Origin of the sequence: Myxococcus sp. RHSTA-1-4 (genome assembly GCF_020037125.1) — a bacterium.
Taxonomy (GTDB): domain Bacteria; phylum Myxococcota; class Myxococcia; order Myxococcales; family Myxococcaceae; genus Myxococcus.
Genome location: NZ_JAIQDG010000025.1, coordinates 115,344 through 173,014 on the forward strand (window position 1 = coordinate 115,344; position 57,671 = coordinate 173,014).

The 57,671-nt window shown below is 71.2% G+C and carries 36 protein-coding genes (2 of these 36 cut by a window edge); 24 read left to right on the forward strand and 12 right to left on the reverse strand.

Features of this window, described 5'->3' with window-relative positions; genetic code table 11:
- Positions 1 to 1,168, reverse strand: partial view of a L,D-transpeptidase gene (locus K8638_RS29765; protein ID WP_223758052.1) — the 5' portion only. It extends 80 nt beyond the left edge of the window; the window shows 1,168 of its 1,248 coding nt (coding positions 1-1,168); its start codon is at positions 1,166 to 1,168; its stop codon lies beyond the left edge, outside the window.
- 195 nt (positions 1,169 to 1,363) lie between these two features.
- Positions 1,364 to 3,667, reverse strand: coding sequence for an ATP-binding protein (locus K8638_RS29770; protein WP_223758053.1), 2,304 nt, complete (start codon positions 3,665 to 3,667; stop codon positions 1,364 to 1,366).
- 281 nt (positions 3,668 to 3,948) lie between these two features.
- Between K8638_RS29770 and K8638_RS29775 the strand changes: the two genes are divergently transcribed.
- The 5 genes from K8638_RS29775 to K8638_RS29795 all read left to right on the forward strand — a co-directional run bounded on the left by K8638_RS29775 (position 3,949) and on the right by K8638_RS29795 (position 10,706).
- The gene (locus K8638_RS29775; RefSeq protein ID WP_223758054.1) at positions 3,949 to 4,689 is read left to right on the forward strand and encodes an ABC transporter ATP-binding protein; all 741 of its coding nucleotides are present in this window, start codon (positions 3,949 to 3,951) and stop codon (positions 4,687 to 4,689) included.
- Positions 4,686 to 7,055 (forward strand): ABC transporter permease, encoded by a 2,370-nt coding sequence (locus K8638_RS29780; RefSeq protein ID WP_223758055.1) that lies wholly within the window; start codon positions 4,686 to 4,688, stop codon positions 7,053 to 7,055. Before K8638_RS29775 ends, K8638_RS29780 begins: the two co-directional genes overlap by 4 nt.
- An 11-nt stretch (positions 7,056 to 7,066) precedes the next feature.
- Positions 7,067 to 8,272, forward strand: coding sequence for an efflux RND transporter periplasmic adaptor subunit (locus tag K8638_RS29785; protein WP_223758056.1), 1,206 nt, complete (start codon positions 7,067 to 7,069; stop codon positions 8,270 to 8,272).
- A gap of 79 nt (positions 8,273 to 8,351) precedes the next feature.
- A complete protein-coding gene (locus K8638_RS29790; protein WP_223758057.1) occupies positions 8,352 to 9,350 on the forward strand; it encodes a MerR family transcriptional regulator in 999 nt (332 codons plus the stop codon).
- A gap of 54 nt (positions 9,351 to 9,404) precedes the next feature.
- Positions 9,405 to 10,706, forward strand: coding sequence for an MFS transporter (locus K8638_RS29795; RefSeq protein ID WP_223758058.1), 1,302 nt, complete (start codon positions 9,405 to 9,407; stop codon positions 10,704 to 10,706).
- Between the two features lie 9 nt (positions 10,707 to 10,715).
- Here the strand turns inward: K8638_RS29795 and K8638_RS29800 are convergent, their stop codons facing one another.
- Positions 10,716 to 11,555 (reverse strand): hypothetical protein, encoded by an 840-nt coding sequence (locus K8638_RS29800; RefSeq protein ID WP_223758059.1) that lies wholly within the window; start codon positions 11,553 to 11,555, stop codon positions 10,716 to 10,718.
- A 358-nt stretch (positions 11,556 to 11,913) separates the two neighbouring features.
- Here K8638_RS29800 and K8638_RS29805 point away from each other — a divergent pair, with 358 nt between their 5' ends.
- Positions 11,914 to 13,545, forward strand: a complete 1,632-nt coding sequence (locus tag K8638_RS29805) for a bifunctional aminoglycoside phosphotransferase/ATP-binding protein (protein ID WP_223758060.1) — start codon at positions 11,914 to 11,916, stop codon at positions 13,543 to 13,545.
- 8 nt (positions 13,546 to 13,553) lie between these two features.
- On the opposite strand, the gene K8638_RS29810 is transcribed toward K8638_RS29805, so the two are convergent.
- Both K8638_RS29810 and K8638_RS29815 read right to left on the reverse strand, forming a co-directional pair.
- Entirely contained in the window at positions 13,554 to 14,924 is a 1,371-nt protein-coding gene (locus tag K8638_RS29810) for a DUF2252 domain-containing protein (protein ID WP_223758061.1), read from the reverse strand.
- Positions 14,925 to 14,986: 62 nt separating this feature from the next.
- Positions 14,987 to 17,953, reverse strand: coding sequence for a serine/threonine-protein kinase (locus tag K8638_RS29815; RefSeq protein ID WP_223758062.1), 2,967 nt, complete (start codon positions 17,951 to 17,953; stop codon positions 14,987 to 14,989).
- Positions 17,954 to 18,174: 221 nt separating this feature from the next.
- Here K8638_RS29815 and K8638_RS29820 point away from each other — a divergent pair, with 221 nt between their 5' ends.
- From K8638_RS29820 to K8638_RS29835, 4 genes are all read left to right on the forward strand, one after another.
- The gene (locus tag K8638_RS29820; RefSeq protein WP_223758063.1) at positions 18,175 to 19,794 is read left to right on the forward strand and encodes a family 16 glycosylhydrolase; all 1,620 of its coding nucleotides are present in this window, start codon (positions 18,175 to 18,177) and stop codon (positions 19,792 to 19,794) included.
- Positions 19,795 to 19,820: 26 nt separating this feature from the next.
- Positions 19,821 to 21,152, forward strand: a complete 1,332-nt coding sequence (locus tag K8638_RS29825) for a sigma 54-interacting transcriptional regulator (RefSeq protein WP_223758064.1) — start codon at positions 19,821 to 19,823, stop codon at positions 21,150 to 21,152.
- 117 nt (positions 21,153 to 21,269) lie between these two features.
- On the forward strand, positions 21,270 to 21,848 hold the full coding sequence (locus tag K8638_RS29830; protein WP_223758065.1) for a DJ-1/PfpI family protein: 579 nt from the start codon (positions 21,270 to 21,272) through the stop codon (positions 21,846 to 21,848).
- A gap of 9 nt (positions 21,849 to 21,857) precedes the next feature.
- Entirely contained in the window at positions 21,858 to 24,761 is a 2,904-nt protein-coding gene (locus tag K8638_RS29835; protein WP_223758066.1) for an FAD-binding and (Fe-S)-binding domain-containing protein, read from the forward strand.
- A gap of 21 nt (positions 24,762 to 24,782) precedes the next feature.
- On the opposite strand, the gene K8638_RS29840 is transcribed toward K8638_RS29835, so the two are convergent.
- Entirely contained in the window at positions 24,783 to 25,337 is a 555-nt protein-coding gene (locus tag K8638_RS29840; protein WP_223758067.1) for an Lrp/AsnC family transcriptional regulator, read from the reverse strand.
- A 70-nt stretch (positions 25,338 to 25,407) separates the two neighbouring features.
- Between K8638_RS29840 and K8638_RS29845 the strand changes: the two genes are divergently transcribed.
- Positions 25,408 to 26,604 (forward strand): PLP-dependent aspartate aminotransferase family protein, encoded by a 1,197-nt coding sequence (locus K8638_RS29845; RefSeq protein ID WP_223758068.1) that lies wholly within the window; start codon positions 25,408 to 25,410, stop codon positions 26,602 to 26,604.
- A gap of 9 nt (positions 26,605 to 26,613) precedes the next feature.
- Here K8638_RS29845 and K8638_RS29850 read toward each other — a convergent pair whose 3' ends face one another.
- Positions 26,614 to 27,606 carry an NAD(P)H-binding protein gene (locus K8638_RS29850; protein WP_223758069.1) on the reverse strand — a complete coding sequence of 331 codons (993 nt, stop codon included), beginning with the start codon at positions 27,604 to 27,606 and terminating at the stop codon, positions 26,614 to 26,616.
- Positions 27,607 to 27,758: 152 nt separating this feature from the next.
- On the opposite strand from K8638_RS29850, the gene K8638_RS29855 reads away from it, so the two are divergent.
- Together K8638_RS29855 and K8638_RS29860 are read left to right on the forward strand one after the other, a co-directional pair.
- Complete coding sequence (locus K8638_RS29855) at positions 27,759 to 28,190, forward strand: tenascin-X (protein ID WP_223758070.1); 432 nt, start codon at positions 27,759 to 27,761, stop codon at positions 28,188 to 28,190.
- Between the two features lie 117 nt (positions 28,191 to 28,307).
- Positions 28,308 to 28,805 (forward strand): VOC family protein, encoded by a 498-nt coding sequence (locus K8638_RS29860; RefSeq protein ID WP_223758071.1) that lies wholly within the window; start codon positions 28,308 to 28,310, stop codon positions 28,803 to 28,805.
- 1,257 nt (positions 28,806 to 30,062) lie between these two features.
- Here K8638_RS29860 and K8638_RS29865 read toward each other — a convergent pair.
- The gene (locus K8638_RS29865; RefSeq protein WP_225937694.1) at positions 30,063 to 30,983 is read right to left on the reverse strand and encodes a peptidoglycan DD-metalloendopeptidase family protein; all 921 of its coding nucleotides are present in this window, start codon (positions 30,981 to 30,983) and stop codon (positions 30,063 to 30,065) included.
- A 117-nt stretch (positions 30,984 to 31,100) separates the two neighbouring features.
- On the reverse strand, positions 31,101 to 32,897 hold the full coding sequence (locus K8638_RS29870; protein WP_223758072.1) for a CotH kinase family protein: 1,797 nt from the start codon (positions 32,895 to 32,897) through the stop codon (positions 31,101 to 31,103).
- A gap of 259 nt (positions 32,898 to 33,156) precedes the next feature.
- On the opposite strand from K8638_RS29870, the gene K8638_RS29875 reads away from it, so the two are divergent.
- Positions 33,157 to 35,709 carry a metallophosphoesterase family protein gene (locus K8638_RS29875; protein ID WP_223758073.1) on the forward strand — a complete coding sequence of 851 codons (2,553 nt, stop codon included), beginning with the start codon at positions 33,157 to 33,159 and terminating at the stop codon, positions 35,707 to 35,709.
- A gap of 101 nt (positions 35,710 to 35,810) precedes the next feature.
- On the opposite strand, the gene K8638_RS29880 is transcribed toward K8638_RS29875, so the two are convergent.
- Positions 35,811 to 37,283, reverse strand: coding sequence for a multicopper oxidase family protein (locus tag K8638_RS29880; RefSeq protein WP_223758074.1), 1,473 nt, complete (start codon positions 37,281 to 37,283; stop codon positions 35,811 to 35,813).
- Positions 37,284 to 37,410: 127 nt separating this feature from the next.
- Positions 37,411 to 39,357 carry a peptidoglycan DD-metalloendopeptidase family protein gene (locus K8638_RS29885; protein ID WP_223758075.1) on the reverse strand — a complete coding sequence of 649 codons (1,947 nt, stop codon included), beginning with the start codon at positions 39,355 to 39,357 and terminating at the stop codon, positions 37,411 to 37,413.
- 278 nt (positions 39,358 to 39,635) lie between these two features.
- On the opposite strand from K8638_RS29885, the gene K8638_RS29890 reads away from it, so the two are divergent.
- The 8 genes from K8638_RS29890 to K8638_RS29925 all read left to right on the forward strand — a co-directional run bounded on the left by K8638_RS29890 (position 39,636) and on the right by K8638_RS29925 (position 53,495).
- Positions 39,636 to 44,543 carry an SdrD B-like domain-containing protein gene (locus tag K8638_RS29890; protein WP_223758076.1) on the forward strand — a complete coding sequence of 1,636 codons (4,908 nt, stop codon included), beginning with the start codon at positions 39,636 to 39,638 and terminating at the stop codon, positions 44,541 to 44,543.
- 23 nt (positions 44,544 to 44,566) lie between these two features.
- Positions 44,567 to 45,757 carry a multicopper oxidase domain-containing protein gene (locus K8638_RS29895; RefSeq protein ID WP_223758077.1) on the forward strand — a complete coding sequence of 397 codons (1,191 nt, stop codon included), beginning with the start codon at positions 44,567 to 44,569 and terminating at the stop codon, positions 45,755 to 45,757.
- Between the two features lie 24 nt (positions 45,758 to 45,781).
- Positions 45,782 to 47,026 carry a multicopper oxidase domain-containing protein gene (locus tag K8638_RS29900; protein WP_223758078.1) on the forward strand — a complete coding sequence of 415 codons (1,245 nt, stop codon included), beginning with the start codon at positions 45,782 to 45,784 and terminating at the stop codon, positions 47,024 to 47,026.
- A 16-nt stretch (positions 47,027 to 47,042) separates the two neighbouring features.
- Positions 47,043 to 48,056, forward strand: coding sequence for a hypothetical protein (locus K8638_RS29905; RefSeq protein WP_223758079.1), 1,014 nt, complete (start codon positions 47,043 to 47,045; stop codon positions 48,054 to 48,056).
- Complete coding sequence (locus K8638_RS29910; protein WP_223758080.1) at positions 48,053 to 48,520, forward strand: hypothetical protein; 468 nt, start codon at positions 48,053 to 48,055, stop codon at positions 48,518 to 48,520. Before K8638_RS29905 ends, K8638_RS29910 begins: the two co-directional genes overlap by 4 nt.
- Before the next feature lie 78 nt (positions 48,521 to 48,598).
- Positions 48,599 to 50,089 (forward strand): glutamate-cysteine ligase family protein, encoded by a 1,491-nt coding sequence (locus K8638_RS29915; protein WP_223758081.1) that lies wholly within the window; start codon positions 48,599 to 48,601, stop codon positions 50,087 to 50,089.
- Between the two features lie 110 nt (positions 50,090 to 50,199).
- The gene (locus K8638_RS29920; protein ID WP_223758082.1) at positions 50,200 to 52,044 is read left to right on the forward strand and encodes a glycoside hydrolase family 15 protein; all 1,845 of its coding nucleotides are present in this window, start codon (positions 50,200 to 50,202) and stop codon (positions 52,042 to 52,044) included.
- A 173-nt stretch (positions 52,045 to 52,217) separates the two neighbouring features.
- A complete protein-coding gene (locus tag K8638_RS29925) occupies positions 52,218 to 53,495 on the forward strand; it encodes a DUF445 family protein (protein WP_223758083.1) in 1,278 nt (425 codons plus the stop codon).
- A 93-nt stretch (positions 53,496 to 53,588) separates the two neighbouring features.
- Here the strand turns inward: K8638_RS29925 and K8638_RS29930 are convergent, their stop codons facing one another.
- Positions 53,589 to 54,515, reverse strand: coding sequence for a transporter (locus tag K8638_RS29930; protein WP_223758084.1), 927 nt, complete (start codon positions 54,513 to 54,515; stop codon positions 53,589 to 53,591).
- A gap of 345 nt (positions 54,516 to 54,860) precedes the next feature.
- Here K8638_RS29930 and K8638_RS29935 point away from each other — a divergent pair, with 345 nt between their 5' ends.
- Complete coding sequence (locus tag K8638_RS29935; protein ID WP_223758085.1) at positions 54,861 to 56,045, forward strand: MFS transporter; 1,185 nt, start codon at positions 54,861 to 54,863, stop codon at positions 56,043 to 56,045.
- 213 nt (positions 56,046 to 56,258) lie between these two features.
- Positions 56,259 to 57,671 carry the 5' portion of a hypothetical protein gene (locus K8638_RS29940; protein ID WP_223758086.1) on the forward strand. The gene runs 162 nt beyond the window's last position, so 1,413 of the gene's 1,575 nt are visible here — the first part of the coding sequence; its start codon is at positions 56,259 to 56,261; the stop codon falls past the right edge of the window.

Consider the following 57,671-nt stretch of genomic DNA (forward strand, 5'->3'; position numbering starts at 1 on the left):
GCTCCGCCCCGGGGAGCACCCTGAACGAGTGCCACCCGGAAGGCAGTGCCGGCGGCGCCCAGTTGAAGAGCCAGCGCGCATCCGCCAGCGAGAGGTTGACGCAGCCATGCGTCACCGGGAAGCCGAAGCGGTCATGCCAGAAGGCCCCGTGCAGCGCCTCGCTGCCATGGAAGTACTGCGTGTAGGGCACCTCCTCCACGAAGTACTGGCCTTCCCGCGCCATCAGCTCGTGAAGCGTCTTGCTCCACACGCGGAAGTGCCCCCGGTGCGTCGTCGTGTCCTCGGAGTCCGCCCTGCCGGTGGAGACGAGCGTCGCATACACCCAGGTGTCTCCCTCGTACGCGGTGAGCACCTGCTCGGAGAGCTCCACGTGGACCCACTTCGCCCCGGATGGGATGGAGGGAGGACGCGGCCGGTGGAAGGCCAGCCGCACCGCGGCGCGTGGCAGCGTCCCTCCCGGCACCCGCACGGTGCGCGCCTCCAGGGCCAGCAGGGGGACGCGGGAGAACCGGGGAAGCGGCTCGGCCGCGGGGACGCCTCCGGCGGTGAGTGGCGCGTCCTTCACCAGGAACGCCATGGGAGCCGAGGGATTCGGCTCGCCCTGGAAGGCCGAGGGGTTGTCCAGCCGGACCTGCTGCGTGCTCACGAAGCCACCGCCCGGGCGCGCCAGCCAACCGCGCGCGAGCAGGGCCTCGTCCCGGACGAACGCCAGCACCTCGCCCGCGCCCTCGCGGCGCACCCTGCGCGCACGCTCCTCCGGCTCCGCGCGCACATCCGCGCCCGGCTTGAGCACCTTCCCGTAGAGGAACTCGGGCAATTCCTCCAGGGGGCGTGCCTCGGGAGGGGCCTGCTCCACCAGCGCCAGCCGCAAGGCCCCGTCCGTGCCGAGCAGCGCCCACGCCCCGGGCGCGTCACACGAGGGAGCACATCCCGTCACCCGGAAGCGGCTTCCCCGCCGGAGCAGGCCGTTGATGGGGGACCGGGCATCCGGACGCTGTCGCACGTTGGCGGCATCCACCTTGAGGACGGCATCGAAAGGAAGGGTCCACGGCGAGGCCGGCGCGGGCTCGTCGGGCGCGGCGAAACAGGGGCCCGGCGCGGCGCCCAGCACGAGCGCACCGAGGAGTCCCGGGAGCGTTGCCCTCCCGCGCGAAGAAGACGGAGACATCGACATTCCTTCATGTGCCGGAAGGCCTGCACCTGCCCCCGGGTCCGGCGAGCGGTGCCGCTCTCGTGCAAGCGGCATGCATGGGGCGTCCCACTCCCGGCACGTCGGTCCGGTCCGCAAAACCCGCGCCCCGGATGAGCCCGGCGCGGATTCTACGCGGGCGAGCCGCTCTCCGGGAAACGCATGCCCTTGGTGTCAGGCGGTGATACCCGGCGTCTGGTGGGCCGCCGCCGCGCCCCCCACCCGCGGCAGGGTGAAGCAGAAGGTGCTGCCCCGCCCCGGCGTGCTCCGGGCCCAGATGCGGCCGCCGTGGGCCTCGACGAGACGCTTGACGATGGACAGTCCCAGCCCGGCCCCGCGCCGCTCCTCGGGGCGGGCCTGCCAGTAACGCTCGAAGAGCCGCGGGAGCTGCTCCTCCGGAATGCCCGGCCCGGTGTCCTCCACCCAGAAGAGGACCACCTCCTCGCGGGGTGCCACCCCCAGGGTGATGCCGCCGCCAGCCGGGGTGAACTTGATGGCGTTTCCCACCAGGTTGCCAAACACCTGGAGCATGCGGTCCGGGTCCGCCCGCACCAGCCCCGGCTCTCCCTCCATCCGGATGTCCAGCCTGAGCCGGGCATCACCGGCGAGCGCGCGGACGGCGTCCGCCGCGTCCTGCACGAGCCGTGCGGCGGAGCACGGAGAGGTGCTGACGCCGAGCGTGCCCGCCTCCATGCGCACCACGTCCAGCAGGTCCTGGATGAGGCGGTCCATGCGCCGGGCACTGTCCAGCACGGCCTCCACTCCCCGCAGTGTGTCGGAGCCCGCCTGCGCCCGGCCAAGTTGACGTTGCAGGAGCCTCGCCGTGAGCACCACGGTGTTGAGCGGGTTGCGCAGGTCGTGTGCCACCACGCCCAGCACCTCGTCGCGCGTACGGGTCGCCTGCTGGGCCTCGGCATAGAGGCGAGCATTGTCGATGGCGAGCGCTGAGCGGCGCGCCAGTTCCTCCGCGAGCGCGAGCTCGGACGGACCGTACACGCGGTGGCTGGAGCGCACCATCATCGCGAGCGCTCCGATGCTCCTGCCGCGCGCGCGCAAGGGCACGGCGAGCGCCGAGCAGCAGCCCACCTGCGAGAGCATGGCGTAGCTGGAATCCGCCTGGGAGAGAGCGCGCACGCGCTCCTCCGATACCGCCTCGAGCAACTCCGGCTGCCCGCTGCGGATGACGTGCGCGATACCCGAGGGCGAGTCCAGCGGCACCGGCGAGCGCTCCGCGGCGGCCAGCAGCGCCTCGCGCCTCGCGGGGTCGACGTCCGAGAGCGCCACCAGCCGGGCGTGCCCCTCCTGGACCAGGTAGAGCGCGCAGCCATCCGCGAACTCGGGGACGCAGAGCCGGACCAACCGCTCCGTCGTCACCCGCGAGTCCAGCGACTCGGCCAGCGTGGCGCTCGCCTGGGAGAGGAAGCGCTGCTCGCGCTGCCGGCGCTCGCGCTCGGACACGTCGCGCAGCACCACCGTCATCAACGCGTGGCCCTGGACCTCCAGCCGGGAGATGGCGGCCTCGGCCGGGAACTCCTCTCCATCCTTCCGGCGGCCGAACACCGCCCGGCGCTCGCCCATGTGCCGCGCGACATCCGGCCCCTGGGAAAAACCCCACACCTGAGCCTCGTGCGGGGCGCGGAAGCGCTCCGGGAGCAGGAGCGAGAGCGGCTGTCCCAGCGCCTCCTCCGCGCGGTAACCGAAGATGGCCTCCGCCCCGCGATTGAAGATGGAGATGCGCTGGCCGGCATCCAGGACGATGATGGCGTCGGCGGCGATGGAGATGATGCCCGAGAGCTTCGTCTCCGAGAGCGCGGCCTCCTCGTGCCGCCGCCGGCGCTCGCGCAGCGTGCGCACCAGCAGCGCCGCGAGCACCACCAGCGCGCCAAGGCCGAGCGAAAGGCTCAGCAGGAAGCGTTGCAGCGTCCTGGAGAAGAGCCGCTCCGCATGCTCGATGTCTCGCGCCAGCCGGGCCGAGGTGGCCTGCTCGAGCGCGGCGACGGCCCGGTCCAACTCCTCGTGGGTGGGCACCAACTCCCCCGCGAAGCGTTCCTCCAACAGGCGGACTTCGGTACCCGCCCGCCGTTCCGCCAGCAGGGCATCTCCAATCCGCCGCGTCTGGTCTCTCAACGCGGCCACCCGGGCGAGCAGCGGCTCCTGGTCCGGCCCCCCATGGCGTTCGCCCAGTTTCTGGAAGTGGGTATCGAACTCCTTCCGGGCGAGCGTGAGTTCCTCCAACCGGGAGGAGTCGGGAGAGAGGAGGTTGCTGCGCATGAAGCGCGCGGCCCGCTCGCTCGCGGCCACGAGGCGTTCGGCGGTGAGGGCCTCTTCGAACGACCGGGCATACAGCCGCACGATGCGCGCGCGGTCCTCCTGCACCGCGGAAGCCGTCCAGACGCCCACGCTGCCCACCGTGAGCACCAGGCACACGATGGCGGGAAAGAGCAGGTGCTCGCTCAGGTGGCGTGAGGGCCGGTGCACCACTTCCTCCTCCTGAACGCTCCGCACAGCGGCCTCCCCCCGCAATCCACCGGTCCAGGGCGCTCCTGTGCAAGAAACCAGTGCTCGCGTGCGTTTCCGGACGGGGGAGGAAGCCGGGCCCCGAGCCGCCGGACGCCATCGTGAGGACGCTCTCCTCCGGAATGCAGAAGTTGCGCACCCATGAGAAGGCCGGGACTTCCCCGCAGGGTTTGCGGCGGCCACCCCCTCCCCGGCCAGGCATTGCTCATGCAACGCTGGGTGGACGACAGGAGGAATCACGGATGGACGTCGTCGCCACGCCGATGCCCGGGAATGCTCCCCGCCCCGTGCTGGCGACGGAGGGGCTCACCAAGGTGTACCGGATGGGCGAGGTGGACGTGCACGCGCTGCGGGGCGTGGACTTCCAGCTCGCCGAGGGGGAGTTCGTCGTCCTGCTCGGCGCCTCGGGGAGCGGTAAGTCCACGCTGCTCAACATCCTGGGCGGACTGGACGTGCCGACCTCGGGCCGCGTCTTCTACCGGGAGCAGGAGCTGACGCATGCGGACGAGCGGGCACTCACCCGCTACCGCCGCGAGCACGTGGGCTTCGTCTTCCAGTTCTACAACCTCATCCCCAGCCTCACCGCGCGCGAGAACGTGGCGCTGGTGACGGACATCTCCCCGAATCCCCTCGCCCCCGAGGAGGCCCTTTCCCTGGTGGGACTGGGCACGCGGCTGGACCACTTCCCCTCGCAGCTCTCCGGCGGCGAGCAGCAGCGCGTGGCCCTGGCCCGCGCCATCGCCCGGCGGCCCGACATCCTCCTGTGCGACGAGCCCACCGGCGCGCTGGACGCGAAGACGGGCACCGCGGTGCTGGAGGTCATCGCGCGCATCAACCGCGAGCTGGGCACCACCACCGCGGTCATCACCCACAACGCGCCCATCGCCCAGATGGCGGACCGGGTGGTGACGCTGGCGGACGGCCGCATCGCGGGCGAGCACCGCAACACGGAGAAGAAGGCTCCGGGGGAGCTCAGCTGGTGAGAGCCCTGGAGCGAAAGCTGCTGCGCGACCTGTCGCGGCTGAAGGGCCAGGGCTTCACCATCGCCCTGGTGGTGGCGGCGGGCATCGCCGCGTACGTGTCCACCCTCAGCGTGTACCGCTCGCTGTCCGAGTCGCAGCGCGCCTACTACGAGCGCTCGCGCTTCGCGGACGTCTTCGTCCGGCTGGAGCGCGCGCCGGACGCGTTGCTGGAGCGGCTGGAGGTGCTGCCGGGCGTGGCGGAGGTGGAGGCCCGCCAGGTGGAGGACGTGACGCTGGACATGCCGGGCCTCCCCGAGCCCGTGGTGGGCCGCATCCTCTCCGTGCCGGGCAGCGGGGCGCCGCCACGCCTCAACCAGCTCCACCTGCGCCGGGGACGGTGGGTGGAGCCGGGCCGCGCCAACGAGGTGCTGGTGAACGAGGGCTTCGCCAAGGCCCACCGCCTGGAGCCGGGTGACACGGTGATGGCGCTCGTCAACGGCCGGCGCGTGGCGCTGCGCGTGGTGGGCGTGGTGCTGTCCCCCGAGTACATCTTCGCGCTGGCACCGGGCTCGCTCTTCGACGACGACCGGCGCTTCGGCATCTTCTGGATGGACCGTGACACGCTGGCCTCCGCGTTCCGGATGGAGGGCGCCTTCAACGACCTGGTGGTACGGCTCGCCCCGGGAGCACGGGCCGAGGACGTGGTGGCCGCGCTGGACCGGGAGCTGGTGCCCTACGGCGGCTTCGGCGCCTACCCGCGCGCCCGGCAGACGTCGGACCGGTTCGTGTCGAACGAAATCGTCCAGCTCCGGGCCAATGCCACCATCGTCCCCCTCATCTTCCTGGGCGTGGCGGCCTTCCTGGTGAACGTGGTGCTGTCCCGCGTGGTGGGCACGCAGCGCGAGCAGATTGCCGCGCTCAAGGCGCTGGGATACTCGAACGGGGCGCTCGCCGCGCACTACCTGGAGCTGGTGGGCGTGGTGGTGGGACTCGGCTCGCTGCTGGGGGTGGCGCTGGGGGCGTGGATGGGGCGGGCGCTGCTGGGTGTGTACATGGACGTGTTCCGCTTCCCGCTGCTGGCGTACCGGCTGGACGCCGGCATGGTGGCGGGGGCGGTGCTGGTCAGCGCCGTGTCCGCGTCGGTGGGAGCGCTCGCGGCGGTGCGGCAGACGGTGCGGCTGCCCCCGGCGGAGGCGATGCGGCCGGCCGCGCCGCCCTCGTACCGTCCCACGCCGCTGGAGCGCGTGGGCTTCCACGCGCTGTTCTCCCAGGGCGGCCGCATGGTGCTGCGGGACCTGGAGCGCCGGCCCTGGAGGCTGCTGCTGACGTCGCTGGGCATCGCCCTGGCGGTGGCCATCCTCATCGTCGGCCGCTTCTCCGGGGACGCGCTGCGCTACCTGATGGACGTGCAGTATGGGCAGGTGCAGCGCGAGGACCTGGCCGTGGCCTTCACGAAGTCCGTGCCGGACCGCGCGCGCCGCGAGCTGGAGATGATTCCCGGCGTGCGGCACACCGAGCCGATGCGCGTGGTACCGGTGCGGCTGGTGGCGGGCCCGCGCCGCTACGAGACGGCCATCCAGGGCCTGCCCCCGGAAGGCGGGCTGCGGCGGGTGATGGACACGGAGGGGCGCCCGGTGCCGCTGCGGGGCGAGGGGCTGCTGCTGGGAACCGAGCTGGCGCGGCGGCTGGGCGTGGGCCTGGGGGACGCGGTGCGGGTGGAGGTGCTGGACGCGGGGCGGACGGTGCGTGACGCGCGGGTGACGGGGCTGGTGGAGGAGTGGCTGGGGACGTCCGCGTACATGGACCTCACCGAGCTGGCGCGGCTGGTGGGGGATGACCGGGTCATCACCGGCGCGACGCTGGTGGTGGACCGGGCGCAACAGGACGGTGTGTACGCGCGGCTCAAGGCGCTGCCGTGGGTGGCCTCGGTGACGCGGGCGGACCTGGCGAAGGAGCTGTTCCGGGAGCAGAGCGAGCGGTTCCTGACGGTCCTCACCTTCATCCTCGGCGCGTTCGCGTCCGCCATCGCCGTGGGCATCGTCTACAACAACGCGCGCGTGGCGCTGGCGGTGCGCTCCCGAGATTTGGCGACGCTGCGGGTGCTCGGCTTCACGCGGCGGGAAATCTCCCTCGTCCTGCTTGGGGAGATGGCGGTGGGGCTGCTGCTGGCGCTCCCGCTGGGCATGGTGCTGGGCAAGCTGTTCGCTGAGTGGGTGGCGCGGGCGGCGGTGGACAGTGAGCTGTACCGGATTCCGGCCATCGTCGCGCCGCCGACGTATGCGACCGCCGTGCTGGTGGTGCTGGTGGCCGGCATCCTGAGCGCGCTGCTGGTGCGGCGGCGCCTGGACCACCTCGACTTGATTGGCGTGTTGAAGACGCGCGAATAGGAGCGTGCCTCGTGAAACGCAAGTGGCTGAAGCGCGCGCTGCTGGCGCTGCTGGGAGTGGGCTTCGTCGCGGCGCTGGTGAATGCGTGGCGGCCCCGTCCGGTGGCGGTGGACGTGGAGGAGGTGACGCGGGAGCCGCTGTCGGTGACGGTGATGGAGCCGGGGAAGACGCGGGTGAGGGACCGCTACGTCATCTCCGCGCCGGTGGGTGGGAGGCTGGAGCGCGTGACGCTGCACCCGGGTGACGCCGTGTCGGCGGGACAGGTGGTGGCGGTGCTGGGCTCGCTGGAGCCGCCGCTGCTGGACACGAGGACCCGCGCGCAGGCGGACGCACAGGTGCGGGCGGCCCAGGCCGGCGTGCAGCAGGCGCGGGCGGCACTGGAGCGGGCGGAGACGGCGCTGGAGCAGACGCGGACGGAAGTTGCCCGGCAGAAGCAGCTCGCGGCGGCGGGGAGCATCAGCACGCAGGCGCTGGAGCGGGCGCTGTTCGAGGAGCGCGGCCGCGCGCAGGAGGTGGTGTCGTCCCGCTCGGCGGTGCGGGTGGCGGAGCAGCAGCTGGAGCTGGCGCGGGCGGCCCGCGGACGGCTGGACCGGCGGCCGGAGGACTCCGAGCGCATCGAGATTCGCGCGCCGGTGAAGGGCTGGGTGCTGAAGGTGATGCAGGAGAGCGAGGCGGCCGTGGCGCCCGGGACGCCGCTGCTGGAGCTGGGCGACCCCGAGGGCCTGGAGGTGGTGGTGGACGTGCTGAGCCAGGACGCGGTGCGCATCCAGCCGGGGGCGCCGGTGCGCATCGAGCACTGGGGTGGGGAGGCCCCCCTGAAGGGACGGGTGCGGCGCGTGGAGCCGTCGGCATTCACCCGCACCTCGGCGCTGGGCGTGGAAGAGCAACGGGTGAACGTGGTCATCGACCTGGAGGACCCGGTGGAGAAACGCGGCACGCTGGGCGACGGCTACCGGGTGGAGGCCCGCATCGCGCTGTGGCACGGGAACGACGTGGTGCAGGTGCCGGAGAGCGCGCTGTTCCGGAGCGCGGAAGGCTGGGCCGTGTTCGTCGCCGGGAGCGATGGGCGGATTCACGAGCGGCTGGTGAAGCCGGGCCAGCGCAACGGGCTGCGCGCGCAGGTGCTGGAGGGCTTGAAGCCCGGGGACCGGGTGGTGGTGCATCCCGGAGACGCGGTGCGCGACGGCGTGGACTACGCCGTGCGGCAGCCGGGGTGAGCGCCCCCGGATTCAGTGCTTGAGTCTGACGTAGCGTCAGGGTTCACACTGTCTCCGGCAGCCACACCGGGAGGGACACGTGCTGCGAATCGGTGAACTCGCCAGACGCGCCGGGCTGACGGTGAGGACGCTCCACCACTACGACGCCATCGGCCTGCTCAGGCCCTCCGCCCGCTCCGGCGGCGGCTACCGCCTCTACGGGCAGGCCGACATCACCCGGCTGCACGCCATCCAGTCGCTGCGCCACCTGGGACTGTCGCTGGAGGACATCGGGCGCCTGCTGGCCCAGGGTGGAGCCACGCTCCCCGCCATCCTGGAGCAGCAGATTCGCGCGCTCGACCGGCAAATCGAGCAGGCCATGCAGCTCCGCACGCGGCTGGGCCTGATTCAGGCCCAGGTGTCCGGCGGCCATGAGCCGGAGCCGGGCGACTGGCTGGCCACGCTCCGGTTGATGACCACGTGTGACAAGTACTTCAGCACCGAAGAGCTGAAGAAGATTCTCGGCAACTGGCGGGTTGCCGCCGCCGACATGGTACCGCTGATGGCGGACGTGCGCCGGGCCATGGAAAGAGGCGTGCCGGCCGACAGCCTGGAAGTGCAGCCGCTCGCCTACCGCTGGATGACGCTGGTGGGTACCTGGATGGAAGGGGACTTCGACCTCATCCGCCGCTGGGGCGACATGTACAGGCGCGAGCACTCGGCCATGAGCAACAAGGGCCCGGACCCGCGCATGGTCGCGTACATCGACCGGGCCATCGAGATTCGCCTGGCCGCGCTCGGCAGACATCTGAGCCTCGACGAGCTCAAGCGCCTGACGCGTATCCCTCGCGAGGAGTGGCAGCGCCTGTCCCAGAAGGCGGGTCAGCTGATGCGGCAGGACGTCCCGCCCCGCGACAAGCGGGCGCGGGCGCTCGCGCGGGAGTGGATGGGACTGATGGACCGCCTGGCGAACCATGAGCCCGAGCTCCGCGACAAGCTGCTGGCGGCCTACCGCGACGACCCGGTGCTGGCCGCCGCGTCGGTGCTCGAGGCACCGGTGCGGCAGTACCTGCAGCGCGCGGCGGAATCCCGCGCTTGACCCTGCCGTAGCGTCAGGGTCCAGGCTGCGTCCATTCCAAGGAGTAGAGGACCCATGCCCCCGAGCCGTACCGGCGCACCACGCGCCAGCTTGTTCCGAGACCGCGCCTTCGCCTGGATGCTGAGCGGTGCCTTCATCTCGATGCTGGGCGACCAGTTCACGTACATCGCCCTGCCCTGGCTGGTCCTCCAGCTGACCGGCGACACGCTGGTGCTGGGACTGGTGCTGGGGGTGATGAGCGTGCCGCGCGCGGTGTTCATGCTGGTGGGCGGCGCGCTGGTGGACCGCCACTCCCCCAAGCGGGTGCTGATGTGGACGAAACACGTGAGCACCGTGCTGCTCGTGGTGCTGGCCGCCCTGGTGTTCACGGGGAACCTCTCGCTGTGGGCGCTCTACCTGCTCGCGTTCAGCCTCGGGCTGGCGATGGCGTTCAGCATTCCGTCGAGCACCTCCCTGCTGCCGCACGTGGTGCCGGCGCAGCACCTCCAGGCCGCCAACAGCGCGCTGCTGGGCCTGCGCCAGCTCTCGCTGTTCGCGGGGCCGCTGCTGGCGGGGGGCCTCATCGTCACCTTCGGTGATGCGCACACCGGCCGGGTATCGGACGCGCGGGGCCTGGGCGCCGCCTTCCTGTTCGACGCCCTGAGCTTCGCCCTCTCGGCGTGGACCCTGTCGAAGGTGACGACCCTCGCTCCGGAGGGCACCGCCGGGGCTCCCGCGGGGCAGGCGGTGTTGCGCTCCGTGGCGCAGGGCCTGCGCTGGTGCTGGGACGACCGGGACCTGCGCACGTGCCTCCTCTACTGGTCCGCGGTCGCGCTGCTCATCACCGGGCCCATCCAGATTGCATTGCCGGTGCTCGCCAGCCAGCAGCCCGGGCTGGGCGCCGCGGCGTTCGGCGTGCTGATGGGCGCGCACGGCGCGGGCACGCTGGCGGGCATGGTGGCCGCCGGCGCCCGGCCGGGCGCGCGGGCGCGGAACCTCGGCACCACGTTGTTGCTGGTGGATGGGGTGATTGGCGCGCTGTTCATCCCCATGGGCCGCATCACCGCGCTGTGGCAGGGCGCCGCGCTGTTGCTGGCCATCGGCCTGCTGGGGGGCTTCATGCAGGTGGCCATCTTCACGTGGATTCAACGCCGCGTGCCACCCGCCATGCTGGGCCGCGCGATGAGCATCTTCATGTTCATCTTCATGGGCCTGGCGCCCATCTCGGCCGCGGTGACCGGCTGGGTGATGCGCGGCATGACGCTGGAGCGGCTCTTCGCGGCCACGGGCGGCTGCCTCGTGGTCTCCGTCGCGGTGGCGCTGGCCACGTCGCGCATCCGCCATATCTCGGATGCGCCCGAGCAGGCCTTCCGGTGAGCGCCGCGCTCAGTCCAGCAACTCCACCGCGTCCGCCCTGACGCCCAGCAGGGCGAAGCCGAAGTTCGCGAAGCTGTAGAGCGGCGGGTCTCCATCCGGGTTGTCCACGCCACCGCCATAGAAGCGCAGGCGCAGGTAGGGGGAGACGGTGGCGTCGTCATCCAGCGGCACGCCCAGGGTGAGCGCCGCGTCATAGAGCGCTCCACCGTCCGGGTCCGTGGGGTTGACGAGCCCGTCCACCTCCAGCGCGGCCCACAGCCACCGCGAGGGCTGCCAGGTCAGCCGCGTCTTCAGTGCGGGCACGGGACCGATGTCCGAATCGCGCGCGTAGAGCGCGCCGTCCTGCGAGCGCAGCTCAACCAGCGCCGAGCGTATCTGCAGGCTGACGCCCACGTCCCACTGGAGACGCTCGCGGTTGATGAGCCGGTACACGTAGCTGGCCCGGTAGCCATCGAAGGTATACGTGTGCTCCACCGGCGTGCCCGTGGGGAAGAGCGTATCGAGGAAGCGGATGTCCTTCGTCAGCGCGGCCCGGGTGGTGAGGGACAGCGGTGCGTAGAGGAGCACCACGCCATGGCGCTCGCCCAGCCGCGCCTCCACGGAAGCCCGCTTCGTGATGAAGAGGGGCTCGTCCTGGCCGATGTCCTCCTCCGAGTAGCGCGTGCCCTCGGCGCCGAAGCCCAGCTCATTGCGGAACACCTTCAGCGGCCCCGCCTCGACCTCGACGAAGAGCGCCTCCAGCGGGCCGTCGCCGGCCCGGGCCGCCAGCGGCGCCAGCAGGCAGCCCAGCAGCAGGACGCGGCGCCACCGGGTGGCGGGCGTATTCGCGGAAGCTTCGGTCAGGCCCATGGCGGAGCTCCTCGCGGCGGATGCCCCGCGAGGGGCCGTGCATGCGGCCTGGAGCGAGGGCTCCGGCCAGTCCGCCACGCACGCCACGCTAACGGCCCGGTGGGCCCGCGCCGGGCGAAAGTGCGGCGCCTTCATGCCGGTGAACACTCCCACCCGCCGGAAAGTCACTTGCCGGAACTTCGAGCCACGGCGGCCACCGGTTGCCCGGCATGACACACATCGGGAGCAGCGGGACAGAAGCCAGCCGCCCGACCCTGGGGAGGGGCAGACGCGCTCCGGCAGGGCCCGCCGGGACTTGTCATTCCCTCCGGGCCGCCCCACCGTGGTGGATACCTGTCCCCGCCAGCGGGAGGACGCAATGCCAGTCCCGGACAGCGAGCACCTCCCGGCGCGGGCCGTCCCCGGCCCGGAGGCTCCCCCCATCAACCGGCTCGTGGCCTCGCTCCGGGAGCCGCGCCGCTACCCACATCCCGCCGACCGCGTGGAGGTGCTCGAAACGCACATCTCCTACGTGCTGCTGGCGGGTGAGTATGCATACAAGCTGAAGAAGCCCCTGGACCTCGGCTTCCTCGACTACAGCTCGCTGGAGAAGCGGCGGGTGGCCTGCGAGGACGAGCTCCGGCTCAACCGCCGCACGACACCGGGGCTCTACCTCGACGTCGTTCCCATCGGCGGGACACCCGAGGAGCCGCGCCTGGGCGAGGCGCCCGCGTTCGAATACGCGGTGAAGATGCGGCGCTTCGAGCAGGACGCACAGCTCGACCGCGTGGTGGCGCGCCGGGCACTGACCGCCGGGCCACTGGAGATGCTGGCGCGCGACCTCGCGGACTTCCATGCGCGGGCCGCCGTCGCCGGGGACGCGCCCCCCCTGGGCCACCCCGAGCAGGTCCTCGCCTCCATGGAGCGGAACTTCTCGCAGCTCGAGGCGCTGGTGGACGCGGCCGAGGAGCGCGCGGCCCTGGAGCGCCTGCGCGAGTGGACCGAGCGGAACTACGCGAGGCTGCATGACACGCTCGCGGCACGGCGCGCGGCCGGGCGCGTGCGCGAGTGTCACGGCGACCTGCATCTGGCCAACCTCGTCCTGAGGGATGGGCGCATCGTCCCCTTCGACTGCATCGAGTTCAGCGCGGACCTGAGGTGGATTGACGTGATGAGCGAAATCGCCTTCCTGGTGATGGACCTCATCGACCATGGCGAGCGCGCGCTCGCGCACCGCTTCCTGGACGCCTACCTGGCGGAGACCGGCGACTACGAGGGACTCGCCGTGCTTCCCTTCCAGCTCGTGTATCGCGCCATGGTGCGGGCCCTGGTGACCTGCATCCGAGCACACCAGCCAGGACTCGACGTTCACGGCCGCACGCGCGCGGACGCGGAGCACCTGGACTACCTGCACCTGGCGGAGCGGCTGAGCACCCCAGGCCACCCCGCGCTCGTGCTGATGCACGGCCTGTCGGCTTCCGGGAAGAGCTGTACGGCGTCGCGGCTCGTCGAGCTCGCCGGGGCGATTCGCGTGCGCTCCGACATCGAGCGCAAGCGGCTTCATGGCCTGGCGTGGAACGCGGCCACCCGCTCCGGACTCGACGCCGGATTGTATGGCCCCGACGAGACCCGGCGGACCTACGCTCGCCTCACCGAGCTCGCGGGCGTGATTCTCGACGCGGGCTACATCGCGGTGCTCGACGCCACGTTCCTGCGCCGGGAGCAGCGCGAGAGCCTCGAGCGGCTCGCCGCCCTCCGGAGGGTGCCGTTCCTGCTCATCTCCTGCACGGCGGATGAGGCGACGCTGCGCCGGAGAATCGAAGCGCGGAGCGCCGCTGGAGCCGACCCCTCCGAGGCCACGCTCGAGGTGCTCGAGCGCCAGATTGCCACCCAGGAGCCTCTCACCGGCGCCGAGCGGCACCAGACCGCCGTCGTCGACACGTCTGTCCCGGGCGAGCAGTTCGAGAAGACCCTTGCGGCCCTGGCGGCGAAGCTCCAGGGCCAGGGCTGAAGGCCGGGTCAGAAGCTCGAGACGAAGCTGGCGTAATCGTACTGGACCTGGGTGGCGTAATCCGTGGCGATGGCACGCACGCGGGCGCGGAAGCCGGAATGGTCGCCGTCGGTGCGGGCGTGGACCTCACTGTCCACCGAGTACGGGAAGACGGTGGAGTCCCAGTCCTTGTCGGCGCGGGCGTGGTGGGTGGCGAGCACCTGGCCCCACTGCTCGGCCAGGTTCGTGAAGCGGGTGAGCGTGTTGAGCTCGGCGGAGGGGAAGGATTCCTTCCAGGGGGACACCTCCCGCACGACGTAGGAGAGCCCATCTGCCAGCGTCATCCAGCCGAGGTGGTCGTCCACGCGGTAGCCGAGCGCCTTGTACGCCTGCGCGGCGCGCACCGCCATGTCGCCGCCACACACGGAGGCCGTCAGGCTCACGGCGGACGAGGAGAGATGGGGCCAGGCGCTCGGGGTGCGCTGGGCCTTCACGTCGAGGATGCGGTCGTCGTCCTGCGAGGTGGTGGCTCCCTCGACGAGCACGTAGTAGCGGGTGGCGCCCAGCGAGCCGATGCCCGCGTGGAGCCGCTGCGCCACCCCCTTCACCGTGAAGTAACTGGAGGGCCACGTGCTCCCTCCGCTGAGCGTGGAGCGGTAGCTGGCCATGCGGGAGCGCAGGTCGCTGTCCACGGCGGAGCTCACCGGAGCGAGGTCCGGCCCGGCCGCGGTGTTGAACCGGCGGACGCCGCTGACCTTCGTCGTCCACTCGTCGAGCAGCTTCACCCGGCTGCCGCTGCTGGCCACCTCGGAGAGGAAGTCGTCGAGCAGGCCGTAGGTGTTGCTGGCGCGGAACTTCTTCGTCGTCTCTCCACTGTTGCCGGCGAAGCCGGCCATGGTGTCGAGGTAGGCCTCGGAGAAGGCGTCCACGATGGCGGCCTGGTCCGAGGCCGTGAACACGCCATTCTCACGGGCCGCGAGCACGAGGCTGATGGCCATGCGCCAGACGTCGAGCTGGTAGTCGCCAATGACGGCCTCGTCGAAGTCATTGAGACCGAAGACGATGTCGCCCTGGTCGTCGTCGAACGAGCCGGTGTTGTTGACGTGCATGTCCCCGCCCAGCCAGGTGCGCGTGTACGTGCCGCCCCCGTAGGTGGAGAGCTGCGAGGAGGTGCCGAGGTCCTTCCAGTACAGGTGGTTGCTGCCACGGAAGAAGGTGAAGGCGGACTCCTTCATCCGCGCGTACTTCTCGGCGCGGCCCTCGGGGGAGAGGCTGGCATTGAATGCGTCGAGCTCGGCCACCACGAAAGAGGTGCGGCTCTGGGCCGCGACCGCGTCGGCGGCGAAGAGCGCGAGCAGCGCGCTCACGAAGGCGGTGCGGAGCGTGTGGAGAGAAACCATGAACGGAGGGTAGCTCCACTCCACGTCTGGAGCGTGACGAATCCGTGACAGCGGCCCCGGGCTCAGGGCACCCGGCCCGCAGCCACCGCGCGGGGCTCGTGCCGGGACAGCCACTGACGCACCTCCCCGAGCGCATGCCGGCCGGACTCCCCCGCGGCCTCGAGCTCCGCGCGGGCCTTTCGAGCCCCGGCGAGCGCCTCCTCGCGCCGCCCCATCACCCACCACGCGCGAGCCAGCGCGAAGCGTGCCTCGGCGAGGTCCTGGGACGGCGCGGGAATCTCCTCCAGCAGCCGCAGGGCCCGCTCGAGGAGCGCCGCCGCCTCGGCGCCCTGCCCTCGCGCCAGATGCACCTCCGCCATCCCACGGAGCGGAGCGCTCGCGCTGGAGACCCGGTCCCTTCCCAGCTCGCGGTAGATGCGCAGGGCGCGCTCATGATGATTCCACGCCTCGTCCAGCCGGCCCTGGGCCCGGAGCACCTCGCCCATCTCCGTGAGGGAGAAGGCCACGTCGTCGTGCCGCTCACCGAAGGTCTTCAGCCGCACCTCCAGCGCGCGCCGGTGCCAGTCCCAGGCCTCCTTCTCCCGCCCCAGCCGGTGGAGCACGATGCCGATGTTGCAGGCGGCGAACGCGACGCTCGGGTGCTCCTTCCCCAGCGCCTTCTCCTTGATGGCCAGCGAGCGCTCGAAGTAGCCGAGCGCCTCCTCGTCCTGATGGAGGAGGAAGGCGAGCACGCCCAGTCCGTTGAGGGTGAGCCCCACCTCCGCGTGCTCCGGCCCCAGCGCCCGCTCGCGGATGGCCAGGGCCCGCAGCAGAAACGGCCGGGACTCCTCCAGGCGTCCCATCTCCGTCAACGCGATGGCCAGGTGGTTGGCGGAGGTGGCCACGTCCGGGTGCTCCGGCCCCAGCACGCGCTCGCGCAGGGCCAGGGAGCGCTCCTGCAGCGAGAGCGCCGTGGGCAGATCATCCATCTCGCGGGCGAGGGTGCCCAGCATGTGCAGCGAGGCGGCCACGTCGGGATGCTCCGGCCCGAGGAGCTTCTCCCGCAGGGCAAGGGACCGCTGGGACACGTCGCGCGCCTCGGCGTAGCGGGCCTGTGAGCGCAGGACGATGGCCATCGTGTGGAGCGTCTGGGCCAGGTCCACGTGCTCGGGGCCGAGCTCCTGCTGCTGCAGGGCCAGCGTGCGCTCCAGGTGCTGGAGCGCCTCCACGGGTTTCCCCGCGCGCCAGAAGAGCTGGCCCACGTACATCGACAGCTCCTGCTCCAGCCGGGCCGGCCTGCCGAGCGAGTCGAGCACCGCCTCGGCGTGGCGGGCGTGGCGCTGCCCCTCCTCGATGCGGCCCTGCTGCACTCCCACCATGTTGACGAGCCAGGTCCACGCCGTGGCCACCAGCTCGCGCTGCCGCGAGCGCTCGGCCGCCAGCACTGCCTCATGGAGGCTCTGCTCGGCGGCTCTCGCGTCGCCCGCGAGCCCCCGCAGCATGCCGAACCACAGCAGGGCCTCGGCCTGGAGCGGCGAGCCCGGCGCGGCCCGCTCGGAGGCTTCACGCGCCAGCTCCGCGCCCTGGGCATACCGCCCCGCGCCGCGCAGCACCCGCGCACGCGCCACCTGGGCGCGCAGGGCCGGGGACTCGGCCTCGGTCTGCCTGCCCGGGCCGGTGAGGGCCGCCGCTTCCGGGCCACACTGCGAAACGGGGACGAGCGACCGCACGGCCTGCACCGCGCTGCGGGCGACCTCCTCGTCCGCGCTCGCGAACAGGTCCCCCAGGGCCAGCAGCTCGTCACGCCGGCGCTCCAGACAGACGCCCCGCTGGCGGTACTGCTCCTCCGGCTGCTCCGCGCGCACGCGCGTGGCCTCGCAGTTGCCGCGCACCTCCGAAGCCCAGGCGCCGGCGTACGCGTCCAGCAGCGGTCCGGCCCGCGTCCAGGCCTCCGCCGCGAAGGGCTTGGAGACAGCGGCGAAGGCCCGGGCCGCCGCGTCCTGGCGGGCCCCGTCCCACAGGCCCTCCAGGCTCGCGGCCTCGGCGCACGCCCGTGCTTCATGGTGCTCGCGTACGTACGGGACGAGTCCCACCCCGGCGAGCACGGCCAGCGCGAGTCCGGCGATGCCGAGCCGGCGCGTGCGCGAGACGCCCACCGCCTGCGCCAGCTCCTGGAGCAGCGCGTCCATGGAGGGATGGCGCTCCCGGGGCTCCAGGGAGAGGCCACGCAGCAGCGCGCGCCGGACCCGCATGGGGACCCGGACGTCTCTCGGCGCCGGAGGCGGCTCGCCGAAGCCCTCGTCGAAGGGGCGGCTCCCGTAGAGGGCCTCGTGCAGCGACACGCAGAAGGCGAACTGGTCGGCGCGCGCATCCGCCAGCCTGCCCGCCAGCACCTCCGGTGCCTGGTAGCCCCGGGTGCCCGCCACCACGCTCCGCCGGGAGCCTGTCTCGTTGGGATTCGCGGTGTCGTCGGGAGGGGCCACCCCCGGGTCCGCCTCCCGCAGGGCGAGCCCGAAGTCCGTCACCCTCACCCGCCCATCCGTGCCGAGCAGGACGTTGTCGGGCTTGAAGTCGCGGTGCACGAGCCCCGCGGCGTGCGCGGCCGCCAGCCCCCGCCCCGCCTGGATGAGGACCTGGAGCGTGTCGCGCCAGGAGCGGGGGGACGCCTTCAGCCAGTCGCGCAGCGTGCCGCCGTCGACGAACTCCATCGCCAGGAACACCTGGTCCAGGTAGCCGCCGGTGTCATGGACGGAGACGACGTGGGGATGGGAGACGCGTGCGAGCGCCTGCGCCTCCTGGAGGAGCCGCTGCTGGAGCGCGGCCCCCGTTCCCTTCCCCTGCGCGTCCGTGCGCACGAGCTTGAGCGCCACCTTGCGGTCGAGCTTCGGGTCATACGCCGCGTACACCACCCCCATCCCGCCAGAGCCCACCGGCTCCAGCACGACGTAGCGCCCCACGCTCGTGCCCCGCATCAGCGCGCGTGGCACCGGCCGGGGCGCCAGGTCCGACGTCTCCGATGCGTCCGCCGCCGTCGAGTTCAGGCCGTCCATGTCTCCTCGTCCGGGCAGAGTCCCACGCTCGAAGGCTGACACGCGTGTGTCATCACGTGTCAGCCGGAGGATGCCACGCGCCACCGTGGCGTCTTCCGCAAACGTGCTGAACTCCTGGCATTCCCCCTCCACGCGCACGGTACGGCGGCTGGCACATCGGTTGCCAATACGGGGACCGACTCACCCTTCCCCCTCACCCAAGTCCACACCTGGGAGGTTGTATGCGCTCTTGGAGACCCCGCCCTGGCGCGGGATTCGCGCTGCTTCTCGCATTCCTGCTTCTCGCCCTGCTTCCGTCGCGGGCCGCCGCGCAGCAGACCACCGTGCTGCAGCTCGGGACGCCGAGCCTGTCCGCCCAGCCCGGCCAGTCCGTCACCCTGGCGATGCGGTTCAACGCCGTGCCCATGGCCGAGGACTACAGCGTCTTCATCCACTTCATCGACGCCAACGGCGTGAATCACGCCCCGTCCGGCACCGACCACCTGCCGCCGACGCCCACGTCCCAGTGGAGCGGCGCCATCACCTACAACCGCACGGTGACCCTGCCCAGTTCCATGCCGAGGGGCACCTATTCCATCCGCGTCGGCCTCTTCCAGAACCACTCGCCGTGGGACCGCGTCCCCCTGGCCATGGGGAGCGGCGTCACCGTCGACAATCAGCTCCGCTACACCGTGGGGACGCTCAACGTGGGCACCCAGTCCTCCACCACCACGGTGCTCCAGCTCTCCAGCCCGAGCCTGTCCGCGCAGCCCGGACAGACGGTGACGCTGGGCATGCGCTTCAACGCCGTGCCCATGGCGCAGGACTACTACGTCTTCGTGCACTTCGTGGACGCCAACGGCGTGCAGCACTCCTCACTCAACGCCGACCACCTGCCGCCGGTGGGTACCTCCGCGTGGAGCGGCTCGGTGGCCTACAACGTCAGCAAGACGCTCCCTTCCACCCTCGCGACGGGCACGTACACCCTCCGCGTGGGGCTCTACTCCATGGCCGACCCGATGAATCGCATTCCACTCATCGCCGGCAGCGGCGTCACCGTGGACGGGGAGACGCGCTACACCGTCGGCACGCTCACCGTGACGGGCGGCACCACCACCTCCGGCGGGCCTCGGGGCCAGGATGCGAACGCCTACGTGCTGACGTTCTCCGACGAGTTCGACAGCGGCTTCAACACCAGCAAGTGGAACGACCACCTCTGGTACGAGTCCTCCAACCCGACCCTCAACTACAAGGTCAGCAACGGCTCGCTGAAAATCTGGCCGCAGCGTGACGCCAGCGGGAACTTCTTCAACCGCACCATCGACACGGACGGGAAGTTCTCCCAGACGTACGGCTACTTCGAGATGGAGGCGAAGCTGCCCATCGGCAAGGGCGTCTGGCCCGCCTTCTGGCTGTATGCGCACCCCGCGGACGCCCGCCCGGAAATCGACATCATGGAAGCCTACCCCGGCGGTGGCCCCGACTCGTGGTGGGGTGACGCCAACCTGCACCCGGTCAACTACGGGCTGACGCTGCACAAGGCCAACGCGGACTACTCGTACCACGAGGTCCCCTATGCGACGAAGCTGCGGGACTTCTCGCCCTACGGCAACGGGGTGGACCTGTCCGCCGCCTTCCACACGTACGGCGTGAAGTGGGAGCCGTCCGGCATCACCTTCTACTTCGACGGCCAGCAGCTCGGGCCGAAGTACCAGGACACCGCCGGCTACTACAACCGGCCCATGTACGTCCTCCTGGACCTCTGGTTCGGCAGCGCGAGCGGCACGCCCGACAACACCACCCCCACGGGCGAGGGCAACTCGTTCGAGGTCCGGTACGTCCGGGTCTGGCGGTTCAAGTAGGCTGTCGCCCGGGAGCAGGCCCCGCCATGGTGGGCGGGGCCACCCGGGACTCGATGCGGACAGGACTCGAAACACAGGAGGACAGCCGCGCGCAGCGGGCCAGGCCGGAGCCCCCACGGCCCGGCCTCGTCTTCATCTTCTCCGGGGGCGCGCCCCTGTTCCGTCCGGTGCCGCTCGAAGGCGGCCGGCTCGCGCTGGGCCGTGAGGACGCGGGCGGCCAGCCGCTGCCGGACGAGCGCCTCTCTCGCCAGCATGCCGAGGTGCGCCGCGAGGACTCCCGCTGGTTCATCGAGGACCTGGGCAGCCGCAACGGCACGTACGTGGACGGGGAGCAGGTGGTGGGCCGCCGCGCCTTCTCCTCCCCCCGCGTGCTGCGGCTGGGCAACACGCTGGCCCTCTTCCACGAGGACGTGCGGCGGCTGGCCGGCGCCGAGGTCGTCGTGGGCCCGGACTCGGTGCGTGGGCCCGGCTTCGGCGCCGTGCTGGAGCAGGTGGCCTCGGCCGCCGCGGCCCGGGAGACGCTGCTCATCACCGGTGAGAGTGGCACCGGCAAGGAGTTGGCCGCGCGGGCCTACCACCAGTCGGGCCCCAACGTGCGGGGACGCTTCGTCGACATCAACTGCGCCGCCGTGCCCGCCAGCGTGGCCGAGCGGCTCCTCTTCGGCTCGCGGCGAGGCGCCTACTCGGGCGCGGAGGCGGACACGGAGGGCTACGTCCAGGCCGCCGACAAGGGTGTCCTCTTCCTCGACGAGGTGGCGGAGCTGTCACCCGAGGTCCAGGCCAAGCTGCTGCGCGTGCTGGAGACACGCGAGGTGCTGGCGCTGGGAGCGTCCCGGGCCCTGCCGGTGGACGTGCGCGTCTGCTCCGCCACACACAAGGACCTGCGCGCCGCGGTGGCCGCCGGCCAGTTCCGCGCGGACCTCTATTACCGGTTGGCCCAGGCCGAGGTGCGGCTGCCTCCGCTGCGCGAGCGGCTGGAGGACGTGCCCTGGCTGCTGGCACATGCGCTGAGAGGTTCACCTTCCGCCCCGGCCCTGCATGCCACCTACGTGGAGGCCTGCCTGTCGCGCCCCTGGCCCGGCAACGTGCGCGAGTTGCTGGGTGAGGCCCGCCGCGCGGCCCGCGATGCCACCGCGTCGGGGAGCCGCTCGCTGCGGGCCGAGCACCTGGATGTGGAGGCGGGCCTGCCCCTGGTGACGCCTCCCCCGTCCACGGCCTCGGCGCCACCGGACCGCGCCACGGTGGAGGCCACGCTGGCCGAGCACGGGGGCAACATCAGCGCCGCGGCACGCGCGCTCGGGATGCACCGCACCCAGCTCTACCGGCTGATGCAGCGCTGGGGAGTGGGAGGCCCGTAACCCGCTCCGGGGGCCACTTCGGGATGGAGGGATGGAGGGAGTAGTATCCCCGCGTGGCGTGGCCGCCCCCCGGCGTCCGCCACACGCAAATCGTGCGCACACGCGCGGGGAGGACACATGGGCAAGAAGATCCTGATGCTGGTCGGTGACTTCGGCGAGGACTACGAAATCATGGTGCCGTTCCAGGCACTTCAGATGGTGGGCCACACGGTCCATGCGGTGTGTCCGGGCAAGAAGGCGGGAGAGAAGATCCGCACCGCCATCCACGACTTCGAGGGAGACCAGACGTACAGCGAGAAGCGCGGGCACGACTTCGCCTTGAACGAGACCTTCGACTCGGTGGATTCGACCGGGTACGACGCGCTGGTCATCTCGGGTGGGCGTGCGCCCGAGTACCTCCGGCTCAATCGGAAGGTCATCGAAATCGTCCGGCAGTTCGCCGAGGCCCGGAAGCCCATCGCGGCGGTGTGCCATGGCGCGCAAATCCTCACCGCGGCGGATGTCATCCGCGGGAAGAAGATCTCCGCCTATCCGGCGGTGGCTCCGGAGGTACGTGCGGCGGGCGGCGAGTACGCCGACATCCCCATCGACGCCGCGGTGGTGGACGGCAACTTCGTCACCTCGCCGGCGTGGCCGGCCCATGTGGACTGGCTCGCGAAGTTCCTGACGGTCCTCGGTACCCGCATCACCCACTGAGGAGACGTCGTGCTCAGCGCCAAGGCCCCCGGACTCGACCTGCCCACGCGAGAGGACCCGGTGCAACCCGTTCCGCCGGCGGAGGGGCTTCCGGACGCCCTCGCGCGGGCGGTGGGCGACTCCGCGCGTGTCCTCACCCGGCCCCTCGACGTGGTGGCCTACGCGAGCGACGCGAGCGTCTACCGGCTCGTCCCGCGAGCCGTGGTCCAGCCCCGGTCCGAGGCCGAGATTCAGGCGCTCTTCGCGCTATCCCACGCACGGAACGTCCCCATGACGTTCCGTGCCGCCGGCACGAGCCTGTCGGGTCAGGCCGTGACGGATGGCATCCTCGTGGATGTCTCGAAGCACTGGTCGCGCATCGAGGTGCTCGACGAAGGGCGCCGGGTGCGCGTGCAGCCGGGCGCCATCGGGGGCCACGTCAACGCGAGGCTCCGCGCCCGGGGCCGCCGCATCGGCCCGGACCCGGCCTCCATCGATAGCTGCATGATGGGAGGCATTCTCGCGAACAACGCGAGCGGCATGTGCTGCGGTGTCCGGGAGAACGCCTACCATACGCTGGACTCCCTCCGCTTCGTCCTCCCGAGCGGACTCGTGGTCGACACGGCCTCCCCGGACGCCGGTGAGCTGCTGCGCCAGCGGGAGCCCGCGCTCTTCCAGGGCCTGCTCTCCCTCGGGCGGCGCATCGAGGGCGACGCGCGGCTCGCCGCGCGGATTCGCGAGAAGTACCGCATCAAGAACACCACGGGTTACGGGCTCAACGCGTTCCTCGACTTCGACCGGCCCGAGCAGTTCCTCGCGCACCTGCTCATCGGCTCGGAGGGGACGCTCGCGTTCATCTCCGAGGCGGTGCTGCACACCCTCCCGGAGTACCGGGTGAAGCGCACCGGGCTCCTCCTGTTCCGCGGCGCCGCGGACGCGTTCGCGGCCGTGGCCCCGCTCGAGCGCTCGGGGGCGCGGGCCATCGAGTTCATGGACGACGCCTGCCTGCGTACGGTGGACGCCCCGCCGGGCCTCGGAGTGGACCTGCGCGCACTCCCGCCCGGCGCCGCCGCGCTGCTCGTGGAGTACCAGTGCGAGACGGAGGAGGAGCTCGCCGTGCTGCGCGAGGCCGAGGCGGAGCTGCTCGCGCGGCTGGAGCTGCTGTCGCCGGCGCGATTCACCGAGGACGCCGGCGAGCGCGCCGCGCTCTGGAAGGTCCGCAAGGGGCTCTTCCCCGCGGTGGGCGCCACCAAGCGCTCGGGGGAGGCCGTCATCATCGAGGACGTCGCCTTCCCGCTCCCACGCCTGACGGCGGCCACGGCGGAGCTCAAGGCGCTCTTCGCCGAACACGGCTACGGCGGCGCCATCCTCTTCGGCCACGCGAAGGACGGGAACTGCCACTTCGTCATCACCCAGTCCTTCAACGACGCACGGGAGACGGCCCGCTACGAGCGCTTCATGGCCGCCGTCGTCGCGCTGGTCGTCCGCCATGACGGCTCGCTCAAGGCCGAGCACGGGACGGGGCGCAACATGGCGCCCTTCGTGGAAGCCGAGTGGGGCCGAGATGCGGTCACCCTCATGCGGGAGCTCAAGGCGCTCGTGGACCCGAGGGGCCTGCTCAACCCCGGAGTCCTCCTCAACGACGACCCACGTGCGCACGTGATGCACCTCAAGAGCCTGCCCACCGTGGAGCAGGAGGTGGACCGCTGCATCGAGTGCGGCTTCTGCGAGCCGGTGTGTCCGAGCCGCAGCCTGACGCTCACCCCGCGGCAGCGCATCGCGGTCCGCCGGGAGATGGCGCGGCTGCGGACGCACGGCGGGGACGACGCGGCGCTGGCCTCGCTGCATGGGGACTTCCAGTACGCGGGGCTCGACACCTGCGCGGCGGACGGGCTCTGCGCCACGGCCTGCCCGGTGAAGATAGACACCGGAGGCCTCGTGAAGCGCCTGCGCGGCGAGCAGCACTCCGCGCGGGCCCGGGCGGTGGCGCGCTGGGTCGCGGGCCGCTTCGGCCTGTTCGAACGGATGGCCCGGTGGGGCGTGCGCACCGGCCATGTCGCGGAGCGGCTGCTCGGAGCCGGGCGCCTCCGCGCCCTGTCGCGCTTCGCGGAGCGGCTCGTCGGAGCGCGCCTGCCCGGATGGAGCGATGCGATTCCTCGCGTGCCGCGCCGGGCCCTGCCATCGGGCGGCCCGCGCGACGCCGAGGCCGTCTACGTGCCCGCGTGCCTGTCCCGCATCATGGGGCAGCCGCGCACCCAGCAGCGCTCCCTCTCCGAGGTGCTGCTGCTGCTCGCCGAGCGCGCGGGCGCGCGTGTGTGGGTGCCGGACGGCTGCCAGGGCCAGTGCTGCGGATTGCCCTTCGGCTCGAAGGGCTTCACCGAGGCGCATGCGCTGATGCTCGAGCGGCTGGTGGAGCGCCTCTGGGCCTGGAGCGACGAGGGACGGCGCCCCATCGTGCTGGATGCCACCTCGTGCCTCCAGTCGATGAAGGCCTCCGCGGGACTGCTCCAGGGAGAGGCGAAGCGCCGCCTGCTCGCGCTGCGGCTGGTGGACGCCATGGAGTTCGTGCGGGACACGCTCCTGCCCCGGCTCCAGGTCCACCGCCTGGAGCGGCGCGTGGTGCTCCACCCCACTTGCGCCGCGCGCAAGCTGGACCTGGTGGACACGATGCGCGGCGTCGCCGAGCGGTGTGCCACGCATGTGGAGGTGCCGCTGAGCCTCGGGTGCTGCGCCATGGCCGGAGACCGGGGCCTCCTCCACCCCGAGCTCACCGGCTCGGCCGTCGCCCCCGAGCGGGCGGAGGTGCTCGCGGGGGCCTTCGAGGGCCACTACTCCAGCAACCTCACATGTGAGGTGGGCATGACGCAGGCCACGGGCGTGGCCTACACCTCGCTGCTCTACCTGGTGGAGGAGGCCACGCGCCCTGGACGGTGAGCATGAGCCGGGCCTTCCGCGTCACCGGGCGGCGGGCCTGGAGCGTCCTCGCGAGCCCCTGGCGGCGGCCCTCCGGGGCTTCTCGGGTTCACCGGGCCGATAGAGCGGCATCCCCGGGCTGCGCACGTACTCGAAGATGAGCGAGGTCTCCAGGTGGGCCACCTCGGGACGGGTGGTGAAGGCGTCCATGCCCAGGTCCCTCAAATGGTCCGCGTCCCGCACCGCCACGTGGATGAGGAAGTCGTTCGCTCCGGCCACGTGGTAGACGGCCAGCACCTCGGGCAGCGAGAGCGTGTGGCGGCGGAACGCCTCCAGCGTCTCCCGCGAGTGCTGCCGCAGCCGCACCGCAATCATCGCCTGGAGGCCGATTCCCACGGCGCGCGGGTCCACCTCGGCATGGAACGACTTGAGCACGCCCGCCTCTCGCAGCCGCCCCACCCGCGCGAGGCAGCTCGACTGCGCGAGCCCCACCTCCGCCGCCAGCTCCTTGTTCGAGAGCCGAGCATTCTTCTGCAATGCCTCCAGGATGGCGAAGTCGATTCGGTCCAGCCCGGCTTCCACCGTGGATTTCCGCACTCTATTCGATGTCCTTCGCATGACCCGAACCGTAATCCTTCCCGTCCCCCGGTCGCAGGAGGAACTTCGGATGAAGCAGCTCGGTTTCGAGACGCGTGCGGTCCACTCAGGCCGTGAGGACCTGACCCAGCTCGGCGTCCATGTGCCACCCATCGACCTCTCCACCACCTATCCCGTGGGCAGCATCGGGAGCATCGGTGAGTGCTTCGACGCCCTCGCCCACGGCGGCCCCCTGCGCGACAACCCCATCTACGCCCGGCTGCACAACCCCACCGTGGTCCGCTTCGAGAAGGCGCTCGCGGCGCTGGAGGGCGCCGAGGAGTCGGTGGCCTTCGGCTCGGGCATGGCCGCGCTGACGGCGGTGCTGCTCGCGGCGCGCCAGGGCGGAACGCACGTGGTCGCCTGCCGTCCCGTCTACGGAGGAACGGACCACCTGCTGGCCAGTGGCCTGCTGGGCATGGAGGTGACGTGGACGCATCCCCACCACGTCGCCAAGGCCATCCGCCCGGACACCGTGCTCGTCATCATCGAGACCCCGGCCAATCCCACGCTGGCGCTCATCGACATCGCCCGCGTGGCGGCCCAGGCCGGCGGCGTTCCGGTGCTGGTGGACTCCACGTTCGCCACGCCCGTGCTCCTGCAGCCGCTCGTCCACGGCGCGGCGCTGGTGCTGCACAGCGCGACCAAGTTCCTCGGCGGACATGGCGACGTCATGGGCGGCGTGGTGGCCACGAACGCGGCCTGGGCGGCGCGGCTGCGCCAGGTGCGCATCGCCACGGGCGGCGTGCTCCACCCCGAGGCGGGCTACATGCTGCACCGGGGCCTTGCGACGCTCCCCATCCGCGTCCGGGAGGCCCAGCGGGGCGCCGCCTTCCTCGCGGAGCGGCTCGCCTCGCACCCCGCCGTGTCCCGCGTCTGGTACCCGGGGCTCGCCGGGGGAGACCCCGAGGGCCTCATCGGCCGGCAGATGAAGGGGCCGGGCAGCCTCCTCTCCTTCGAGCTGGCCGGCGGTGCGCGCGCGGCGGGCCGGGTGATGGAGCGGCTGGAGCTGCTCACACCGGCGGTCAGCCTCGGCTCGGTGGACACGCTCATCCAGCACCCCGCGAGCCTCACGCACCGCGTGGTGGATGCGAAGGACCGCGAGGCCGGCGGCATCTCCGAGGGAATGCTCCGGGTCAGCGTGGGCCTGGAGAACCCGGAGGATTTGTGGGCGGACCTCCAGCGGGCGCTGGACGGGCTGGTGTCACTGGAGCGGCTGGCCGGGTAGGCCGGGCACTCACCGCGTGCCTTCGAGCAGCGGCGGCCCGAGCCGGAGGACGAGCCGCTCCTCGATTCCCGCCAGCGCGCTGCCCCGGGGCCGGCCCGCGGGCTCGGCGGCCAGGGCCGTGCGGGCGGCCGCCTCGAAGCCCAGCCGGGGCGGATGTCCGGTGAGGGCGTAGTAGCGCGCGTCGCGGGGCAGCAGGTCCCCCGTCAGTCCCCGCACCAGCTCGCGGGCCACCGGGAAGTCCGCCCGCGTCACCAGCCGCAGCCAGAGCGAGGACAGCCGCGGGGTGAGGAACGGCACGTCCACCATCACCACCCGCCGGCCGTACAGCCGCGCGGTGCGCTGCAGGATGTCACGCCCGCTGAGGCACTCCGGTCCGGGAATGTCGAACCAGGCGCTCGCCGGGAGCGGGATGTCGAGCGCATCCGTGAGCGCCTGCACGGCGTCCTCCAGGGCGATGGGACAGCTCCGCGTCTTCATCCACGCCGGGAGGACCATGAGCGGCAGCCGCAGCGCGAGGTCGCGGCAGATCTGCCACGAGGTGCTGCCGGGGCCGATGATCATGGACGCGCGCAGCTCCACCACGGGCACCCGGCCGGAGCGCAGGATGTCCCCCACCTCCAGCCGGCTCGCCAGGTGCGGCGAGGGCGTCTCCCGGGGCGCCACACCGCCCAGGTAGACGATGCGCCGCAGCCCGGCCGATTCCGCGGCGCGAACAAAGGCCCTGGCGCTCCGCCGCTCGAGCGCCCGGAAATCCTCATGGGCCGCCCCCATGCTGTGGACCAGGTAGTACGCCGCGTCCATGCCCTCGAGCGCCGGCCCGAGCTGCTCCTCCTGGAGCACGTCGCACCGCACCCAGTGCTCCCTCGGCGAGAAGGGAGCGTCCGTCCGGCGGCGGGAGGCCGCGCGCAGCTCGTGGCCCCGCGCGAGCAGGGCCGGCCGCAGCGCACGCCCCACGAAGCCCGTGGCCCCGGTGACCAACACTCGCTCGAAGCGCTCACCCATCCTGGGAGAAAGCTACGGATGCGGGAACCCTTTACCGCGCTGGCAGGCTCGCGGGCCCTGCCCGGGGCGGTCCCTCATGAGCGGGGGGCTTGTCACCCGCAGTGAAACCCTGCCAGCCTGCGCGCCTCCCTTGCTCGGAGGCGTACAACACGATGAAGCGACTGCTGATGACGCTTGTGGTGGGGCTGGTGATGGGCGCGTGTGGTGGTGTGATGACGGGTGATGAGCCGGCGGCGGAAGGGGCGCCACTGGGGCAGACGGAGCAGGCCTATCGCTGTGGCTTCTGCGGCGACGGCTACTGCTGTCCCGAGATTGAGACGAGCGCCACCTGCCCGAACGACTGCGGGCAGCCCTTCTGCGGCGATGGTGTCTGCAACACCAACGAGTCCAGCGCCACCTGCTCCGCCGACTGCGGCCCCGTGCCCGTCTGCGGCGACGGCGTCTGCAATGGCGGGGAGACCAGCACCACCTGCTCCGCTGACTGCGTGCCCCAGCCCGTCTGCGGCGACGGCGTCTGCGGCACGGGGGAGAGCAACCTGAGCTGCCCCGCCGACTGCCCCTGCAGCCTGGGGAAGTGCTGGTAGACGCGCCCCCCACCGCATGCCTCCTGACATTCCAGTGCCGTCAGGAGGCATGTCGATCTCACGGCCCGTGATTCGTCGTCGGCATGGAGGCGAGATTTCCAACCCCAGGAGGCCACCATGCAAGGCAGGTTCCAGCGAATCACTCCCTTCCTCTGGTTCGACACCCAGGCGGAGGAGGCGGCGCGGTTCTACACGTCCATCTTCAACAATTCCCGCATCACCCGTACCACCCGCTACGACAGTATGAGCGCGAAGGCGGCGGGCCGGCCGGAAGGCCTGGTGATGACCGTCGCCTTCGAGCTCGACGGCCAGCAGTTCACGGCGTTGAACGGCGGTCCGCAGTTCCGCTTCAACGAGGCGCTCTCGCTCGTCGTCAACTGCGAGACACAGGCCGAGGTGGACCACTACTGGAACCGCCTGTCCGAGGGCGGCGACGCGAAGGCGCAGCAATGCGGCTGGCTGAAGGACCGGTTCGGCGTGTCCTGGCAGGTCGTGCCCACGCTGCTGGTCGAGCTGTTGAGCGACCCCGACCCGAACAAGTCCCGCAGGGCCATGGAGGCGATGCTGCCGATGAAGAAAATCGACCTGGAGGCGCTGCGCCGCGCGGTGGCGTGAGCCGCCGCGCACGCCTGTTTGTGTCATGGCGCGGGGACGAGCGGACACAGCCCCGGAGAGAACAGGTCGCGGCATGTCGTGCTCACCGGGCACGGCATGCCATCTCAATCTCACCAGGGCGCCCGGGAATGTAGGTCACGCCACAGTGAGTACCTTCGGGGCAGGGTTGGTGCTGGCAGTTCTCTCCACGGATGCGGGCGCACACCGATATCCCCCGCTCGAAGCGCACACACTCCTGTCCTGGCTCGCAGGCGAGCCCCTCACAGGTCGGAAGACAGGACGCACCCTCGCTACCGTCCGCGCAGAATGAGCCTTCAGGGCACGACCCCAGCGTACCGGCCTGGCAAGAGCGGCCACAGTAGCCGTTGTTGCAAAGGAACCCCTCTCGGCAGACCATCTCGCGCGTGAACGTGAACGAAGGGAAGCAGGGGGCGCCCTCTCCCGCCAGTCCCTGGACGACACAGAGGCGCACCAGCGGTCCTCGGCCTCGGCCCCGCAGCGCCTTGCATGTAAATCCCTCGGCGCACTGAAGATCCGTCTGGCACTCGCTGGCCATGCAAATTGCCTGGCCTCGCGAGAAAGTCAGGCACCCCAGTGGGGGCTCGCAGTCCTCCGCTTCCTGACAGGGACGCTCATGGGTGAGGAGCGCCCGGCGCTCGTCGAGCGTCAGGACGGGACTCACGGCCGTCATGTCCCAGGCCACGCCCCGCTCCTCGGGCCAGACCCGGCCCGCGCCAACAGCGAGCACGAGCGGGAGCGGAAGCAGCAGTCCCGCGAGAGTCGCCAGGAAGGGCTGCCATCTCACCTGCAATCCCAGCCGCATGTCTGCTCGTCCGCGCCTTCGGGCCTCGTGCAAGCCCACTTCCAGGCCTGACCTGGAGGACACTCCTGTTCCTGGGCATCCTTCGTATCCTTCCGTGCGGCGCGGTCCAGGAATCCCTCGCGCATGTGGTCGTGCGGGCAACCTGTTCCGACCGAGAGAAATGCCGCGGACATGACAGCGTGGCGCCAGCGCATGAGTCCCCCCGGGCCGTGGCAGTCACCAGAGTAGCGCCAACCAGGGCTCGCCCACCTACAGGGGCGCCGTGAATGCTCGACACTGAACCCGAGCCCTGTCTCGCGAGCCACTGCACAAGAAGCAACGCGGAGACCTGCGCGGCGGCCGCGCCCGCCGCGTACATCCGCCAGCGCCTCGACCGACCAGTCCCGGGCCCGGGAGAACGCCGCCGCCTTCAACCAGGCCCGGCCTCTCGTGGACTACGGCGTGTAGATTTCCACGCCGACCAGCCGCAGCCCCTTCTCATCGAAGTAGCGCTGGCCGTCATCCGCGAAGTCCGCGAGGTTGTTCGACGCGAACAGGCGGTTGGCCCAGCTCCCACCCCGGGCAATGCCGGCCCAGCACCGGATGCCGAGGGCGTCCTTGTACGTGAGGACGTCCACCAGCCGCAGGCCCCGCTCGTCGAACAACCTCTGCGTCTCCTTGAGGAAGTCGCTCCAGGTGAGGTCGGCGACGAAGCGGTTGGCCCAGTCACCCGAGCGGCAGATGCCCGCCCAGCGCCGCTGGCCATGGTCCAGGTACCTCTTGAGCTGGGTGAGGCGAAGCCCCTGCTCGTCGAACAGCTTCTGCGTCTCGTCGAGGAACGCCTGCCGCGTGAGGCCCTGGAGGTAGCGGTTCGCATACGTGCCCGAGGCCGCGATGCCCACCGCGTGGGGCGTCAGCGCGTCCGTCGCCTGCGACACGGGGGCCCTGCGGTAGGGCCAGATGGCGGCCTGGGTGCCCGGCAGGCCCTGCTTCGACACCTTGACCCATGGGCCGGTGCGGTTCGGCATGCTCACGGCCGTCTGGTCGATGACGTGGATGTCGTGGAACGGAAGCGGACGCGGCGGGCCGCCCCAGGGCTTCGTCGCCTGGAGACAGTGGATGTGCAGGTGCGGGTTCGTGGAGTTGCCCGAGTTGCCCGCCAGTCCCAGGAAGTCGCCCGCCTTCACGGCCGCGCCCACCTGCATCAGCTTCGGGTTGAGCGAGCCGGTCTGGAAGTGTGCGTAGAGCATCAGCTCGTCGCCGTGCTGGATGTAGAAGTGGTTGCCCTCCACCGGGTTGGGCGTGGGGTCCTGCTTCCCCATCTTCGTGTTCTCCGCCATGGTGTTGAGGAAGGCCACCACGGTGCCGTCCGCCATGGCGTAGCATTGGGCGCTGCCATGGATTCCCCCCGGGGAGTGAGTCGTGAGGCCGGCCCGTGAGCCGGCCTCCGCAAAACGGCCCCCGTGGGGAATCTTCCCGCGCCCGCCCGCGCGTCAGCGAACCTCCCACTCCAGCGGGTTCGCCACGCCGCGCCAGTAACGCCGCCCCGGGGGCAGCTTGCCGTAATAGAGCGCGTCGATGACGCCCACCACGCTCTGTCCGTTGAAGAGGCCCACTTCTCCCTCGGGCGCCAGCGGCAGGAGCACCCGCAGCGTCTCGCCCGGGGCGAGGATGTGCGAGGGCAGCACCTGTGCCGGCGCGGCCTGCGTCACCCGCAGCTCGGTCGTGAGCACCAGGCCCAGGGTGTCCACCGGAGCAGAGCCCAGGTTCTTCAGCTCCACCCATCCCTCCCGCGGGTCCACCCCGTTCAGCACCAGCCCCGGCTTCCATTCGCGCCACTTCTTGACTTCAGCGCGCAGGAAGCCGGTGCGGTTGTCCACGAACTGCTTGAGATAGCGCGGCCCGTCATGGAACTGCTCGGCCGAGTCGTACGGCGAGCCCGGCTGGTGCGGCGCCAGCAACTGGTAGGTGGCGTCGATTCGCGCGTGGATGATGCTGGGAGCGAACAGCTCCCGCATCGCCTGCTCGGTGAGGTCGAGGATGCGCGTCCTCAGCTCCGGCCGCAGGACGATGCGAGTGTTGAGATTGGAAAAGATGGGCTTCCACCGCCCCGGCTCATCCTCGGCGCGCTTGCGGTACTCCACCGCCACGTAGCCGTCGAAGAGGCTGTGGTTGAAGAGCGGGTGCTTGAAGTCGGCCTTCGAACTCGCGCCAATGGGATACTTGGCATCCGTGTTGTTGAGGTCCCACGGCACATAGGACCAGCGCCGGGTGACGGCGTCATGGATGACGTAGCTGCGCGAGTCCTCCACCGTGGCATTGGCGATGAGCGCGTCCATCACCAGCGTGCGCAGGTGGTGCTCCAGCTCGAAGCGCTCCCCCAGCTTCCGCGCGAACTCCGGCTCGGGGGTGTAATTGATGAAGCGCATGAAGTCCTCGAGCTCGGGGCTCGGCTTCTGCTCGTTCGTCTGCTTCTCCCAGTCCTCCTGGTAGGAGCCGTCAGCGAAGGTCTTCATCTCGCAGTTCTTCATCCCGCACCGCCAGATGCTCGCGTCGTCATCCGCGAAGCCGTGGTTGCGGAGGAACGACTTGTCCACGCGCTCGAGGTCCAGATAGATGCCCTGGTACTGGCCGTTGAGGGTCAGCCGGATGTACCTGGCGCGAGACGCCGGCACGCCCATGGCCTGGAGCATGTCGTAGCCGAGCTTCTCCAACATCAACGTCTGCTCGCGCCATGAGGAGACGAGGTTGAGCTTGTTGCGGCCATCGAAGCGCACGCCCGCCCCGAACTCCACGCGGTAGCTCTTCTTCGGCCAGCCGCGCGAGCTGTTCCCCCGCAACCGGATGTTCGCCTGGCGCGCCGTGCCGTCGGGACCCGTGAACTCCGCCGGGAAGACCTCGTCCGTCCGGGTCCCCAGCATCTTCGCGAGGGCCTCGGGCGCGACTGTCACCCGGTAGTCCTCCACCCGGGTCTGCAAGGGCGGATACTCGAAGCGCGTGGGCGGCGGCGGGAAGCCCTTGGGCGGTGGAGGCGGAGCCGGCGGCGGCGGCTCAGGCGGCGGCGAGGAAGGAGGCGGCGCCTCCGTGGCGGGCGACTCCCGACTCGTCGGCAGCGTCCCGGCGACAGGGAGCCGCGGCTCCTCCGCGGACGGAGGCCCCTCCTCTTCCGGTGCCCACGCCTCCTCCGGCCGGGCGTCTCCGGTCGCCGCGTCCTCCCCCACGCACCCGCCTCCAAGGCCCACCACCATGAGGCACAGCGCTACCCACCCCACTCCCACCCGCTTCTCCATCTCACGCCCCCGCTTCACCCATTCGTGACGCGAAGACGGCTGAGCAACGAACGTGCCCGCGAAAGGACGCCATTCATTGACAGGCCGGACGGCCCCACAAGTCGCCTCGGCCGTGGACGGGTGCACGCTTCCTCGCCCACTGCCCGGGCCAGCCAGCACGAAGCCCGGGGCCGGAGGAATGGCTCCCGGTGGGTGGCGTTTGCGTTGGGCTTCCAACGAACCCACCATGCACAATCCCCAGAGTACGACTCCAGACAGCTTGCTCTCACGCATGGCCCGGCCGGTGCTCACCCTCGTGGTGCTGCTCCAGGCGGCGGGGCTGGTGCTCTCGGCCGCCCGTGATGGCACCTCGCTCGGCACCTGGCTGTTCGTCGAGCTCGGCTGGAGCGAAGCCCACTCGCTCGCCCTCGAGCGCACCGGCACGTTCATCGCGGTGCTCGGCTGCCTGCTCGCCATGACGTTGCGAAGGCCGCTGCCGCGCCTGGTCGCGGCGGGCGTGGCCTCGGCCTGGTGTCTCGCGCTCGCGCTGGGCGAGTGGAAGGTCGGAGGGGCGCCCTACACCGACGTCGCGCTCCCGGCGCACGCCACGCGCATCGCCGCGCCGCTCCTGCTGGCGCTCTGGGACAGGCGCGCCGCGGCCGTCCAGGTGCTGCGCGTCAGCATCGCGCTCACCTTCGCCATTCACGGGCTGGAGTCGCTCGCGCTCCATCCCCGGTTCATCGACCTTCTCCTCTCCGCGGACCACCGCCTCTTCGGGCTGGGCCTCGATGAGAGGGGAGCTGAAATCCTCCTACGCCTCGTCGGCGTCCACGATGTGTTCCTGGCGGTGCTCGTGCTCATCGGGCGCGACTCCCGCCGGGTGCTCGGGTGGATGGCGCTCTGGGGTGCTGTTACCGCGCTGAGCCGGGTCGTCCAGGGCGGGGGAGGTGCAACGCACCACGCGTTGATTCGCGCGGCCAACGCCGGCTTGCCGTTGGTCCTTCTGTCCCTCTCACCCAGGATGTTCATGAACACCCCCACCCTCCGAATGGGAGGCCGCCTCGCGCGCGCCGCGCTGCCCCTGATGCTGCTGGTGCTGCCCTTCGTCGCGGGCGCGCAGGCGCTCTCGGGCGCCAACCCCGGCCATCTGCGCGTCATCTGGACCGAGGACCCGGCGCACCGCGCCACCATCTCCTGGAGCACCAGCGCCGCTGGGAGCGCGCACGAGGTGTACCTCGATACCACGCCCAGGGCCGGCAACCTCGGCGCCTACGCCCGCAAGGTGGCGGCGAAGAACGGCTCCGCCGGCGGTGCGGCCTTGCACCACGCGGTCGTCACCGACCTGCTGCCGGGCACCACCTACTATTTCGTGGTGGTGAGCGACGGGAAGGCCTCGCCCGAGCGCCACTTCATCACCGCGCCCGACGATGACCGGCCCTTCCGGCTGCTGTCCGGTGGCGACTCGCGCACGGGCCTCGCCGAGCGGAAGAAGATGAACCAGCTGATGGCGACGCTGGTGGAGCAGGACCCCGGCATCATCGCGTTCGTGCACGGCGGTGACTACAACCAGGCGGCGGACGACTGGGCGGAGTGGTCCGGCTGGCTCGCCGACCATGCGCTCACCTTCACGTCCACGGGGCGCGTGCTGCCCATCATCCCGGCGCGCGGCAACCACGAGGGCGACCCCGAGATGTTCAACGCGGTGTTCAACACCCCGGGGCAGGCCGCCGGCAACTACTACACGACGAAGCTCGGCGCGAACGTGGGCCTCATCACCCTGGACACCAACATCTCCATCGGTGGCGAGCAGGCGAAGTGGCTCGAGACGCAGCTCCAGGCGGCCCAGTCGGGCCGCTGGATTGTCCCGAACTACCACCGGCCGGCGTTCCCCGCGGTGAAGACGCCCAGCGAGGCGCGCCAGTTCTGGGTGCCCCTGTTCGAGAAGTACAACGTGGACCTGGCGCTGGAGTCGGACGGCCACGTGCTCAAGCGCACGCTGCCCATCCGCAACGAGAAGCACGACCCGACCGGCGTCGTCTACGTGGGCGAGGGCGGGCTGGGCGTGCCGCAGCGGACGGCGTCGAGCCAGTGGTACCTGAAGGCCCCTGGCATGGCGAAGAGCGCGCACCACGTGCAGGTGCTGTCCTTCTCCCCCGACAAGCTCGTGTACGAGGCCCGGGGAATCGCGGGCGGCCTCGAGGATACGTACACGCTCCAGCCGAAGCGCACGGGGCTCGTGGTGGCGCCGCCGGCCGCGGCGGCTCCGGCCATCGCCTCGGTAACGGCGCGCTCTGAGACGCAGGTGGCGGTGACGTTCGCCTCCGACATGGACAGCGCCACCACGGGCACGCCGGCCGCGTACGCGGTCGCCGCTTCCGGGGCGACGGCTCCGAGCGTCCAGGTGCGTGACGTGACGGTGGAGAGCGCGCGCACGTACGTACTCACGACGACGCGCCTGACCGGGGGCGGTGACTACACGCTCACGGTGAAGGACGTGCGCACGGCCGAGGGCGGCACGCTGGCGCAGCCGGTGACGGCCTCGTTCAAGGTGCAGGCGGCGGGTACCTCTCCGGGCACGACGGAGCCCGAGCCCACGCAGCCGGGTGAGCCCACGCAGCCGGAAGAGCCCACGGTCCCAGAGACCCCGGCGCAGCCGGCACCCTCGCTCCCGGAGGAGCAGCCCCAGGTCCCGGTGGTGGGGACTGACGAGGCCCAGCCGCAGGCCGCCGGCTGCACGGCGGCGGCGGGTGGCAGCCTGATGTGGGCCGGTGCGGCGGCCGCCGCCCTGCTCGCCCGCAGGCGCCGGCGCTCGCAGCGGTCCGAGCTGCGCTAGCCCTGCCTCGAGGGCCGCCGCTGGCGGCTCCGGATGGGACGGAGGGCCCCGTGGTGCCTGCATGGCGCCACGGGGTTTTCTCTTTCGTGGGCGCTCCAGGCTCAGGGCATCACATGGAGCATCCCCATCATCCCGAGGTCGGCGTGGTCGAGGATGTGGCAGTGGAACATCCACATCCCGGGCCGGTTGTCGAACTGGATGGCCATGCGAACCCGGGTGCCGGGCCGCACGTTCACCGTGTCCCGCCACTCGCGCACCGCGGGTGCCACGCCGTCGATGTCGAGCACCTGGAAGAAGAAGCCGTGCAGGTGGAAGGGGTGGTCGTACGCGGTGGAGTTGGTCAACTCCCAGACCTCGTTCACCCCCGCGTGCGCCATCAGCGGCGGCGCTTCGGACGCGGTCAGCCCGTTGATGCCGAGCACCCCGGTGCCGTCCACCGACTTCTCCATCAGCTCGAGCCGCTGGACGGGCGGGTTGGAGAGTGACACGGGCTCGATGGTGCGCAGCCGCTCGGGGACCCGGACCGTGGCATCGACCGGAGCGTCCTCGGTGAGCGCGAAGGTGAAGAGGTCCACCGGGTCTCTCAGCGTGCCGATGTGGAAGCGGTCCCAGTCGCGCCACTGCACGCGCACGGCCCCGTCGGGCTGCGGGCGCGGGATGATGAGGACCTCGGCACGCTCGCCCGGCGCGAGCACTATCTCGTCCACCGGCAGGGCCTTCTCGGCGAGTCCTCCATCTCCGCCCAGCCGCACCATCTGCTGCCCCGGAACCGACAGCCGCTGATAGCGCGAGCGCGCGGCATTCACGATGCGCCAGCGCTGCGCCACTCCCGCGCGCCCTCGCAGCGTGGGCAGCACCTTCCCGTTGGCGAGCAGGACGTTGCCCTCTCGTCCGAAGTAGTCGCCGAACCAGCCGCTGTCATTGCCCGGCGTGAGCGTGCCGTCCTCTTCGATGCCGATGTCGCTGAGCACCAGCACCAGGTCATCACCGAGGAACGGCTCCTCCGGGTCCTCCACCACCACCGCGCCGTAGAGGCCATAGCCCACCTGCCAGCTGCTGTGGACGTGCGGGTGGTACCAGTACGTGCCCGCGTCGAGCAGGTCGAGCGTGTACACGAACGTCTCCCCGGGCCGCACCGGTTGCTGAGCGGCATCCGTGCCATCCATCTCAGCGGCCACGCGCAGGCCGTGCCAGTGCACGGTGGTGGGCTCGGGGAGGTGGTTGGTGAAGCGCACCACCAGCCGGTCCCCGCGCCGGGCCCGGAGTGTCGGACCGGGAATCCCTCCGTTGTAGGTCCACACCTCGGTCCGCACGCCGGGGAGGATTTCCCGGGTGGCCAGCCGCGCCTCGAGCGCGACCTCCACGATGCCAGGTGAGGGGTCCAGGTCCTCGGCCGTGGGCGGGGCGATGTCCGAGTCCCATCCAGCGGGCGGGTCCACCCGGACGGGCCCGTCATCGGGCGGCCCGGAGGGCTCCGGGTCCGAGCACGCGAAGAGCGTGAGGCATGCGGCGATGAGGCCCGCCCCCCAGCGGAGGCGGGCGGCTTGTTTCTGAGGGCGGTTGCGCGGCTTCATGGCAGGGGGCTCCGGTCCCCGAAGGTCATGCGGGACCAGGCTCTACATCGTACTGAATTGCCAGAGGAAGCAGCGCTGGCCTTCGCCGAGAATCCGCGCGCCCGGAGGCCCGCTACTCCGTGGAGCCTCAGTGCGTCCAGAGGCCCGCGAAGCGGTGGGCGCCGTTCACCGAGTAGCCCGTCACCAGGCGGGTGAGGTAGCCGGCACCGGTCCAGGTGTCGAACTCCGTCTGGTACTGCGACGAGGAGAGCGCATGACGCGCGGCCCAGGCGCCGTAGGGCACCGAGTCCCACACCGCGGAGTAGTACACGGTGCCGCCGTGCACGTAGGTGTTGAGGTACTGCAGGTAGCGCCCGGCGGCCCGCTGCGTGTCGAACTCGGCCTGGTACTGGGAGGCGGCAATGGCCTGCAGCGCCACCCAGCCGCCCACGTTCGCCTTGTCATACAGCGCGGTGAAGTAGCGCTGCCCGGACACCGACACCACCGAGGCGTTCACCAGCCGGTAGCCGCTGCTGGCGTAGGTGTTGAACAGCGACTGGTGCTCCGCCTCCGTCCGGCCGTGGTAGGCCACCCAGTCCGGGCCCGGCTTCTTGGTGAAGATGGCGGCGTAGCGGACGGCGCCGTTCGTCAGGTAGCTGTCCACCTGCATCAGCCGGTAGCCCTGGTCCACCAGCGTGTCGACCTCGGTCTGGTACTGCGCGCTGGTCAGCGCGTGACGCGCCGCCCAGGCGTAGCCGTCCGCGGGACGGAAGACGGCGTTGTAGTAGGTGTTGCTGCCGTCCTCGTAGCCGTCCACCCAGACAGGGCGGTAGCCAGCCGCGGTGATGTCATTGAAGACCGTCTGGTAGCTGGAGGCGGGCACCCCGTGCCGGGCCACCTCGGAGTAGCCGGGCTGGAGGGTGCTGACGTTGTAGGTGCGCGTGGCGCGCAGGCTGCCGTTGATGCGCACGCGCAGCGTCCAGGTGCCCGGCGTGGAGCCCACCACCTTGGGCCAGGCGGGGTACATGTGCCGGTAGCGCGCGGCGCCCGGAACATTCCACGTCCACGCGTCCACGACGCCGTCCGGCGCGGTGAGTGACAGGTCCACCACATCGCCGCCCCGCCCGCTCATCGACAGGCCGATGCCCAGCGTCTCACCCGGCGCGTACAGGGTGGGGTTGGGCGCCGGGTCCTTGATCTGCTGCGTGCTGATGGCTCCCTTGCGCAGCATGACGTCCATGACGTCCGAGGGCGCGTGGTAGGCCGGCGGTGACGCCCACATGCCCAGCGAGAAGGACTCCACCGCCGTATTCGAGCAGTCCTGGAGCTCGAAGTGAAGGTGGGGCTGGGTGGAGCAGCCCGAGCTGCCCGCCACGCCGAGCACCTGGCCCGCGGTGACGGTGTCTCCCACGTTGACCACCACCGAGTTCCGCTTCAGGTGGCCGTAGAGGGTGTCATAGCCGTTGGCGTGCTGGATGCGCACCACGTTCCAGTTGCCCGTGCAGCTCGTGTTGCGGTCGAACTGGCCCTCCTCCACGAAGGTGACGATGCCGGGGGCCGCCGCGCGCACCAGGGCGGAGCCCGAGTCCATCTCCCGGAACGAGGAGATGTCGATGTCGATGCCACGGTGCCCGTCGTACGTGCGCGCCAGGCTGCCGGTGAAGCCCAGATAGTCCTCCAGCAGGCTGGCTGCCGGGTCCAGGTCGACGTAGTTGTTCACCATCCACACGCGGCCGTTGGCGCCGCTCAGCGGCCACCACGTCAGCGACAGGTCGCTGGCGACACAGGACGGCACCGCCAGGGCGGTCTTGAGCCCCTCCGGCGTGTTCGAGGCCAGCTCCGCGTCGTACGCGTGGGGGTCCTCGGACAGGGGCGCCGACCAGTCCTCGTTCTGTGGCGCCAGGGCCTGGCGCGGAGCGTCCTCGTCCCCCTGCCGCTCCTCCTGTTCCACGCCGGGCACCACCGGCGCGTTCGGCTCTTCCATCGGCGCCCCGCAACCGCTCGTCACGAGCGTCAGGCCCGTGCCCAGCAGGGTCCACTTCAAGGCCGCGCCCAGCACGGCCCGCATCGGTCTATTGAAGACTGTGTTCGACATCACGTTCCCCCTGTTTGGTGAAGCTGCCGGGAGAACGAGACCCGGCCGGGATATTCCCGCGAGGTTTTCGCGCCCCACGCCCGAGTGGGACCGGGCCGCCGGAAAACGGGCCGGCGCGGACGACGTGCACGACCGGGTCGACGGGCGTGCGCAAGCAGGCCACTCGGGCTGCATCCTCCCGAGGCGCTGTTCGCTTCTGGCTCATGCCGGGCGACCCGGGAACGGCCTGACAGCCGTGAGAGCCCTCCGCATGTTCGCTGCCCCGATGGGAGGTGGCCATGCATGCGAGGAGCGCCACTGCATTCGTTGTTGCTGCCGTCACACTGTTCGCCGCCGGGCTCGGCGGGCGCGAGGCCCGGGCCTTTTCCCTGACGGTGGTGGACTCCAGTGGCCGGCCGGTGGAGGGGTTCCGCTGGCAGCTCGAGGAGGACACCACGCTGCCAGTCGTCCCCGGGGCCCGTAGCAACGACATCCCCGCCCTCACCGTCCACGGCAGCTACTCCCCGGTGGTGGCCAAGGGGACATCCACCACGTCCGCCGCCACCATCGACGTGCCCGCGGACAGGCGCTATCTGGTGTCCGTCCTCCCGCTGCGGGGCCACACCCTGAGTGGCACCCAGGTGGCGGTGGGGCAGGAGCAGGTGCGGGTGGTGGTGAACACCGAGCCCATCCCCACCGCCCAGGTTTCCGTCCTCGTCTTCCACGACCGGCAGCCCATCAACAGCGCCCCGGACATCCCCGCCGAGCCGGGCCTCGCCGGCTTCTCCATCGTGCTCTCCGACGCGCTGGGGCAGGTCTCTCAGGACGCCTTCGGCAACCCGCTCGGCACCACCTATCAGCAGAACCCGGATGGCTCCTTCGTGCTGGACGAGGAAGGCCAGCCGGTGGTCGCGCAGCCCGGCTCCGGCGTCATCCTCACCGACGCCGCGGGTGAGGCGCTCATCCGCTTCCTGCCCCCCAACAAGTACGGTGTCCGCGCCGTCCCCCCCGTGGGCTCCGACTGGGTGCAGACGGCGACCATTGAAGGCACTCCGACCATCGACGCCTGGGTCAAGGCGGGCGAGCCACCCTACTTCGCCGAGTGGGGCTTCTTCGACCACCACGCCTTCATCGGCTTCGTCCGGCCGATGCGCTTTCCCACTCCCCCCACCGGCCCGGTGGGGACCCTCACCGGCCGCGTCGTCTACGTCCATGAGAACCGCCCGCCGCTGCAGCCGGGCCTGCATCCAGGTGTCCCGGTGGAGAAGTGCTGGGTCGGGCTGAATGCCCTCGGCGGCGCCGACGAGCAGGTCTACGCGCAGCCCTGCGGCCCCGGCTCCGACTTCACCATCGAGAACGTCCCCCCGGGCGTCTATCAGCTCGTGATGTGGGACCTGCCCCTCGACGCCATCATCGACTTCCGCACCCTCACGGTGCCACCCACGGGCGGGGTGATGGCCCTCGGGGACGTGCCCGTCTACGCCTGGTTCGGCTTCCTCGAGGGCCGTGTCTTCTACGACACCAACACCAATGGATATCAGGACCCCGGCGAGGCAGGCATCCCCAACCAGGCGCTCAACCTTCGTTTCCCGGACGGCTCGCTCTACAAGACCACCAACACCGACCCGGCCGGCCGCTACCGCTTCAAGGAGGTCTTCCCCTTCTTCCACTGGCTGGTGGCCGAGGTGGACTACACCCGCTTCAAGCCCACGGGGATGACCGCCATCATCGACGATGGCGGCCCGCTTGCGCCGGGCGCGAGGAGCACCCCGCAGCCGCAGCCCGTCATCAACCCCAACACCGGCGACAACCTCTCCCGCTCCGAGCGCGGCGAGGTGCTCACCCAGGGCATGCTGCTCTACGGCGGGCAGACCCACCGCATCGACTGGGGAAAGGTGGCGTACGGCCGGACGGAGAACGGTGGCATCTCCGGACTCGTTCACTACGCCACCACCCGCGCGGAGAATGACCCTCGCTACGCCGTGGGGGATGACTGGGAGCCCAAGGTCCCCCGCGTCCAGGTGAACCTCTACGCGGACACCAATGGCGACGCCGTCATCGACGACCTCGACGGCGACGGCCAGGTGACGCCGGCGGACGTGGACAACGCGCCCTTCGACAACTTCCCCGGTCCGGAGGACGTGGACCGCAACGGCAACGGCGCCTTCGACCCGGGCGACGCCCTCAACCTCACCCACACCGACAGCTGGGACGACAGCCGTCCCACCGGCTGCGTGGGCCCGCCGCAGTCCGTCCATGGGAAGCCGGTACGGGACTGCGCGGAGACGCTGCGGACGTGGAACCAGGTGCGCCCCGGCGTGTTCGACGGAGGCTATCTCCTCGCCTCGTACTTCCCGGGGGGCTTGGGCTCGGGCAGCGCGGAGGTCCAGGGGCTCCCGCCCGGCCTCTACATCGTGGAGGCCGTTCCTCCCCCCGGGTACGAGACGGTGAAGGAGGAGGACAAGAACGTCGACTTCGGCGAGCAGCCCACGCCGCACCTGCTCGTGGCGCCCCCCTGCGTGGGCGAGCCGCACCGCGTCCCCGCCGAGCTCTCGCTCTTCCCAGGCGTGCCCGCGCCCTTCGCCGGCACCTCGCGCCCGCTGTGCGACCGCAAGCACGTCCGCATGGGGCGGGGCCAGAACAGCGCGGCCGACTTCTTCGTCTTCACCGAGGTGCCCAAGGCCGGCCGCATCTGGGGCATGGTGCTCAACGACGTCCTGCTCGAGTTCAACCCCGGCAGCCCCCAGAAGGGCACCAACTTCGGGGTGCCGTGGCTGCCCATCTCCATCAAGGACTTCCGGGGCAACGAGCTGGTCCGCACCTACAGTGACGAGTGGGGCCGGTACAACGCGCTGGTGCCATCCACCTTCAGCGTGAACCGGCCCACGCCGACGGGCGTGTCCCCCGGCATGCTCACCGTCTGCCTCAATGACGTGGGCCCCATCCCGGACCCGGACACCCCCGGCCAGCTCATCCGGGACCCCTGGTACAACCCGGCCTACGGGCGCATCTGCACCCACTGGGATTTCTACCCGGGGAAGACGACCCGGCTGGACACGCCCATCCTCCCCATCGCCGCCTTCACGGCGAACCGGCGCCCGCTGGACTGCGAGTTCCCGGACGGCACGCCGCTCATCCACTCGGTCAGCGGGCCCGCGGGAGGCCCTCACGTCCCCACGCCCGGCGCGCTCGTCACCCTCACCTCGGTGGGGGCGATGCGGGTCCCCAACCCGGCGTATGACCCGGACGTACCCGGCTCTCCGCTCACCATCGTCCGGGACTACGGCTTCGGCGGCACCCGGGGCGCGGTGACGGTGGATGGCGTCTCGCTGCCCATCGTGAGCTGGGCCTCCGACGGCTCGCGCATCGTGGCGCGAGTGCCCGGGGGCGTCCGCACCGGGCAACTCCAGGTGCGACGGGGCAACGGGAGGACGTCCGAGCTGGGCCTCACGCTGCACGTGGGCCCGCGCGCCGTCCGCCGCGTCTCACCGGGTGGCTCCATCCAGCAAGCCATCGACACGGCCCCCGTGGGGGCCCTCATCCTGGTGGCCCCCGGGACGTACAAGGAGAACCCCATCCTCTGGAAGCCCGTCCAGCTCCAGGGCTGGGGCGCCTTCTCCACCGTCATCGAGGCCGGCCCCCTCTCGCCCGCGGAGCAGGCCGCCTGGGACGCGAAGCTGGCCGCCCTCATCGCCTCCGGGGACGTCCAGCTCCTTCCCGGGGAGCGGCCCGACTTCTTCCTCGAGCGCGGGGCCGGCATCACCGTGGCGGCACGGCCGGGCTTCTTCAACCCGGGGCGCAGGGGAGGCATCGATGGCTTCACCGTCACCGGGGCCATCAAGGGCGGCGGCATCTTCGTCAACGCCTACGCCCCCTACCTCACGCTCGCCAACAACCGGCTCATCAGCAACCAGGGCAGCTTCGGGGGCGGCATTCGCGTGGGCACCCCCTCGCTGGTGAATGCCGCGGGCAATGGCTATCTGAGCTCGAGCAACGGGAACCTCCTCGTCCACCACAACCACATCACCCAGAACGGTGGCATCGACGGCGGCGGGGGCGTGGCCCTGTTCAACGGCGCGGACCGCTACGAGCTCACGGACAACTTCATCTGCGGCAACTTCACCCTGCTGTACGGCGGCGGCATCGCCCACTTCGGCCTGAGCGACGGAGGGCGGATTGCCCGCAACCGCATCGTGTCCAACCAGTCCTTCGACGAGGGCGGCGGGCTCATCATCGCCGGAGAGCTCGTCCCGGCCGGGGCGCCGCCCGGGACGCTGACGCCCGGCGCCGGCAGCGTGCGGGTGGTCTCCAACCTCATCCAGGGCAACCTGGCGGGGGACGACGGCGGCGGCGTGCGCACGCTGATGGTCAACGGGCAGGACGTCCAGCGCTGGCCCACCATGCCCTCGCGCTGGCACCAGGTGGCCCTCTTCAACAACCTCATCGTCAACAACTCGAGCGCCGACACCGGCGGCGGCATTGCCCTGGACGACACGGCCCGGGCCTTCATCCTCAACAACACCATCGCCCACAACGACAGCACCGCCACCGGGGTGGACGCCTTCGGCGGCCCCTGCATCCCCAACGAGCCGCCGGGCCAGTTCTGCCCCGAGGAGGGAGGCACCATGGGCGGCATCACCACCTCGGTGCCGCAGGTGGCGGGGCTCGCGTCCAGGGCCCACAGCGCGGGCCTCCAGGCCGCGTTCGGCCCGGGCTTCGAGCAGGAGTTCTCCAACCCCGTCCTCCAGGACAACATCCTCTGGCACAACCGGGCCTTCTACTGGGATGCGGCCTACAAAGACGGACTCGGAGGCCTGCGCCCGGACGTGGCCGCTGGCGAGGCCCCCCATTTCTGGGACCTCGGGGTGTACGGCACGCTGACGCCGCGGCGGCTCGAGCCGCACTTCTCCCTCCTCTCCGAGCCCACGCCGGACGACCCCACCAACGTGTCCGCCGACCCGGCGTTCGTCTCGGGCTACTTCAACGTGTACCAGGCGACCTCCAAGGGCTCGGCCTTCGGCAACTTCGTGACCACCACCTTCCTGCCCACGGGGCTCACCGGGAACTACCACCTGGGCCCCGGCTCGCCGGCGAACGGCGTGGGCGCCGGCTTCTTCCGGTTCTTCTTCCCCGAGCTCTTCACCGACATCGACGGTGAGCCGCGCTTCGGCTTCACCGTGGACGCCGGTGCGGACGAGTCGCGCTGAGTCCCTCCCCCGCCAGGAGTCACATGATGAAAGCGCTCCCGAGACTTGCCCTCCTGCTCGTGCCGCTGCTGCTGGCCGCCGGGCCGGCCCGCGCGGCCGTCTCCACCCAGTGCCCGCCGGACACGGACGGCGTGGACACCGACGGGGATGGCAACCCCGCCAATGACCATGTCTGCATCCACCTGGCCGCCGGCGACGGCTTCGCGGACATGGCGAATGGACGCCTCCTGTATGTCTTTGGCTTCTCCAACGTCACCGGCGTCCCGAACGCGCGGGTGATGCAGGAGGCGATGCTGGGCGCCCAGCTCCCCGCGCCCACGCTGGTGGTGAAGCAGGGCCAGCGGCTCTACCTGACGCTCACCAACGTGGGGATGATGATGAGGCCGGACCTGTTCGACGCGCACAGTGTCCACTGGCACGGCTTCCCCAACGCCGCGCCCATCTTCGACGGCGTGCCCGAGGCCAGCATCGCCATCAACATGGGCGCCAGCCTCACCTACTTCTATGCCGCGGAGCTGCCGGGCACGTACATGTACCACTGCCACGTCGAGGCGGCCGAGCACATCCAGATGGGGATGGTGGGCAACCTCTACGTGCTGCCCGCCCAGGATGGAACGGAGCGCGAGTACCCGGCGGGCTCGGGCCGCCGCTACCGGCGGTTCGCCTACAACGACGGGGACGGCTCGACGGGCTACGACGTGGCCGCGCCCATCCAGCTCGCATCCCTGGACCCGGAGTTCCACGACGCCAGCCTCAGCGTCCAGCCGCTGCCGTTCGCGGCGATGCGGGACACCTTCCCGCTGCTCAACGGCCGCGGCTACCCGGCGACCGTGGATCCGCTCCCGCGGAGCAACAGCCACGACGGGCGTGTGTCCCAGCCGGTCAGCTCGCTGATTCGCGCCACGAGGGGCCAGCGCATCCTCCTGCGCCTCTCCAGCCTCTCCACCACCGAGTACTTCACCCTCACCGTGCCGGGCATCTCCATGCAGGTGGTGGGGCGGGACGCGAGGCTGCTGCGCGGCACCACGGGGGAGAACCTCTACCAGACCACCACCACGCTCACCCTGGGAGGCGGCGAGTCCGCGGACGTCATCCTCGACACGGCCGCCATCCCACCGGGGACGTACTTCCTCCACACCACCCACCTTCACGCGCTGAGCAACGACACCGAGGACCTCGGCGGGATGATGACTGAGATTGTCATCACCCCCTGAGCCATGCCCCGGGAGGAGAGGACCATGAGGCACGTATCACCCGGCGGAACCGCGCCTTGGGCGCTGGCGCTGCTGCTGGCCACCGGTGCCGCGCACGCGGCCATCGACGGGGTCTCCGGCCCCCACTTCGAGCTCATCGCGAGAGATGGCTTCATCCTCACCCCGGATGGCAACAGCATCCACGCCTGGGGCTATGGCGTGGCCGGAGGGGACATGCAGTACCCCGGCCCCACCCTCATCGTGAACCAGGGGGACGTCGTCACCCTCCACCTGGTCAACGAGCTGCCCGTGCCGGTGTCGCTCGTCTTCCCCGGCCAGGCGGGGGTGGTGGCCACCGGCGGCGTGCCGGGGTTGCTGGCCCGCGAGGCGGCGCCGGGCGGGGACGTGAGCTACACCTTTCAGGCGCGCGAGCCAGGCACGTACCTCTACCACAGCGGCACCCGGCCCGAGCTGCAGGTGGAGATGGGGCTGGTGGGCGCGCTCATCGTCCGCCCGGCCACGCCCGGGCAGGCCTACGCGCACCCCGCCACGGCCTTTGACCATGAGTACCTCTTCCTGCTCACCGAGATGGACCCCCGCATCCACGAGCAGGTCGAGCAGGGGCGGATGGACGAGGTGGACCTCACCGACTACCGCCCCGTCTACTGGTTCATCAACGGGCGAGCCGCGCCGGACAGCATGGCCCCGGCCGGCGCGCCGTGGCTGCCGAACCAGCCCTACGACTGCATGCCGATGATGCACCCCGGAGAGCGCATCCTGCTGAGGATGATTGGCGCCGGGAGGGACGCGCACCCGCTCCATACACACGGCAACCACGCGGCCGTCATTGCCCGGGACGCGCGGCTGCTGGAGAGCGCCCCCGGCGCGGGGCCGGACCTGGCTCGCGAGCACTTCACCGTGACGGTGGCGCCCGGACAGACGACGGACGCGCTGTTCGGGTGGACCGGCGAGAAGCTCGGCTGGGACATCTACGGCCATGCCGCGGGCGACGCGCCGCAGCCGCGTGAGTACGCGCCGGACCATGGAAAGCCCTTCCCGGTGTCGCTGCCCAACACCCAGGAGCTCCTCAACGGCGATTTCTACAGCGGCTCGCCCTTCCTCGGGGCGCTCGGGCCACTGCCACCCGGGCAGGGGACGCTCAACCTGGAGGGCGGGTTCTTCTTCATGTGGCACTCCCACTCCGAGCGGGAGATGGTGAACAACGACGTCTTCCCGGGGGGGATGATGACCATGCTCCTGATTGTCCCCCACGGCGTCGAGATTCCGTGAAGGGGAGGCGCGAGACATGAGGACATGTGACAGCCGGGTGCTGCTGCTGCTCTTGCTGGTGGCGGCCTCCCGCGAGGCCTCCGCCGCCGAGTACTTCATCCAGGTCCGGCCCCTCTCCCGCACCATGCCCGACGGGCAGGCCGTCGCGATGTGGGGGTACGCACTGGACGAGGACCACGACTTCTCGACCCTGGACTCGCCCATCACCGCGCCGGGGCCGCAGCTCACGGTGCCCGAGGGGGACACGACGCTGACCGTCCATCTCTACAACGGCCTGGCGGTCCCCACCTCGCTGGTCATCCCGGGCCAGGTGGCGCTCATGACGCCCACCTGGGTGGAGGGCAGCGCCGTCTACGTGGGCCAGCGGCCCGCGGGCAATGTCACCGCCCGGGTCCGCTCCTTCACCCATGAGACGGCGCCCGGCGCCGTCGGGGTGTACTCGTGGACCGGACTGAAGCCGGGGACCTGGCTGTACCAGAGCGGGACGCACCCCGCGGTCCAGGTGCAGATGGGGTTGTATGGCGCGATGGTGAAGGCCTCCGCCGCTGGCGAGGCCTACCCAGGCATCCCCTACGCCCGGGCCGTCACCCTCCTCTTCAGCGAGGTGGACCCGGTCCTCCACGAGGCGGTGGCCAGCGGCACCTATGGGCCGGGCGGCGCCATCACCAGCACCATCGGCTACCGGCCGCGGTACTTCCTCATCAACGGGGAGCCGTACTCGGCGGCGATGGGCCCGCTGCCGGTGGGGCGCGTCGGGGAGCGCATCCTGCTGCGCTTCCTCAGCGCCGGACAGCAGACGCGCGTCCCCGTGTTGCTGGGTGCGTACCTGTCCCTGGTGGCGGAGGGTGGCAGCCCGCTGCGGTACCCCTCGCACCAGTACTCGGTGCCGCTGCCCGCGGGCGGCACGGTGGATGCGCTGCTGATTCCGGACACCCCGGGAGTCCTGCCGCTGTACGACCGGCGGCTGGGCCTCACCAATGGCGCGGCCACGGGCGGAGGAATGCTGCGCCTGCTGCAGGTCTCTCCATGAGCCCCTGTGAAACCTCCATGGGCCGCACGGGACGGGCCGTGGCCGTCCTGGCGCTGCTCCTCCTCGTGGGAGCGGAAGGCTGTGCCTCCAGTCGTCCCGCGAGGGCTCCGGTGGTGGCGCCGCGGGACAAGCTCGCGGAGCGGTGGGGTGTGGAGGTGCTGGGGCTGCGGCGGGTGGCCTCCGGCTACCTCCTGGACTTCCGGTACCGCGTGGTGGACCCGGAGAAGGCGGCGCGGCTCTTCGAGCGCGGTGCGAGGCCCTACGTCCTGGAGCCCTCGACTGGCGCGAGGTTCCTGGTGCCCAGGCCGGCCAAGGTCGGCTCGCTCCGACAGGTTCCCGCCGAGCCCGAGAGCAACCGCACCTACTTCATCCTGTTCGCCAACCCTGGCCGCGCCCTCGCGCCCGGGAGCCGGGTGACAGTGGTGATTGGAGACTTCCAGGTGGACGGCGTGGAGGTGGAGTGAGCGGAAGGAGCGCCCTCCAGTCGCCCCGCCGTGCCTCCGCGCGGGCGGCGTGGGCCGCGCCGTGTCCATGCTTCCCGCATGGGGCTGCCCCTCCTCCGGGAGCACTTCACAGCGGATGACTTCGAGCGCTTCTCCGAGCGGCTGCAGGAGGAACTGGAGGCGCTGCGAGTGCTGCTGGGCAGGCGCGGCTTTGGCGTGGGGCCTCGCAGCCTCGGCGCGGAGCTGGAGCTCTTCCTCGTGGACGAAGTGGGCCACGCGCTGCCCGTGAATGAACAGGTGCTGGAGCGGACGGCGGACGCCCGGGTGACGGAGGAGCTCGCCCGCTTCAACCTGGAATGCAACCCGTGCCCCGTGCCACTGGCGGGCCGCTCCTTCACGGCGCTCGGCGCCGAGTGCGAGGACGTGCTGGCCGAGGTGCGGCGGGCCGCGGCCACACAGGGCGCGCGCGTGGTGATGGTGGGCACGCTCCCCACGCTGCGCCTGGAGGACGTGGGCCGCGACGTGCTGACGCCCCTGCCGCGCTACCGGGTGCTGTCCGCCACCTGGAGAGACCGGCGCGAGAGCCTCCAGGTGACGCTCTCCGGCGAGGAGCCGCTGGTCATCTCGTGGGAGGACATCACCCTGGCGGGCGCGGCCACCTCCATGCAGTACCACCTGCGCGTGGCTCCCGGGGAGTTCGCCCGGGCGTACAACGCGGCGCAGCTCGCCACCGCGCCCGCGCTGGCGGTGGGCGCCAACTCGCCGCTGCTGCTGGGCCGGCGCCTGTGGGACGAGACGCGCATCGCGCTGCTGCGGCAGGTGGTGGACGAGGAGGACGAGGAGCTGTGCGACGTGCCCGAGGTTCCCCGGCACGCGCGCACTTCCTTCGGGCGCGGCTGGGTACGACAGGGGGCACTGGAGCTCTTCGAGGAGTCGGTGGCGCTGCACGCGCCCGTGCTGCCGGAGGTGGGGCCCGAGGAGCCCCGCGCACGCCTCGCCGAGGGTGGGGTGCCGCGACTGGACGCGCTGCGGCGGCACCAGGGCACCGTGTGGACGTGGAACCGGGCGGTGTTCGACCCGGACGCGGGCGGTCACCTGCGCATCGAGTTCCGCGCCCTGCCCGCCGGCCCCACCGTGGTGGACATGATGGCCAACGGCGCGCTGCTGCTGGGCCTCACGCTGGGGCTGAGCCGCGAGGTGGAGGCGATGCTGCCGGGGATGCCCTTCCTGCACGCGCGCGGCAACTTCCTGCGCGCGGCCCGGGACGGACTGGACGCGGTGATGCTGTGGCCGGCGGCGAGGGCCCCATCCCCGCGCCCGGTGCCCGTCGTCCAGCTGCTGGAGGAGCTGCTGCCGGTGGCGCACGCGGGGCTGGTGGAGGCGGGCGTCGAGGCCGGCGAGGCGGACGCGCTGCTGGGAATCATCCGCGAGCGCCTGAGGACGCGCCGCACGGGCGCGCGGTGGCAGCGGGAGCTGCTGACGTTGCTGGAGGCACACCAGCCGAGGGCCGAGGCGCTGGCGGCGCTGCTGGCTCGATACCAGGCGCTCTCCGAGAACGGAATGCCCGTGCATACCTGGCCACTGGAGTGAGCCGTGGCGCCCCCTGGCGGTCGAGCGAGCTCCGGCCACGGCGCTAGCGCGCCCACACCGGCGTCGTCAACCTCATCGCAGAGCAACGAACCGCGACGGAGACAGATGCGATGACCGAACCCACCCGCCAGAAAGAGAAAGCGAAGGTCCAGCGGCCCGCCAGGCCGCTTCACCCAGGGGTCCAGCCGAACCGGCGGATCGAGGACCATGCGCTCATTGGCAACCTGCGCTCGGCGGCACTGGTCGCCAGGGACGGGACGATTGACTGGTTGTGCCTGCCGGACTTCGACTCCGACGCCTGCTTCACGAGTCTGCTCGGGACGCCGGAGAACGGCGAGTGGGTGCTCGCGCCGAAGGCCCGCATCCAGAAGATTGAGCGCCGCTACCGGAAGGACACGCTCATCCTGGAGACCGACTTCATCTGCGACACGGGAACCGTCCGGCTGATCGACTTCATGGCTGTCCGGCAGGAGCATCCCAGGCTCGTCCGGACCGTCGTGGGACTGAAGGGAAAGGTGACGATGCACTCGGCGGTGACGCCGCGCTTCGCCTTTGGCCGCTCCGTCCCCCGGGTGGAGAGCGCGGACGGCTCGCTCAGGGCCTTCGCCGGGCCGGACGCGCTGTTCCTTCGGCGCTCGGATCAGTCCGCCGCGCCCCCGCTGGTATCGGACATCCAGGTCAGCGAGGGCCAGCGGATCTCCTGGGTGCTGAGCTGGAACTACTCGTGGCTGGATGAGGTCCCGCCACGGCTGGACGCGGATGAGGCCGAGCGGGAAACCGAGCGCTTCTGGATCGGCTGGGTGTCGAAGATCGTCCCGCCGCCGAGGTACCGCGACACGGTGGTCCGGTCGTTGATCACCCTCAAGGCCTGCACCTTCGACCGCACCGGGGGCATCGTGGCCGCGCCCACCACCTCGCTCCCGGAGACGCCGGGAGGCGCGCGCAACTGGGACTACCGCTTCACGTGGTTGCGAGACGCGGTGCTCGCGCACAACGCGTTCGCGCGCGCGGGCGTGAGGGACGAGGCGGCGTCCTTCTGGAAGTGGGTGATGCGCGCCATCGCGGGAGACCCCTCGCAGATGCAGATCATGTACGGAATCCGCGGAGAGCGCCGCCTCACGGAGGCCGAGCTCGGCTGGCTCGACGGCTACGGCGGCGCGAAGCCGGTGCGCATCGGCAATGCGGCCTACGACCAGTTCCAGCTCGACGTGCTCGGCGAGGTGGCCGCGGTCATCTACGCGGGCGCGAAGACCACCGGGCAGGTCGGCCCCGTCGCGCAGCGCGCGCTGCTCAACGTCGCCGAGCAGACGATGCAGGTCTGGAGGAAGCCCGACAAGGGCATCTGGGAGATGCGCGGCCCGGACCGCCACTTCGTCGCCTCCAAGGTGGCCGCGTGGGGGGCGATCGACCGGGCCATCAAGGCCGCGGAGGAGACGCAGCTGGCGGCCCCCGTCGACAAGCTGCTCGCGGTACGCGAGGAAATCTTCAACGAGGTCTGCAACCAGGGGTTCGACCCCGAGCTGAACAGCTTCGTGCAGTACTACGGCGGCAAGCAGATGGACGCGAGCCTGCTCAACATCCCGCTATTCGGGTTCCTTCCCGCGACGGACCCTCGAGTGGTGGGCACGGTGGCGATGATTGAGCGCGAGCTCATCCAGGACGGGCTGGTGCTCCGCTTCAAGCCGGACGCCACCGGCTCGGTGGACGGGCTCCTCGGTGACGAGGGCACCTTCCTCGCGTGCTCGTTCTGGCTCGTCAACACGTACCAGATGATGGGGCGCTTCGAGGACGCCCGGCGGCTGTTCGAGGCGCTGCTGGCGTTGAGCAACGACGTGGGCCTGCTCGCCGAGGAGTACATGCCGAAGCTGCACGAGCAGATTGGCAACTTCCCGCAGGTGTTCAGCCACTGCGCGCTGGTCAACGCGGCCTACACCCTCGCCGAGACGCGCGCCTGAGCCCACGTGATGGCCTGCCGGGAAGTGCGTGCGGAGTTCCCGGCGCCGACAGGATTCTCGTACCCGCGGACACGTATACGGAACCGGGCCCCTGGCCTATCTCTTCACCCGGCGGCAGGGCGGAATTTTCAATCCTTGCTGCTTTTCCCGCAAAGCCGGAGAGAGGCACCTCAATGAGCCAGGAGCAATTCCCCATGCAGGAGCAGCAGATGTACGGCGAGGCCCTCAAGGCCCGCATCACCGACGCGGTTCGCGAGCGCGTCGTGTCGGCTCTCGAGGAGCGTCTCGGCAATGAAATCCGTGAGCGCGTGGGCGAGGCGGTGCGCAGCGCGGTGAGCGAGCGCTGGGCGGGAATGCAGCAGGGCCAGGGCCCCCAGCCTGGTCCCCAGTTCGACACGGAGCGCATCACCGAGGCCGTCCAGAGTCGCCTGGCGGATACCATCCGTGAGCGCGTCAGCACCGGGGTGCAGGAGCGCGTGCGCGAGGTGCTCAGGGACCGGCTGGCGGAGACGCTGCGCACCGCCCTGGTCGAGAACTGGATGACCATGCAGCAGGGCTACGGGCAGTTCGACACCGAGCGCATCGCGGAGAAGGTTCGCAGCCGGCTCGAGGATGCGCTCCGGGAGCGTCTCAACACCGTCGTGCGCGAGCGCGTCCGCGAGGCGCTGCGGGAGCGGCTGGGGGAGGCGCTGCGCACCGCGATGCCCGAGCGGCGGATGGGCATGGAGAGCTTCGGCCAGGTCGGCCCCGAGCGCATCGCGGAGGTCGTGCGCACCCGGCTCGCCGACACCCTGCCCGAGCGGCTCAACACCGTCGTGCGCGAGCGCGTCCACGAGGCGCTGAAGGAGCGGCTGGCGGAGGGGCTGCGCACCGTCATCTCCGAGCGGACGATGCAGCAGGGCTTCGACCCCGAGCGCCTCGCCGACACCCTCCGCGAGCGCATCGTGGAGGGCATCCGGGAGCGGGTCCACGCCGGCCTGCGCGAGCGCGTCCGTGAAGCGCTGCGGGAGCGGCTGGGGGAGGCGCTGCGCGGCGCGGTGAGCGAGCGGTCCATGGGAATGGGCCCCCAGCAGGGCATCGGCCAGTTCGACCCCGAGCGCCTCGCCGACGCCATCCGCGGGCGCCTGGTCGACACCCTCCACGAGCGGCTCTCCAACACCCTCCGCGAGCACCTGAACGAGGCGCTCCGGGAGCGGCTGACCGAGTCGCTCCGCGAGGCGATGGGCGGGACGACGCGTGGCGGAATGGGCTTCCAGCAGGGGATGGGCTTCCCGCAGGGGATGGGCTTCCAGCAGGGTGCCGGCCAGGTCGACACCGAGAGCATCGTGGCCGCCGTCCGCGAGCGCGTCGGTGAGGAGATCCGCGAGCGCGTGGCGGACGTGGTCCGCGAGCGCGTCAGCGAGGCGGTGCGCAAGGAGCTGAGGAACGGCTCCCACCACCCGCTGTCCTGACGGGCATCGGGGCCAGATGACGGCCTCGTGAATGGAGGGCCTGGACCGTCGCGACAGCGGCGTCCGGGCCCTCGCCATTTCCACGGAGCCCCGTCACTCCGGCTGCCACACCAGGAAGCTCAAGCTCATCACCAGCAGGCCGCCCTGGGGACGCGAGCGCGTGCCGAAGTCCCATTCGTACCGCGCCCCCACCTTCGCCTTCAGCTTCGGAATCAGCACGTTGACCTCGGGTCCGAGCCCGAACACCCTGTCCCGCGCCCCCCGGAGCACCTCGGGAACGTCCTCCCCGGTATCGTCACGGACCTGCCAGAGCGCGTACCCGGCGACTCCGACGTCCACCCCCCGAAGCACGAGCGCGCCGGCGCCACCCTGGACCTGGATGGTGTCGCCGCGTGTGATGTCGATGCCGCGCTTGCGGAGGTTGTGGTCGTAACTCACCAGCGCCGACGCCCGCGCGCGCCGGCCCTCGTCGAAGAACACCGCTCCGCCGAGCGAGAACTGGTGCGTCCAATGCCCGCTGCCGACTCCACTCCCCCCGCGAGCCTCGAACCACCCGGTGGGGATGTAGACACCGTACGAGGCCACCAGGTCGGCGAGGGGCAGCCGCCATCCCAGGTGCACGGGCATCACGTACACGTCGCCCAGGCCGAAGCGGTCCACGCTCGCGCGCGGGTCCTCGCTGTTCACGGAGATGCGCGCGAGGGGGACGGCGACCGTGGCGCCCAGGTACGGCCACCCCGGCCATTGGACCGTGAGGTTGACACCCACGGCATTGGCGACCGCGTCGAGGTCGAACCCCTGCACCGGCTGGAGCTCGCCGTACCGGTCGCGAAGCTGACTCGCCGAGTACCAGAGCAGCCGATCTCCCACGTAGACCCCGGGCCCCTGCTGCACCCCGGCGTCGACCCCGATACCGCCGGGAATCTTGTGCCCGAGCTCCTGCGCGCTCGCCGCCGCTGGGAGCAGCACCCCCAACGCGGCGAACGCACTGCCGAGGAACGTGCGAGCAGAGCCGGTCATGAGAAAAGCTCAGCACGGCAAGAGCGTCAGGTGTCCCTGCCCGGCGGTGCCAGGACCGTGTCCTCTTTCATGGCCCCCATTGAGCCCGGCCTGGACGGCCCCCATCCCCCCTCCGCGTCATCTCCCGGATGTCTCGCTGGGAGTAACGCGGCGTGGGACAAGGGCGGCAACGTCTACCTGGAGAGATACGCCGAGCCGGCTTTGTCGACGTCTCACTCGAGCCAGGGGCATCGCAGTGCAACGGGGAGTGACATGTCCGGACAGCAAGAGGCCGCGGCGGTTCATCTCGATGCCGGAGCCAATCCCACCGCGGGGGTCCGAGCGCCGCCTCGCTCCGGATGGTGGGTGGTCGCGACCTCGACGCTCGGGCTGATGCTCGGCTACAGCACCTATATCTCCTACGTGTTCGGGGTCTTCGTCCGGCCGCTCGGCGCCGAGTTCGGCTGGAGCCGGCCGCAGATTGCCTTCGCGCTGACGCTCTGCAACTGGTTCGTCGTGGCCCTGTCGCCGCTCGCGGGCTTCATGCTCGACCGTGTCGGTCCGCGCCGGATGCTGCTGCCGTCCGTGCTGGGGCTGGCGGGAATGCTGTTCGCGCTCGCGCTCCAGCCCGGCTCGCTGCCCGTCTTCTACGCGCTCCACCTCGGACTGGCGCTGGCGGCGCTCGGCACCCTTCCCGCCGTCTATACGCGAGCCATCGTCGGGTGGTTCGATGAGCGCCGGGGAATCGCGCTCGGCGTCGCGCTGGCGGGCGTCGGGCTGGGCGGAATCCTGCTCCCCCCCGCGCTGCAGGCCGCCATTGGCTCGCTCGGGTGGCGTGGCGCCTACACCGCGCTCGGCGTCGCGATGCTCGTCCTCGTGCTGCCCGCGGCGCTTCGCTTCTTCGACGACAGGGCCTCGGCACCCGCCGTCAAGGCCGCGCCCGTCCCCTCACACGGCGTCGCGAACCTTCGCGAGGCGGCTCGCACGCGGACGTTCTGGCTGCTGATTGCCATCTTCGTCCTGCTGGGGACGATGACCCTGGGCGTGTCGGCCAGCCTGGTGCCGATTCTCACGGACTCCGGACTGACACCGCAGGCCGCCGCCGCCATGGCCTCGTCGCTGGGAGTGGGCGTGCTCGTGGGGCGCATCGCCTCGGGCCTGCTCATCGACCGCCTGCCGGCGCGTCTCGTGGCCCTGGTGTGCATGCTGGCCTCCAGCGCGGGGCTGGCGGGCCTCGCCAGCGGGGGCGCCGGGGCCGTCATCGCGGTCTGTCTCTTCCTGACGGGCTTCGGCATCGGCGCCGAGTTCGACTTCATGAGCTGGTTCGTGAGCCGGTACCTGGGCCTCAGGGCCTACGGCCGCATCTACGGCTGGACGTACGCGGCCTTCCAGCTCGGCTGCGGCATGGGTCCGCTGCTGATGGCGCTCGGCCGCGAGCGCCTGGGCGGCTATGGCCCGGGGCTGATGGGCCTGAGCGCGGCGGCGGCGCTCGCCGGGCTGATGTTCCTGGCGTTCCCGCCGCTGGCCCACGGTGCGACGCGGGAGGCCTGACCCGCTTCCCACCTCTCGAGCCGCGGCGGGGCCCCGGGCCGGCATCAATCCCGGCTCACCTCGGGACGCCACCGGATAATCCAGCCCCGCATGTCACGGGCCGGTACACTGCGCCGCGACATGCGGTCCTCATCGCCCCCCCTGGCCCCCCCCCCCGCCATCGTCGCCCAGGAGCGTCATGCTTGGCGGTGGGTCCCCCCAGCCTGCCTGGGGGTGGCGCTCGCGGCCCTGCTGCCCCTTCTCGGCCTCGACGGCTGGCCCTTCAACCACGAGGGCTTCTCCGTCTTCGAGCGCGCGGAGGCGTTCCGCCGCGCATACGCGGCAGGGGACTTCTTCCCGCTGTGGACGCCCTTCTGCCACAACGGCCATGGCTCTCCCTGGCCCTTCTTCTACCACCGGCTCTTCACCACGCTCTCCGGCGGGCTCGCCTGGGTGCTGGGCTCCGCGTTCCGCGGCGTACAGCTCGCGCTGCTGCTCGGCCTCCTCGCGGGGGCCCTGGGAATGGCCGCCGTCGCGCGAAGGCTCGGAGCATCCCCCCGCCTCCAGGTGCTCGCGGCCTTCCTGCTCTGCTTCTCCCCCTACGCCTACCTGGACTGGCTGGTGCGCGGCGCCGCGGCCGAGCTCTCCGCGATGATGCTCTATCCCTGGCTGTTGTGGGCGTGCCTGCGCCTGCGCGACGAGGGCCGGGGCGGCTGGTCGGTGGGGCTGGCCCTCGCGGCCATGTTCTACGCGCACATGGTGATGTTCCTGTATGCGTTCTTCACGCTGGCCGTGGCCCTGGGATTCATGCGCGCCCGGTGGGGCTGGCGCTCCACGCTCGCCGCGACGGGCCAGGCGGCGTTGGTGGTGCTGGTGCTGTGCGCCCCCTATGCGCTGCTGATGGTGCGGCTGGAGAAGCACTTCAACCCGGGCGCGCTCGGCGCCTGGACGCCCGACCGCGAATACGTGCCGCTGGCGCGGTACCTCTGGGACAGGAAGTTCCACTGGGGAAAGCAGTGGGAGGGCATCACGCCGGAGATAGGCCGCGCGCTGAGCATCGGCCTGCTGGTCCTGGGCGGCGTGAGGCTCGCCTCGCGCGGGGACACGCGGAGCCGGGGCCCCGCGTGGGGCTTGCTGCTGGGCAGCGCCGCCATCTACGCGGTGCTGCAGCTTCCCGTCTCCGCGCCGTTCTACCGCGCGGTGCCCTTCGCCCGCCTGCTCCAGTTCCCCTGGCGGCTGGTGGCCTTCCTCACGCCGCTCCTCGTGCTCGTGCTGTGCATGCTGGTGGAGGACACGGCCGCGCGGGACGGCTGGAAGCGGCGGCTCTCGTGGGCCGTGGTGGGGCTCACCGTCTTCACGGGCCTGTGGTTCGGCTGGAGGGCAACGCACCCCCGCTATCCCGTGGCCTCCCGGTCGGAAATCGAGAGCGAGCTCGCCGCGCTCGACCGCCCGTGGTCCGGCAACGAGTACCTCCCCCGGGCCGCCGTCGAAGCGGGCGTCCCACCACCAGCGGCGTTCCTCTCACACGAGGGCTGCGAGAAGGTGGAGGCGGAGCCTCGCGAGGCGCTGCTCGGGGCCCTCCATTTCGGCCGCATCACCCTCTCCGTGTCGGCGCCGCGAGGGTGCACCGTGCGCTTCAACCAGTTC

Coding starts and splice junctions, on each gene's coding strand:
- K8638_RS29910 (WP_223758080.1), top strand. CDS start 48,053: ATGAGCCCCTGTGAAACCTCCATGGGCCGCACGGGACGGGCCGTGGCC.
- K8638_RS29900 (WP_223758078.1), top strand. CDS start 45,782: ATGAGGCACGTATCACCCGGCGGAACCGCGCCTTGGGCGCTGGCGCTG.
- K8638_RS29810 (WP_223758061.1), bottom strand. CDS start 14,924: ATGGTTTCTCTCCACACGCTCCGCACCGCCTTCGTGAGCGCGCTGCTC.
- K8638_RS29925 (WP_223758083.1), top strand. CDS start 52,218: ATGAGCCAGGAGCAATTCCCCATGCAGGAGCAGCAGATGTACGGCGAG.
- K8638_RS29890 (WP_223758076.1), top strand. CDS start 39,636: ATGCATGCGAGGAGCGCCACTGCATTCGTTGTTGCTGCCGTCACACTG.
- K8638_RS29830 (WP_223758065.1), top strand. CDS start 21,270: ATGGGCAAGAAGATCCTGATGCTGGTCGGTGACTTCGGCGAGGACTAC.
- K8638_RS29880 (WP_223758074.1), bottom strand. CDS start 37,283: ATGAAGCCGCGCAACCGCCCTCAGAAACAAGCCGCCCGCCTCCGCTGG.
- K8638_RS29855 (WP_223758070.1), top strand. CDS start 27,759: ATGAAGCGACTGCTGATGACGCTTGTGGTGGGGCTGGTGATGGGCGCG.
- K8638_RS29865 (WP_225937694.1), bottom strand. CDS start 30,983: ATGGCGGACGGCACCGTGGTGGCCTTCCTCAACACCATGGCGGAGAAC.
- K8638_RS29815 (WP_223758062.1), bottom strand. CDS start 17,953: ATGGACGGCCTGAACTCGACGGCGGCGGACGCATCGGAGACGTCGGAC.
- K8638_RS29805 (WP_223758060.1), top strand. CDS start 11,914: ATGCCAGTCCCGGACAGCGAGCACCTCCCGGCGCGGGCCGTCCCCGGC.
- K8638_RS29915 (WP_223758081.1), top strand. CDS start 48,599: ATGGGGCTGCCCCTCCTCCGGGAGCACTTCACAGCGGATGACTTCGAG.
- K8638_RS29795 (WP_223758058.1), top strand. CDS start 9,405: ATGCCCCCGAGCCGTACCGGCGCACCACGCGCCAGCTTGTTCCGAGAC.
- K8638_RS29850 (WP_223758069.1), bottom strand. CDS start 27,606: ATGGGTGAGCGCTTCGAGCGAGTGTTGGTCACCGGGGCCACGGGCTTC.
- K8638_RS29895 (WP_223758077.1), top strand. CDS start 44,567: ATGATGAAAGCGCTCCCGAGACTTGCCCTCCTGCTCGTGCCGCTGCTG.
- K8638_RS29905 (WP_223758079.1), top strand. CDS start 47,043: ATGAGGACATGTGACAGCCGGGTGCTGCTGCTGCTCTTGCTGGTGGCG.
- K8638_RS29860 (WP_223758071.1), top strand. CDS start 28,308: ATGCAAGGCAGGTTCCAGCGAATCACTCCCTTCCTCTGGTTCGACACC.
- K8638_RS29885 (WP_223758075.1), bottom strand. CDS start 39,357: ATGTCGAACACAGTCTTCAATAGACCGATGCGGGCCGTGCTGGGCGCG.
- K8638_RS29930 (WP_223758084.1), bottom strand. CDS start 54,515: ATGACCGGCTCTGCTCGCACGTTCCTCGGCAGTGCGTTCGCCGCGTTG.
- K8638_RS29870 (WP_223758072.1), bottom strand. CDS start 32,897: ATGGAGAAGCGGGTGGGAGTGGGGTGGGTAGCGCTGTGCCTCATGGTG.
- K8638_RS29800 (WP_223758059.1), bottom strand. CDS start 11,555: ATGGGCCTGACCGAAGCTTCCGCGAATACGCCCGCCACCCGGTGGCGC.
- K8638_RS29775 (WP_223758054.1), top strand. CDS start 3,949: ATGGACGTCGTCGCCACGCCGATGCCCGGGAATGCTCCCCGCCCCGTG.
- K8638_RS29920 (WP_223758082.1), top strand. CDS start 50,200: ATGACCGAACCCACCCGCCAGAAAGAGAAAGCGAAGGTCCAGCGGCCC.
- K8638_RS29820 (WP_223758063.1), top strand. CDS start 18,175: ATGCGCTCTTGGAGACCCCGCCCTGGCGCGGGATTCGCGCTGCTTCTC.
- K8638_RS29845 (WP_223758068.1), top strand. CDS start 25,408: ATGAAGCAGCTCGGTTTCGAGACGCGTGCGGTCCACTCAGGCCGTGAG.
- K8638_RS29825 (WP_223758064.1), top strand. CDS start 19,821: ATGGTGGGCGGGGCCACCCGGGACTCGATGCGGACAGGACTCGAAACA.